The organism is Ruminococcus sp. RTP21198st1_G1_RTP21198_201120 (assembly GCF_040924265.1).
GTDB lineage: Bacteria > Bacillota > Clostridia > Oscillospirales > Ruminococcaceae > Hominimerdicola > Hominimerdicola aceti.
Genome location: NZ_JBCOMH010000006.1, coordinates 115,344 through 157,701, shown reverse-complemented (window position 1 = coordinate 157,701; position 42,358 = coordinate 115,344). Strand labels below are relative to the sequence as shown.

General features: G+C 42.9%; 36 protein-coding genes and 1 other annotated feature (1 of these 37 running past the window's edge). Of the genes, 10 read left to right on the top strand and 26 right to left on the bottom strand.

What is annotated here, in order from left to right; translation table 11 throughout:
* Window positions 1-196 precede the first annotated feature (196 nt).
* The 8 genes from AB5627_RS05710 to AB5627_RS05675 all read right to left on the bottom strand — a co-directional run bounded on the left by AB5627_RS05710 (window position 197) and on the right by AB5627_RS05675 (window position 9,311).
* The gene (locus tag AB5627_RS05710) at window positions 197-1,789 is read right to left on the bottom strand and encodes an NAD(P)/FAD-dependent oxidoreductase (RefSeq protein ID WP_022288267.1); all 1,593 of its coding nucleotides are present in this window, start codon (window positions 1,787-1,789) and stop codon (window positions 197-199) included.
* Between the two features lie 60 nt (window positions 1,790-1,849).
* Entirely contained in the window at window positions 1,850-3,121 is a 1,272-nt protein-coding gene (locus AB5627_RS05705) for a YbbR-like domain-containing protein (RefSeq protein WP_022288268.1), read from the bottom strand.
* Window positions 3,109-3,990, bottom strand: a complete 882-nt coding sequence (cdaA, locus tag AB5627_RS05700) for a diadenylate cyclase CdaA (protein WP_041337229.1) — start codon at window positions 3,988-3,990, stop codon at window positions 3,109-3,111. The genes AB5627_RS05705 and cdaA overlap by 13 nt, the downstream gene beginning before the upstream one ends.
* 164 nt (window positions 3,991-4,154) lie before the next feature.
* Window positions 4,155-5,015: a YitT family protein gene (locus tag AB5627_RS05695; protein WP_041337230.1), complete on the bottom strand. Its 861-nt coding sequence runs from the start codon at window positions 5,013-5,015 to the stop codon at window positions 4,155-4,157.
* 30 nt (window positions 5,016-5,045) lie between these two features.
* The gene (locus tag AB5627_RS05690; RefSeq protein WP_022288271.1) at window positions 5,046-6,515 is read right to left on the bottom strand and encodes a DUF2130 domain-containing protein; all 1,470 of its coding nucleotides are present in this window, start codon (window positions 6,513-6,515) and stop codon (window positions 5,046-5,048) included.
* A gap of 136 nt (window positions 6,516-6,651) precedes the next feature.
* Window positions 6,652-8,214 (bottom strand): hydroxylamine reductase, encoded by a 1,563-nt coding sequence (gene hcp, locus AB5627_RS05685; protein ID WP_333635113.1) that lies wholly within the window; start codon window positions 8,212-8,214, stop codon window positions 6,652-6,654.
* Window positions 8,215-8,281: 67 nt separating this feature from the next.
* On the bottom strand, window positions 8,282-8,800 hold the full coding sequence (locus AB5627_RS05680; protein WP_022288273.1) for a nucleoside recognition domain-containing protein: 519 nt from the start codon (window positions 8,798-8,800) through the stop codon (window positions 8,282-8,284).
* Window positions 8,787-9,311 (bottom strand): nucleoside recognition domain-containing protein, encoded by a 525-nt coding sequence (locus AB5627_RS05675; protein ID WP_117863266.1) that lies wholly within the window; start codon window positions 9,309-9,311, stop codon window positions 8,787-8,789. Before AB5627_RS05675 ends, AB5627_RS05680 begins: the two co-directional genes overlap by 14 nt.
* Before the next feature lie 254 nt (window positions 9,312-9,565).
* On the opposite strand from AB5627_RS05675, the gene AB5627_RS05670 reads away from it, so the two are divergent.
* The gene (locus AB5627_RS05670) at window positions 9,566-9,814 is read left to right on the top strand and encodes an AbrB/MazE/SpoVT family DNA-binding domain-containing protein (RefSeq protein ID WP_022288275.1); all 249 of its coding nucleotides are present in this window, start codon (window positions 9,566-9,568) and stop codon (window positions 9,812-9,814) included.
* Between the two features lie 113 nt (window positions 9,815-9,927).
* On the opposite strand, the gene AB5627_RS05665 is transcribed toward AB5627_RS05670, so the two are convergent.
* The 10 genes from AB5627_RS05665 to AB5627_RS05620 form a co-directional block, all read right to left on the bottom strand.
* On the bottom strand, window positions 9,928-10,791 hold the full coding sequence (locus AB5627_RS05665; protein ID WP_022288276.1) for a glycoside hydrolase family 25 protein: 864 nt from the start codon (window positions 10,789-10,791) through the stop codon (window positions 9,928-9,930).
* Window positions 10,763-11,221, bottom strand: coding sequence for an Rrf2 family transcriptional regulator (locus tag AB5627_RS05660; protein WP_022288277.1), 459 nt, complete (start codon window positions 11,219-11,221; stop codon window positions 10,763-10,765). Before AB5627_RS05660 ends, AB5627_RS05665 begins: the two co-directional genes overlap by 29 nt.
* A gap of 16 nt (window positions 11,222-11,237) precedes the next feature.
* Window positions 11,238-12,338, bottom strand: coding sequence for an RNA polymerase sigma factor RpoD (gene rpoD / locus AB5627_RS05655; RefSeq protein ID WP_022288278.1), 1,101 nt, complete (start codon window positions 12,336-12,338; stop codon window positions 11,238-11,240).
* A gap of 42 nt (window positions 12,339-12,380) precedes the next feature.
* Window positions 12,381-14,144 (bottom strand): DNA primase, encoded by a 1,764-nt coding sequence (gene dnaG / locus AB5627_RS05650; protein ID WP_022288279.1) that lies wholly within the window; start codon window positions 14,142-14,144, stop codon window positions 12,381-12,383.
* Window positions 14,145-14,167: 23 nt separating this feature from the next.
* The gene (locus AB5627_RS05645) at window positions 14,168-15,163 is read right to left on the bottom strand and encodes a deoxyguanosinetriphosphate triphosphohydrolase (protein ID WP_022288280.1); all 996 of its coding nucleotides are present in this window, start codon (window positions 15,161-15,163) and stop codon (window positions 14,168-14,170) included.
* Between the two features lie 119 nt (window positions 15,164-15,282).
* Window positions 15,283-15,903 carry a YigZ family protein gene (locus AB5627_RS05640; RefSeq protein ID WP_022288281.1) on the bottom strand — a complete coding sequence of 207 codons (621 nt, stop codon included), beginning with the start codon at window positions 15,901-15,903 and terminating at the stop codon, window positions 15,283-15,285.
* Between the two features lie 55 nt (window positions 15,904-15,958).
* Window positions 15,959-16,159 (bottom strand): 50S ribosomal protein L31, encoded by a 201-nt coding sequence (gene rpmE, locus AB5627_RS05635; RefSeq protein WP_022288282.1) that lies wholly within the window; start codon window positions 16,157-16,159, stop codon window positions 15,959-15,961.
* A 424-nt stretch (window positions 16,160-16,583) separates the two neighbouring features.
* Complete coding sequence (gene pyrE, locus AB5627_RS05630; RefSeq protein ID WP_041337243.1) at window positions 16,584-17,246, bottom strand: orotate phosphoribosyltransferase; 663 nt, start codon at window positions 17,244-17,246, stop codon at window positions 16,584-16,586.
* A 45-nt stretch (window positions 17,247-17,291) separates the two neighbouring features.
* Window positions 17,292-19,544: a hypothetical protein gene (locus tag AB5627_RS05625; RefSeq protein ID WP_368369728.1), complete on the bottom strand. Its 2,253-nt coding sequence runs from the start codon at window positions 19,542-19,544 to the stop codon at window positions 17,292-17,294.
* A gap of 11 nt (window positions 19,545-19,555) precedes the next feature.
* Entirely contained in the window at window positions 19,556-20,257 is a 702-nt protein-coding gene (locus AB5627_RS05620) for an ABC transporter ATP-binding protein (protein WP_178086268.1), read from the bottom strand.
* A gap of 149 nt (window positions 20,258-20,406) precedes the next feature.
* Here AB5627_RS05620 and AB5627_RS05615 point away from each other — a divergent pair, with 149 nt between their 5' ends.
* Window positions 20,407-20,943 carry a nitroreductase family protein gene (locus AB5627_RS05615; RefSeq protein WP_022288286.1) on the top strand — a complete coding sequence of 179 codons (537 nt, stop codon included), beginning with the start codon at window positions 20,407-20,409 and terminating at the stop codon, window positions 20,941-20,943.
* A 211-nt stretch (window positions 20,944-21,154) separates the two neighbouring features.
* On the opposite strand, the gene AB5627_RS05610 is transcribed toward AB5627_RS05615, so the two are convergent.
* The 3 genes from AB5627_RS05610 to glgB form a co-directional block, all read right to left on the bottom strand.
* Window positions 21,155-22,153 (bottom strand): GGGtGRT protein, encoded by a 999-nt coding sequence (locus AB5627_RS05610; protein WP_022288287.1) that lies wholly within the window; start codon window positions 22,151-22,153, stop codon window positions 21,155-21,157.
* Window positions 22,154-22,168: 15 nt separating this feature from the next.
* On the bottom strand, window positions 22,169-22,861 hold the full coding sequence (locus tag AB5627_RS05605; RefSeq protein ID WP_022288288.1) for an iron-sulfur cluster assembly scaffold protein: 693 nt from the start codon (window positions 22,859-22,861) through the stop codon (window positions 22,169-22,171).
* Window positions 22,862-22,980: 119 nt separating this feature from the next.
* Entirely contained in the window at window positions 22,981-24,765 is a 1,785-nt protein-coding gene (gene glgB / locus AB5627_RS05600) for a 1,4-alpha-glucan branching protein GlgB (protein ID WP_270762752.1), read from the bottom strand.
* 187 nt (window positions 24,766-24,952) lie between these two features.
* On the opposite strand from glgB, the gene AB5627_RS05595 reads away from it, so the two are divergent.
* The gene (locus tag AB5627_RS05595) at window positions 24,953-25,513 is read left to right on the top strand and encodes a TetR/AcrR family transcriptional regulator C-terminal domain-containing protein (RefSeq protein ID WP_022288290.1); all 561 of its coding nucleotides are present in this window, start codon (window positions 24,953-24,955) and stop codon (window positions 25,511-25,513) included.
* Between the two features lie 118 nt (window positions 25,514-25,631).
* Here the strand turns inward: AB5627_RS05595 and AB5627_RS05590 are convergent, their stop codons facing one another.
* From AB5627_RS05590 to galT, 3 genes are all read right to left on the bottom strand, one after another.
* Window positions 25,632-28,151 (bottom strand): YfhO family protein, encoded by a 2,520-nt coding sequence (locus AB5627_RS05590; RefSeq protein WP_368369727.1) that lies wholly within the window; start codon window positions 28,149-28,151, stop codon window positions 25,632-25,634.
* Window positions 28,138-28,950, bottom strand: coding sequence for a PIG-L family deacetylase (locus AB5627_RS05585; protein ID WP_265290735.1), 813 nt, complete (start codon window positions 28,948-28,950; stop codon window positions 28,138-28,140). Before AB5627_RS05585 ends, AB5627_RS05590 begins: the two co-directional genes overlap by 14 nt.
* Before the next feature lie 62 nt (window positions 28,951-29,012).
* A complete protein-coding gene (galT, locus tag AB5627_RS05580; protein ID WP_117958093.1) occupies window positions 29,013-30,518 on the bottom strand; it encodes a UDP-glucose--hexose-1-phosphate uridylyltransferase in 1,506 nt (501 codons plus the stop codon).
* 287 nt (window positions 30,519-30,805) lie between these two features.
* Window positions 30,806-31,039: a binding site (T-box leader), on the top strand.
* A gap of 89 nt (window positions 31,040-31,128) precedes the next feature.
* On the opposite strand from galT, the gene AB5627_RS05575 reads away from it, so the two are divergent.
* A complete protein-coding gene (locus AB5627_RS05575; protein ID WP_333635109.1) occupies window positions 31,129-32,799 on the top strand; it encodes a 2-isopropylmalate synthase in 1,671 nt (556 codons plus the stop codon).
* 85 nt (window positions 32,800-32,884) lie between these two features.
* On the opposite strand, the gene ppk1 is transcribed toward AB5627_RS05575, so the two are convergent.
* Window positions 32,885-35,029 carry a polyphosphate kinase 1 gene (ppk1, locus tag AB5627_RS05570; RefSeq protein WP_022288295.1) on the bottom strand — a complete coding sequence of 715 codons (2,145 nt, stop codon included), beginning with the start codon at window positions 35,027-35,029 and terminating at the stop codon, window positions 32,885-32,887.
* A 167-nt stretch (window positions 35,030-35,196) separates the two neighbouring features.
* Entirely contained in the window at window positions 35,197-35,478 is a 282-nt protein-coding gene (locus AB5627_RS05565) for a hypothetical protein (RefSeq protein ID WP_022288296.1), read from the bottom strand.
* A gap of 310 nt (window positions 35,479-35,788) precedes the next feature.
* On the opposite strand from AB5627_RS05565, the gene AB5627_RS05560 reads away from it, so the two are divergent.
* The 6 genes from AB5627_RS05560 to AB5627_RS05535 form a co-directional block, all read left to right on the top strand.
* The gene (locus tag AB5627_RS05560) at window positions 35,789-36,232 is read left to right on the top strand and encodes a MarR family transcriptional regulator (RefSeq protein ID WP_022288297.1); all 444 of its coding nucleotides are present in this window, start codon (window positions 35,789-35,791) and stop codon (window positions 36,230-36,232) included.
* 9 nt (window positions 36,233-36,241) lie between these two features.
* Complete coding sequence (locus AB5627_RS05555) at window positions 36,242-36,436, top strand: DUF6472 family protein (RefSeq protein WP_022288298.1); 195 nt, start codon at window positions 36,242-36,244, stop codon at window positions 36,434-36,436.
* Window positions 36,437-36,951: 515 nt separating this feature from the next.
* Window positions 36,952-37,188: a hypothetical protein gene (locus tag AB5627_RS05550; protein WP_022288299.1), complete on the top strand. Its 237-nt coding sequence runs from the start codon at window positions 36,952-36,954 to the stop codon at window positions 37,186-37,188.
* Window positions 37,175-37,777: a signal peptidase I gene (gene lepB / locus AB5627_RS05545; RefSeq protein ID WP_270762767.1), complete on the top strand. Its 603-nt coding sequence runs from the start codon at window positions 37,175-37,177 to the stop codon at window positions 37,775-37,777. Before AB5627_RS05550 ends, lepB begins: the two co-directional genes overlap by 14 nt.
* Before the next feature lie 44 nt (window positions 37,778-37,821).
* A complete protein-coding gene (locus AB5627_RS05540) occupies window positions 37,822-38,049 on the top strand; it encodes a hypothetical protein (protein WP_368369726.1) in 228 nt (75 codons plus the stop codon).
* Window positions 37,977-42,358: the 5' portion of a Cna B-type domain-containing protein gene (locus tag AB5627_RS05535; protein ID WP_368369725.1), read on the top strand. It continues 1,231 nt past the right edge of the window; 4,382 of the gene's 5,613 nt are visible here — the first part of the coding sequence; its start codon is at window positions 37,977-37,979; its stop codon lies beyond the right edge, outside the window. Before AB5627_RS05540 ends, AB5627_RS05535 begins: the two co-directional genes overlap by 73 nt.

Genomic DNA, 42,358 nt, shown 5'->3' with positions numbered 1-42,358 from the left:
ACCACAAAAAAGACTGCTTTCCTACCCTTTTAAGGGTGGTTGCAGTCTTTTTTTATTGCGCGTTTTTTTACAGCCCTTTTTTGTGTGATATTTCGGCTTATACAAACGAGTGTAGGTAAACGGGCGAACAGTGTTCGCCCCTACAATAAAAAGCCATTTACTGTACGATCTTTTGTACAGCAAACGGCTTTTTTTGTTATTTATCACACGGTGCTTGTCTTGCCATTATCTGCATTGCGGCTTTAAGACCGTCAACGGCGGCGGACATTATGCCTCCTGCATAGCCTGCACCCTCGCCGCAGGGATAAAGATTTTCCACTGAGAGAGATACCATATCTGCGTTTCGTGTAATGCGAACAGGGGAGCTTGTACGGGTTTCAGGTGCGGTGAGCATTGCACCTTTATCGCCGAAGCATTTCATTTTTCGTGAGAAATTCTGCAAGCCGCCCTCCAACATATCAGTCACGAATTTAGGGAATACATCACGAAGCTCTGTCGCCTTACAGCCAAGTGCGTAGGTGGGTGAAACTGTGCCTGCTATTTCAGGCTTGCCATCAAGAAATCCGCCAACTGTCGTGCCTGCGCCTTTATATGAGCCTGTGAGAGTATAAGCTTTTTGCTCTATAGACCGTGCGAAAGCCACTCCGTCAAGCGGGCAGTGGCCAAAGTCGTCAGGGGTAACGGCCACGACAACTGCGGCGTTTGCGTTTTCACCGTCACGGGCAAACTCGCTCATGCCATTTGTGACAGTGCCTCCGCTTTCGGAAGCTGACGGCACAACTGTACCGCCTGGACACATACAAAAAGTGTAAACACCTCTGCCGTTTTTATCACGCCATGAAAGCTGATATTCACCCTTTGGAAGCAGTGGATTGCCTGCATGGTCACCGTATAAGCTTTCGTCCACAGCCGCTTGCTTATGTTCTATTCTTGCGCCAACAGAGAACGGCTTAGGCTCCAGAAAGATGTTTTTGCACTGCAAAAGCTCAAAAGTATCCCTTGCGGAATGACCAATAGCAAGTATAACGGCAGACACTTTTTCGTCCTTGTCACCTGCTGATATAGTCTGCACTTTGCCGTTTGAGATAGCCAGATCAGTGAGGGCAGTGTCAAATCTTACCTCGCCCCCAAGCTCTATTATCCTTTTTCGGATAGCCGTGACGATATTTCGCAGATTGTCAGTGCCTATATGCGGCTTAGCTTTTGTGAGGATCTCTTTCGGCGCACCGAAATCCACGAAGCGTTCAAGAACATATCTGCAAAGAGGGTCTTTTATTCGTGTGGTGAGCTTGCCGTCAGAAAATGTGCCTGCACCACCTTCACCGAATTGCACGTTGCAATTGGTGTCAAGCTCGCCTGTGAGCCAGAATTTCTGTACCGATGCAGTACGTTTTTCCATTGAGCTGCCACGCTCTAAAATAATCGGTCTATATCCCTGCTCGGCAAGGGCAAGCCCTGCGAACATTCCTGCTGGTCCAAAACCTGCAATGACAACTTTGCCCTCTGCTTTTTCTGTGGATATGACAGGCTTGTAAACACTGCGCTCAACATAGGTCAGGGAAGTGTTCTTCTCACAGAGCTTCTTTTCAAGGTCGGCACTGTCAAGTGTCACGAAAACTGAGTGGACAAAGTGAATGTCGTTGCGCTTTCGTGCATCAAGAGAGCTTTTGTGTATCTCGCAGTCTATGGCGTGCTTTGAGACACTGCCTAGCTTTTTCAGAGCGGTGGAGATAACTTCCTGCTCTGTTGCGTTAAGGGGGGAACTTATTTGATTTACTATTATTGGCATATATCCTCCTGCGTTTTTACCGAAAAATCGGGACGAATAGATCGTCCCGATAAAATTTTATTAGTCTGAAACAACTATCTGTATCTCGTTTTTGCCGAAACCCCAAACGTTGTTGTAGGTCGGTGAATAGATTATAGCCTCTCGAGCATAAGAACCAGAGTCAATTATGTCGCTTAGATTGACCTCAGCGTATAAGTCGCTGTCTTTAAGATTGTTTATCACATCTTCAGGACCGTAGACCTTGACGTTTGTGAGCTTTTTTGTTTCTATCTCAGTGGACTTGCCTGACGGCTTGCCCGTTGTGATGATATGGTCTGATGTTATGGTGAACTCCTTCGAGGTGTATCCCTCTGAGTCAAAGGATACACGAACGTTTTCATCGCCATTCATATTAATCTCACCTGAGTTAAGAGGGATCTTGAAGCTGAACACCTTTGCAAGGTTTATCTCTGAAAGTTTTATGGAGCCGATAGTGAGCGTTTCTGTATCTGAGTCGTCAAGATTTGGCGACACCACAGATATCTCTTCCTCGGAAAGCTTCAGTGGCAGTGAGCTGACATCAAAATTATCCGTACAATTAGAGATATCTACCTTTAGCTTTGCTGTCTTTTTCTTGTAGATAACAAAATTCACATCGACAGACTTTGTATCCTTGACTTCTATTTTAGATGGATCAACAACGTTGTCGTCATCGTCATAGAATACGATATCCTGCGTGTTGATAGTCGTGTCCTCGGATATTTTCTTTGATTTTGAGATCTGTGCCACTGCTTTGCTTATGTTGTCAAGGTCATTTTTCGGACCTTCAACTGTTATCTCGCTTGGCGATGTGGTAGTTTCTTTAAGGATATAGCCCTCCTCAGCGCTTATGAGCGGGGCTTCTGCGGTGAGTGGGATAGTCTTTGTGGTAAGTCTGTCAAACTCCACAGAAACAGTGTCAGGGTTGACAGAAACTACAGTTACCTTGTCGGTGGAATGTGATGACTTGACATCAATGTCAAGGTCGTAGGTACCCTCTTTTGTTACGTCATCAAGATTGACAGTTGCCACAAGATCTGCGGCAGTATAGCTGCCTATCTCATAGTTCATGCCCTTTATCTCAACGTCTACGGAGATATCCTTATAGTTGAGTGCGGAAAGTCCTTTTTCTTTTGCCTGCGTTCCGTCAAGTGAGAACACAACAGGAACGTTTGTTATAGTCTTGTTTATTGTAGGATACTGAGTGATAGAAAGGGCGAACCATATTATTACAGCAATGATTATGGAAAGTATTCTCAGACCAAAGTCTGCACCATGGCGATTTTCTTTTTTAGCCTTTTTTACTTTTTCCATTTTGAAATCACCCTTCCTGCAAAAGAATTTTCTCTAATGGAATTAGCGTCCTTTTCAGGCAAAAGACGATTGTCCAGAAGTCTTTTCAGAGAGTCCTTTGAATATCCCCTGGTAAGCTCTCCGTTTTCGGCAACTGAGATGTTGCCTGTTTCCTCAGATACCACGACGACTATTGCGTCAGAGTTTTCGCTCATTCCGATAGCTGCACGGTGTCTTGAACCGAGTTGTTTGTTTATAAGTTCGTCTTTCTGCGGTCTTGGCAAGAAACAGCCTGCCGCAAGTATTATTCCGTCTCTGATTATTACAGCACCATCATGGAGCGGTGTATTCGGGAAGAATATGTTTCCGAATATCGCTGTTGACGGTATGCAGTTGAGTATCGTTCCTGTAGCTATCTGTTCCCCAAGCTTTGTCTTTCTCTCACAGATTATAAGCGCACCTGTTTTGGTGGAAGAAAGACTTGCGGCAGAATCACATATAGCGTCAATAGCTTTTTTCCAATGTTCGGTGTTGTCGTCAGAGTCACTTGAGCTAAAGAAATTAAAGCCACCCAGACTTGTTCGTCCGACCTTTTCAAGAACACGTCTGAGTTCAGGCTGAAACATTATGATAAGAGCAAGGAAGCCCCACTGGAAGCAGATCCTTAGCAAAAATCTGATAGTTTGCAAATTAAAGAATACTGCAAGCAGGTAGCAACCTATAAGTATAAGGATACCTTTTGTGAGCTGCTGCGCCCTTGTTTCGCGAATAAGCTTTATGCCGTGGAATATCAGAAAGGAGAGGATAGCAATATCGACAATGTCATTAAGACCTATTGATGTAAAAACGCCCCAAATAGCGTTTATAACATAAGCGATACTGTCAAGCATAGTTCACACCCTTTCGATAATTTCTGTAAATGTAATGAAAAAAACAAAACAAATACAGATGATTTTATATATATTAATAGTATATCATATTTTTTCGCAAAGTACAAGGGTTGAACAAGATTTTTTTTAATAAAAAGCGGACCTTTTTTCAGTCCGCTTCTATATCAGCTCTCTTTTGGCAGATAAAATCTTCCTGAGAGTTTTTGTGTTTTTACTTCGTTTATGAAGGCTTTCGGATCGGCTTCTTTTACAGCGTGTATGATCTTTTTGGTCTGTGCCGCTGATACTACTGAATAGACGATCTGTCTTTCGCAGTGTTCATAAGACCCCTCGCCGTCAAGTATGGTCGCGCCATGCTGGCTCACTGCATAAATAGCGTCTGCTATCTCTTTGGGCTTGTTTGTTACGATAAGCAAGGTGCTTTGCTGGAATTTTTTGTAGAGCATATGCAAAACAGTTGTTGAAGCATATTGAAAGATGATAGAATACAGTGCTTTGTCCCAGCCGAACATAAAGCCTGCAACGCACAATATGACCGCATTGAAGCCAAGTATAACATTGAATGTGTCCATATTGCTTTTCTCTGAAAGATAAATGGATATAAAGTCCGTTCCACCTGATGTTGCACCACGATTAAGGCAGAGGCTAATGGCAACGCCGTTTATCATTCCTCCGAAGATGCTTATGAGAAGCACGTCCTGGGTGATTATGTGATTGGGGATAAGGTCGGTGAAAAAGCTGTTGAGCAGTATCATCACGCAGGAAAAAGCCGTGAACTTTTTGCCGATAAATCTGAAACCGATATACACGGGGATTATGTTCAGAGTTATGTTTATGATGCTGAACGGAAGCATTATGCCTGCAAGCTGTTTCACTGCACGCTGTATGAGTATGGACATTCCTGTCATTCCGCCTGGGTAAAGACCGCCTGTGTTTACAAAGGTCTTTGTGTTTAGCGCCATCAGAAAGGCGGCGACAGTCACGGCGATAATTGTGAAAATGTCTTTTCTGATATCTTTTTTCATGGCTTTGCCACTCCTTTCATATGTCAGCAATTATTCTCCTTTAAGCTCGGCAAATTTTTTCTGCATGGTAGGGTTATTTTTGGTAAGACTCTTGATAGTGAGAGCGTCAGCCTTTTTGTTTGCAAGGCGCAGATTGTTTTCTGATGAAATAAGGTTTTCTTTTATCTTTGTGAGATGTGCTATAGACTTGTCTATTTCTGTGATAGCTTCGCCAAAACGTCTGCTTGCAAGTTCATAGTTTCGGGCAAAGCCCTCCTTGAAAGTGTTGATGTTTTGCTCAAACATTGTGATGTCGATATTCTCGTTGCGCACCTTTTCGAGCTCTTCCTTATAGGAAAGGGTATTCATGGCGGCATTTCTCAGTATGGTGATTATTGGTATAAAACACTGAGGTCTGACTACATACATTTTATCATAAGCATATGAAACATCTGTGATACCTGCGTTATAAAGCTCGCTGTCGCTTTCCAGAAGTGAAACAAGTACAGCGTATTCACATTTTTTCTCACGTCTGTCCTTGTCAAGCTCTTTGAAGAAATGCTCGTTCTTTTTCTTGGTGGAGGTGGTATCCTGCTCGTTTTTCATTTCAAACATTATGGATATTATCTCCACACCGTTTTCATCACATTCACGGTAGATAAAGTCGCCCTTGCTTCCTGAGCTTGCGTCGTTATCCTTGTCAAAATAAGCGTTTCTGAATGCGGTAGCTCTTATCTTGTTGAACTCGTTCATGCAGTGCTGTTCAAGGCTCTCGCCCACCATTTTTGTAGACAGACGGCTTTTTAGGTCTTTGTAGTATGCGATAGCTTCGTCCTTACTTTTTATCTGTGCATTAAGCTCTGCAATAGTGGAATTTTTCTCACTTTCCACTTTTGAAAGTGCAGTGGTAAGCTCCAAAGCCTTTTCAGTATCCTTATTTTTGATATCTGTTTCAAGACGTGTTATCTCCGCTTTATATTCATTTTCTGACTTTTGCATTTGCAGAGTATGCTCAGAATTGAGTTGCTGTATCTGCATATCACGCTGAGATATCTCCTGCCTGAGCTTGTCCTTTTCGCTGTTGAATTGCGATCTTGCTTTCTCCACAGCCATTGATATGGCAAGTTCTTTTTCTGTGGTCATAGATTTGGTCTGAGCGGTAAGCTGTGCAATAAGCTTTTCGTTTTGACTTATCTGCTCTTTTAGCTGCTCAAGCGTTTTTTCATACTCGGCTCTTGTGCTCTCCTGAGCCTTTGTGACTGCAAGTGTCTTTTCACTCTCACCGTTAGCCGCAGCCGCTTTCAGCTTTTGTATCTCCATATCCTTATCATTGACAGCCTTTGTATACTTGCTGTCAAAATCAAGCTTAGCAAGCTTCAAAGCCTTGTCTTTTTCATCAGCCACACGCTTGTCAAGCTCTTTATCAAACTCAGCGGTTTTTACCTGAGCCACGATAGCCGCATAGCCCTGTTCATCAACTTTGAATACCTCTCCGCAGTGGGGACATTTTATTTCAGACATTTTATGTACCTCCGATTTCTTATTTTTTCTTTAATATGATTATACCATATTTTATTCCCTTATACAAGAAATGAAGAAGATTTTTTTACGACAAAAACGCAGGAACGTATTACCACGCTCCTGCGTTTGCGGCTTATCAGCCAAGTATTTTCTTTATATCTTCTTCAGGGGTGCTGATAGGAGTAAGCTGGAACTTATCGACCAAAACGTCAAGCACGCCCTTTGAAACGAATGCAGGGAGGGTCGGTCCGAGGTAGATGTTCTTTATGCCCAATGAAAGCAGGGTGAGAAGTATGCACACTGCCTTTTGCTCATACCATGAAAGCACAAGTGTCAGCGGCAGATCGTTCACACCGCAGTCGAACGCCTCGGCAAGTGCAATGGCTATCTTTATGGCTGAGTATGCGTCATTACACTGTCCGCAGTCAAGTATCCTTGGTATGCCGTCGATAGTGCCGAGATCCATATCGTTTATGCGATATTTTCCGCAGGCAAGAGTGAGGATAAGACTGTCAGGCGGCGTGAGCCTTGCGAAGTCAGAATAGTAACTTCTGCTCGGTGACGCACCGTCACAGCCGCCTATGAGGAAGAAGTGCTTTATCCTGCCCTCTTTCACAAGGCTTATTATCTTTTCGGCATTTGACAGCACTGCGTTGTGTGCAAAGCCTGTTGTTACTGTGTGACCGCCGTTCATGCCTGTCATTTCCTTGTCCTCGTCATAGCCGCCGCACTCAATGGCTTTTTCTATAACAGGCGTAAAATCCTTGTCGTCGCCAATGTGCACAAGCTCAGGATATGACACGATAGAGGTGGTGAAAACTCTGTCGCAGTAGCTTTGACGGACAGGCATTATGCAGTTTGTTGTGAAAAGTATCGGTGCAGGGATATTGTGAAATTCCGACTGCTGATTTTGCCAGCCTGTGCCGAAATTGCCCTTTAGCTGCGGATAGGCTTTGAGCTTTGGATAACCATGGGCAGGGAGCATTTCACTGTGAGTGTAGATATTCACTCCTTTATCTTTGGTCTGCTCAAGGAGAAGTTTCATATCGTGCAGGTCATGACCGCTCACGACGATAAATGGCCCTTTTTCAATGGTCAGTGGAACTTCTGTAGGGACAGGGTCGCCGTATGCGTCAGTGTTTGCGGCGTCGAGAAGTGCCATACATTTCAGGTTCACATTGCCTGTTTCAAGCACCAGCCCCAACAGCTTTTCAGGGTCGTTCTCGCTGCCTATGGCACGCAGAGCCTTGTAGAAAAAGTTTGTCACCTCGCTGTCAGTTTTGCCAAGTGCCTGTGCGTGATAAGCATACGCCGCCATACCCTTTATTCCGAAGAGGATAAGTGATTTCAGCGAGCGGATATCCTCATGATCGTTCCACAGTTTTTTCATGTCGTAGTCATCAAACTTCTGAGAGTTGATGCGGTTTCGCTCAATGTGTATCTCCTCTGTGAGCTGTTTTATGGTGACATTATTGAAGTTCACGTTCGTGATAGTCGTAAAAAGCCCTTTGAGTATGAGCATATCTGTTTTTTCAGTTGACGAGCCATTTTCTGCGGCATTTGCAAGGGCGATAAGTGCACCGATAAGCTCGTCTTGATAAACTGCTGTGTCGGCTTTTTTGCCGCATACGCCTACTTTTCCGTCACAGCCTGTGTTGTGTGCAGTCTGCTGACACTGGAAACAAAACATATCTTTCACTGGTAAGACCTCCGTATATTTGTGATAGGTCTATTATGTACCGATATGTGAAATTTATTCCTGAGTTTTATGAGAAAAACAGCCTTACTGCAAGTGCAGAGAACACAAATCCCATAAGGTCTGAAAGGCACGCCGCTGCAAATACTGAGGGGTAAGCTTTTTGCTTTATGGCTGAAAAATATACTGCTATGGTGTAGAATGTCGTTTCCGTTGACCCCATTAAAACGCTTGCTACACGTCCGCTGTAGCTGTCAGGGGAAACGCTTGAAAGAATGGTTTCAAGGCAGGCGAGTGCGCCGCTCCCTGAAATGGGTCTGACTATAGCAAGGGGTATACACTCTTCTGGAAAGCCCAGAAAAGTGGTCACAGGTCGGAGAAGTTTTGCTATAATATCAGCCGCACCTGATGATGTGAACATTCCCACTGCTGTCATAAGCAGAATGAGCATTGGTATCAGCCCCAAGGCGATTTTGAGGTTTTCAGCCGCACCCTCGCAGAACACATTCACTATATCCACCTTTTTCACAAGCCCATAGCAAAGTATAAAAACCATAAGCGCAGGCACGAAAATGTCACCGAAATTCATGGCGTTCGTCCTTTCTGAGGTTGAGGGCATAGACCATAAGACAGCCTGCGGTCACGGAGATAAGGGAGGAGAAAATGATAGCAGGCGTTACGTCAAAGGGGGATACTGCACCGTGTTCAAGGCGCATTGCCGCAATGGTGGAGGGGATAAGCTGAATGGAAGCCGTGTTAAGCACCACAAGCATAGAAATGCACTTCTTTCGTGCCGCAGGCGGAAGCTTCTGCATGGCTTTCACTGTGGCTATGCCTGAGGGTGTGGCGGCATTGCCTAATCCTAAAAGGTTTGCGGTCAGGTTCATTGTCACGGCATTCATGACCTCGGGGCAGTGTGCGGCATCTCTGAATAGTAGCCTAGTGACAGGGGATAGCATACGGGCAATGACCGCTGTTATGCCAGCCTTTTCACATATCTTCATAAGTCCGCCCCAAAGACACATCGAGCCACTCAGGTATATGACAAGCTCCACCGCTTTGTTACATCCTTCAAGAGAAGCCACTGATACTGCAGTCATGTCGCCTTTAAGAAAACCGCATAACAAGGCGGATAGGGACAATATCACAATTATTACGCTTAATATAATTAACACTCCTTTCAGCTAGTATTCATATCAAGTTAATATATAAAAAACTTTGACAATAAGTGTGAAATTTTGGTGATAACGCTTGACAAATGTAATTATGTTTGTTATAATATGTTTATCATAAGATTTATGTTAAATGAAATACTATTTTTGTGTTTCAAATTAATTTAAAGGGGATTGATTTTATGAAATCTACAGGAATTGTAAGAAAAGTTGACGAGCTTGGAAGAATAGTTCTACCTATCGAGCTCAGAAGAACCTACGACCTTGCTGTTAAGGACGCTATCGAGATCTATACAGATGATGACAAGATCATTCTGAAGAAGTTCCAGAGAACTTGTATCTTCTGCGGAAGCGGTGAAGAGTGCGTTGAATACAAGGGCAAGACAATTTGTGCAGCTTGTATGGCAGAGCTCAAGGGTGAAGCTAAGTAATTACATATTTGTAGTAATATTATGAAACAGACAGGACGGACATGAAAGTGTTTGTCCTGTTTTTATTTTATGTGATAGAAAAAGCGTGTATGCAAAAAAACATACACGCTTTTTCATATTATAAGTTTTTTGAAATCATCTTCGCTGCCATTAAATACCGTCATGTGGAGATATTCGCCGCTTTCATAGAATGAGAATTTTACACGGTTGGTATAAGTCCAGAACGTCCAATCCATATCCTCGTCAGGCCTTGAAAACAGGCTCTCATACCATATCTTGTCCTTGTTAAATCTGCTGTCTGAAGCAACGATGTTTTTGTACGTCCGTTCTGTGCAGTATATGACAGGTCTTACGCCGTATTGCTTTTCTATCCTGCCGCAGAAGTCTGCAAGGTTATCTGCGGCTTCGTAATAGTCAGGGGGCAGAAGTCTGTAAAGTCCTCTCAGTCTTACCTCCACTGCAGGGATAAGCCTGCCGCTTAGATCCTCGCCCACAGCATTTATGAAATGCTCTGCCTGCTTAGTGCCGTCAGTATCAAGCTCAAGCACATGGTATGCTCCCACTGATATATCAGTGTCCTTTGAGCCGTTCCAGTTGTCACGGAACGCACCGTCCTCAAAGGTAGTGCCTTTGGTGGCTCTTATATAGGCGGTCTGGATATTCTGCTTAGCAAAACTCTTCCAGCGTATCTCGCCCATTGACTCTGTTACAACAGGTCCTCTTATTGGATAGTCACGCTTTTTCGGCTCATTGAACCACAGTCTGCCTGTATACAAAAGCACCGCAATGTTTATCACAAGCACAACTGCACACAGTATTATCAGCCGTTTTACGAGCTTTTTCAGAAATCTGTGACGCGGCTTTTCTTCCTCGCAGACCTCGTAGTTTGTGTAGTTTGAAAGGTCACGATCGTCATACTCGCTGTCTATTTTGTTTATAGCTTCCTTGTCAAGCTTGAATTTCTTGCTGCGTTTCATTAGCAGTATCCTCTCGGTTAAATTCCTCAGAATTTGCGATAAGCTCCGCAAAGGTATATGTGTCAAGCTTGTTCCTTACCATTTCAGATATCTCGTTAAAAGCTTTCTGATAACAGCAGATACCGTCTGCACCTCTGTTGCAGGTGCAGTCTGGGGAAAGACATCTTGAAAAATAATATGTACCCTCTATGGCTTCAAGAACGTCTTTCAAGGTAAGCTGTGCAGGGTCTTTATTTATGATATAGCCCCCCTGCGTGCCTTTATATGACTTCACTATGTCAGCCGCAACAAGCTTTCTCAGTATCTTCAGCGCAAATCGAAGTGTAACGCAGGCATCATTGGAAATGGTCTTTGCGTCCATTTTGTCTTTTTCGCGGCATAGAACGGATACTATTCTTACTGCGTAATCCGCCTCAAGTGTTATAAACATTTATTTCCTCCGAAACTTAGTCAAGATAATCTCTTACCTTGTTGCTCCTGTTAGGGTGACGGAGCTTTCTGAGAGCCTTTGCCTCTATCTGACGTATTCTCTCACGGGTAACGTTGAACTGCTGACCTACTTCTTCAAGAGTTCTTGAACGTCCGTCCTCAAGACCAAAACGCAGTCTGAGCACCTTCTCTTCTCTCTCTGTAAGAGTGGAAAGCACCTGATTTATCTGCTCTTTAAGAAGCACAAGTGAAGCGGCTTCTGCCGGAGCCGGAGCGTCATCATCAGGGATAAAGTCGCCAAGATGTGAGTCCTCCTCCTCACCGATAGGTGTTTCAAGAGAAACAGGGTCCTGAGCGATACGCATTATCTCTCTTACTCTTTCAACGCTCATATCAAGCTCTTTTGCTATTTCCTCAGGTGACGGATCATGACCGTTCTTGTGGAGAAGCTGTGAGGATACTTTCTTTACCTTTGTGATAGTTTCTACCATGTGTACAGGTATTCTGATAGTTCTTGCCTGATCGGCAATCGCTCTTGTTATAGCCTGTCTTATCCACCATGTGGCATATGTGGAGAATTTGAAGCCCTTTGTATAGTCGAATTTTTCAACGGCTTTGATAAGACCCATGTTGCCTTCCTGGATAAGGTCAAGGAAGCTCATTCCTCTGCCCACATATTTCTTTGCGATAGAAACAACAAGTCTGAGGTTTGCTTCTGCCAGTCTTTTTCTTGCTTTTTTAGCGTCCTTTTCATTGCCGCTAGACATCTTTTCTGCAAGCTGTATCTCCTCCTCGGAGGTAAGAAGCGGCACTCTGCCTATTTCCTTAAGGTAGATCTTAACCGGGTCGTCGATAGCGATCCCGTCAGTTGAAAGGGAAATATCAACGCCGTCCTGATCCAGATCGTCTTCTGGGTTTACCATGTCAAGGCTGTCGTCGGTGATGATATCATCAATTATCTCAATATTATTTGCGGCACAGCTATCATAGAAGCTGTCCATTTGCTCGACGTCATAGTCGAGCTTTTCAAGAGCGTCAGTTATCTCTTTTGTAGTGAGCTTGCCTGTAGTTTTGCCGTGTTCCATAAGGTTATCAAGTATCTGTTTCTTGTCTGTCATTTCAAACACTCCAATCTCAATTTTTACATCGGTTGATCTTTGCTAATTCTTTTTGCGCATTTCTTCATACTTTTTGAAGAAGTCATCGTCGGATATATTCTCCTGTTTCTCCTTCGGCTTGTAGTTTAAAAGCACATTTATATAATCCTCAGCGACCTTGGCGTCAATGCCCAGTTCGCTGTATTTTTCCAGTATCTCCGTTATCTTACCCACTTCCTCGGGTGAAAATTCACCATTAAAAGATGATACAGAGCAATCCTGCAAATCGGTTATCTTGCTCGTCAGGCTTTCGTAAACACGCCTATTGAAGCTGGTAACGAATTTGTCGGGCGGAAGCCTTTTGAGAACATCTCCGCAGGCGTCATGATTATTGTAGAGATAATATATGATACCCGCTTCGGCGGCGGATTCTCGTCTGTGTTCATTGGCTTCGGGGTTTATGGTGTCACGCTTGTCAGCGAAGGTTATAGTGCGAGTCCATTCCTTTTTGCTATACTGATAGCGACGGTTTTTAAGTATAGCATTAAGTTCTGCATTGACAGTTGTGATGCTCACATTCTGTTCAGCCGCCACCTTTTTTGCGTATATCTCACGCTCAGTAGGGGAGCTTATATCTGCAAGGACTTTATAGGCTTTTTTGAGATAATCTATCCTGCCTATATCAGTGTCCATATCAATGCCGTCTTTGCATTTTTCTAACTCAAACTCTATTGCACCGTCTGATTTTTTCAGCAAATGGCGAAAGTGGTCTGCTCCGAATTTGTTTATGTACTCATCAGGGTCTTTTGCACCGTTCATTTTTATAACGGTGGTCTTGAGGCCAGTTTCACCTAGAATTTTTATTGCTCTCGTTGTGGCTTTCTGACCTGCGCCATCTGCGTCATAGCATATGACAACGTTGTCTGCATAGTTGGATATTATCTTCGCCTGCTCAGGGGTGAGCGCAGTTCCGCAGGAAGCTACGGCATTCTCAAAGCCTGCCTGATTAAGGGAAATAACGTCAAGATTACCCTCGCACAGAAGAATGGTCTTATCTTTCACTGCGGCGTTTTTGGCGAAGTTCATGGAGAAAAGAAATCTGTTTTTTGAATACACAAGGGTATCTTTTGAGTTAAGGTATTTTCTCTTATCGTCAGTTGTGAGCGCTCTTCCGCCAAAGCCCACTATATGACCTGCAAGGTCGATAAAAGGGAACATTGCACGATTTACGAAGAAATCGAACGTATTTCGGGTATTCTTCTGTGAACGTGAGATAAGCGAGCCTTGCTCCAATTCTTCCTCGGTGAAGCCCTCAGAGAGCATATAGCTTTTCAAGGCAGACCAACTGTTTGGAGCAAAGCCCATTCCATATTTCTTTATGGTTTCAATACTGAGCTTACGTTTGTTTATAAGATAGTCAAGACATTCCTTGCCCTGTGGTGTCTTTAGCTGATGATAGAAAAACCTTGCGGCTGTTTTATTCATTTCATAGAAGCGCTTTCTGGTATCGGTGCGCTTGCTGTCATAGCCGTTATCCTCCGGAAGCGGCACTCCGCCACGTTCTGCAAGGAGCTTGACAGCTTCCCAATAGTCCAGATTATTGTACTTCATTGTAAAAGTGATAACATCTCCGCCTGCTCCGCAGCCAAAGCAGTGAAAATACTCTTTGTCAGGGTGAATATGGCAGGACGGGGTTTTTTCGTTGTGAAAAGGGCAGAGGCAAACATAATCTCTGCCTGTTCTTTTGAGGGTGACGTAGCTGCTCATGACCTCTGCGATAGGGTTGGCAGCTTTAAGTCTTTCTATAAAATCTATAGGCAGCGGCAAATTTCTTCCTCCTTGGGTATGCGCTAATACTTTGTCCACCCCAATGGGATAAACAGATTTTTAAAGGTCTCAATGGCAAATCCGTCTGTCATGCCTGATATGTAATCGCAGATAGCACGGTCAATTCCGAACTGATAGGCGAGATTCATATAAAAGGCAGGCAGCTTTTCGATATGATGAACATAGTAGTCATAGAGCTTTGCTATCATGTCTTTAGCCTTGACTTCTTCTGATTTGCACTTTGGATTTGTGTATACAAAGTCAAACATAAATCTATGCAGTGCAGTGTAGGCGTCACTCACTTCGTTGTCCATATGCAGGCTTTCTGCTCCGCCCTTGATAAGCGAGGTCACAAGAGTGGTTATCCTCTCAGACTTGGATCCGCCAAGAACCTTTGTGATATTTTTCGGGATATCCTCCTCGGTCATAATGCCTGCACGAACGGAATCGTCGATATCGTGATTTATATAGGCGATAACGTCTGCAAATCGCACAACATAGCCCTCTTTCGTGTCGGCTATCATGTTAGTGTGCTTTAATATTCCGTCACGGACTTCTTCTGTGAGGTCAAGACCCTTGCCGTCTTTTTCCAAAATATCCACTACACGCAGGCTTTGCTCATAGTGGTGAAAGCCGTCAGGGCTAAGCTCGTTGAGAGCCCTTTCTCCTGCATGACCAAAAGGCGTATGACCAAGGTCATGACCCAGTGCGATAGCTTCGGTGAGATCTTCGTTGAGCCGCAAAGCCCGTGAGATAGTCCGTGCGATCTGACTTACCTCAAGGGTATGAGTAAGTCGTGTTCTATAATGGTCGCCTGCAGGGGACAGATAGACCTGAGTTTTATGCTTCAGCCGTCTGAAAGAGTTGCAGTGAAGTATCCTGTCACGGTCACGCTGGAAACACGTCCTCAGCGGACAAGGTTCGCAAGGATCTTTACGCCCTTTTGAATCAACAGACAAGCAGGCGTTTTCGCTCAGAAATTGTTTTTCAAACAACTCGGTTTGTTCTCTCGGCAGCACAAAAATTCCCCCTTACAGTATATAAAACATACTAACTCTATATAATATATACTATAATAGTTCAAAAAAGCCTTTATTTTTACATAAAGGCTGAATGTTTTTGTATAATCGCACAAATTTCATGCAAAATCAGCAAGAAGATTTGTTTCTTCTGACAATTCAAGCTTGCCGCAGGATATATCCGTAAGCTGTTTTTTCAGCTTGTCTGATAATTCAGACTTCACAAGAAACGCAAGATCTACAGAATCGGCAAAGTCCTCTTTTTCCATTATCACGCCATATTCAGGCAACGCATAGCTGACCTTGCCATAAAGTGTATAGTCGCAGGAAAAGGATATTCTTGAACACTCACACATTTTCATTTTTCTTGCAGCGTTCACCGCCATTGAACAACCCTGAGAATAGGCTCTTGTAAGACCGCTTGCCCCCAAAAGTATTCCACCGAAATATCGTGTCACCACCACACAAACGTCTGTAAGCCCAGATTTGTTTATTACATCAAGCACTGGCACTCCGCCTGTACCCTGTGGCTCGCCGTCGTCGCTGTATCGTGAAACGTTACCCTCTCTCAACACATAGGCATAGACGTTGTGCCTAGCCTTGCGGTTTTCGGCTTTTATCCTGTTTATAAATGCGACAGCCTCATCAGCGGTGCTGACAGGTGCGATATGCCCGATAAATTCGGACTTTTTCTCCGTAAAGCTCGCCTGAGCTTCCTCATAGATTGTTGTATATCCCATTTGGTTTCCTCATATAAAAGAAAAAAGGAACGGAATTATCCGTTCCCTTTGAAAATTAGTCAAGATTAAATCTCTTCTTGAATCTGTCAACACGTCCGCCTGTATCTACGAGCTTCTGCTTACCTGTGTAGAATGGGTGGCACTTAGAACAAATTTCAACCTTGATATCCTTCTTTGTAGAACGAGTATGGATAACATTACCGCAAGCGCAAGTAATTGTTGTTTCCTCATACTTTGGGTGAATTCCTTCTCTCATTTGACTTCCTCCTTCCAAACTAAAATTATGACTCATAGAAGCCCATCATTTCAGTTTAGACAGTAGTTCTATGTAGTATTTATCAATATGCTGAACAAATCAGCTTTATTATTATACCATTATATACGTCACTTGTCAAGCACTTAACACTTTTTTTACATTTATCCTGCTCGTTTCGACAAAACAAAAAGGCAACCCATTGGCTGCCCTTTGCTTGTGTAAAAATTTTGGAGAGGATGAAACGAGCTAAGAGTTTAATCTTAGTGTTTACATTCTTTTTCTTTCTCTGTTCTACATTACATATTATAGCCTTTAGGGGCTGTAACTTCAAGAACAGACAAGTTACATTTCACTACAATACTGTTACAAATTATTTCAATTTGTAACTTTAAAATAACCTTAAATTTTCCTCAAAGCAGGATTATTATTCGTGGTCAACTCCGTATGCTGCACGGTATTCCAGCATTTTGTCAAGATACTCTTTGCCCTCAACAACACCGTCCTGAATAGCCTTGATGATATCGTTGATGTTTACGATAGAGTATACCTTTACGCCAAAGTCTTTATAAGCCTGTTCAACAGCTGAAAGGTCGGTGTCAAGAGCCTTTTCCATTCTGTCAACTGTTATCACCATGCCTGTTACGTTTACGTCTGCGGCACTTTTGAGCTTTGGCATTGACTCTCTGAGAGCCTTGCCAGATGTCATAACATCGTCGATGATTATTACCTTTTCTCCGTCTGCAAGCTTCTTTCCAACGAACATTCCGCCCTCGCCGTGATCCTTAGCTTCCTTTCTGTCAAAGCAGTAAGAAACGTCAATGCCATACTTTGTTGCAAGTGCGATAACGGCTGAAACAGCAAGAGGGATACCCTTATATGCAGGTCCGAAAAGTGTTTCAACAGGTATTTTGTTGTCAGCTATGCAATCAGCGTAAAAGCCGCCCAGCTTTGCAAGCTGTTCGCCTGTTTTATAGTTTCCGCAGTTGATGAAATACGGAGCTTTTCTGCCACTTTTAAGAGTGAAGTCGCCAAATGTGAGAACTCCGCTGTCTACCATAAATTTTATAAATTCTTCCTTGTAGGTCATATTGAACTTCCTTTCAATTATGTTACTTTGATTATACCACATTTTTCACGGCTTTGCAAGGCTTTTTTGTCTGCCGAACATAAGTCCGTGAGAGCCTGTGGCAAGGCAGAAAACGCCGTGTTCTCGCATATCTCCGCATATTGAGTGTATAACACCGTATTGCTGTCTATCGGTATTTATACGTGCGAAACTTTCGCCCAGATCATCAGAAATATAAAAGCCGTATTCACCACTGATATTTCCTGTGACATACATTGCAGGAGTTTCCTCAAGCCCTTTTCCAAAGCCTATGCAGTTTATCCTGTCCTTAGGGAGAATGTCACTTATCCACACGCTGTCACTCTTTATCTCGAAGCGGTAAAGTCCCTTTATGCCGTTTGCAAGCCAGAATACTCCGCTTTTATCTGGCTGTCTTGAAAGCTGATAGTGAGCGTATCGTGGACACTTTATGTCCGTTTTTATGGACACTTCTCTGAAAGTTGCACCTTTGTCACGGCTGATGTAAAGCCCCAGATTTCCTCGTTCTGCTATGGCGAAGAAAAGATCGCTGTTGTAATAGTCCGAGAAAATTTTTACGTTGTGTTCATCTGCTGAGTTTCCACTACTGTCCGTAAAAATGGACTTTTGCCATGTTTTGCCCTCATCGTCGGTATAGCAGACAGCCTTGTTAGAAAAGCCTCTGCCGCCTGCAACAGCCCACATTATGCGTTTGCCGTCGGCAGATATCGCTGTCCAACCTGAGTCTACATTAGGCTTTTCGATGTTGTCAAGTTTTTTGTCTATAAACTCAGAAAGCCCACGGGGCATGGGAAGTCTTTCCCATGTTGAACCGCAATCTTTGGATAAGATCAGACCACCTTTTGTTTTGCCTGTCCAGTTGCCACGGGGAGTTGCGACGATGTATTCGGGGTCGCTGAGGGTGAGATCAGCATTAAGGCAGGTGATGTAGCGGTCGCCATTTTCGTTTGCAAAGGAATTTTCGCACTCACTGTCATAATCTTCAAAGGCAAAGCCACCAAGGTCGCCAATGATATCTATAATGCGATTACTGCCATGGGGAGTGGTGTATACATTAAGGTGAACAGTTTCCTCTATGCCCTCGCAGAATGGTTTGACAAGCACATCTCCGCTTGCAAGACCTGTTATCATGAACAGACCTGTTCCTGTGTTGAACAAGGCTGTGTCGCTGTCAAAAGGTGAAAACTTTATGTCGCTTATCCAGTGGACACAGTTTCCGCCGCCGTTGTATGAAGGCTTCATGTATGGGATATTCCAATCGAATCGGCTATATTCAAGCCTATTCATTATTATCTTCCAGCTTTCACCGCTGTCGGTGCTTGTATAGATCATATCTCCGCCATTTTTTCGGCAGACAGTTGATAGCAAGAGCATTTTGCCGTTGGAACATATTCCGCTGTAGCCGCATGGGATATGGTCCTCGGGGGTTATGTCTTTGTCAAAAACAGTCACTCCATTTTCGATGCGGTATCTGTATACCTTGCCGCCTGAAAGCGAGCCTGTGTCGCAAGCATAAGCACCCATGCCACCGTAGAATACTTCTCCGCTTGAAGCAAAAGTGATGTATATATATCTGCTGTCGCTGGTGATACGCTGTGGCACGAAGCCATAATAGGAGGAGTTTTCGTATTTCACAGGATCGGGGGCGGTGAGGGGAACGAAGCTTTTCAAGCCGTCTGTGGAGCAATACAGAGTGTGACCTCTTGTTACACCGTCAGGGGAGTTTGCTTCACCTGAACAGCCTGCTATAAAAAGTTTGCCCTCACTGTTTGTCCATATAAGCGAGATGTTTTTCTCACCAAACAGGTCTATGTTTTGCCAGCTTTCGCCCATATCCTCAGAATAGATAATTCCTGCGGTCTGCGAGCCGAAATACAGCCTGCCGTTTTTGTAAATAAGTCTGTCGCCTGTGGCTCTGCCAACTTCGTTTCCGTGAACGCTGCATGGCAGTGTCTTTTGAATTATATTTTCTCCCTTGTCATCAGATATGCAGATATAATTTGAGCGTTTATCTCCGCAGGTGAAAAACAGCTTATTTGGGTCGTTTTCGTCAAGGGCTATTGCAAGGGGATAGGTCTGTGCAGGGTCGTCTGCGGTAACTTTGTCTGCCAGATACGCCCAAGTTTGTTTATCAAAGTCATAGCGGTAGATACCACCGATGTCGGTGCGTATATAAAGCGTTTTGCTGTCGGTGGGGTGGAAAGTGATACCTGTCACAAAGCCGCCTCCGCCTATTTTCAGATTGCCATATTCGTATTTGACAGGTGAAAGAAGTTTCATATATTTCTCCGTTACCATTCGATAGTAGAAACGTCAACAGGGTCTTTGTTTATCTCAACTTTGTCTACCTTGCTGTTTTTGACGGTTATAACTCTGTCAGCCATTGGTGCGATAGCGGAGTTGTGGGTGATGACTATAACTGTCACACCGTCATTTCGGCAGGTATCCTGCAAAAGTCTGAGGATATTTTTACCTGTGTTGTAATCAAGAGCGCCCGTTGGTTCGTCGCAAAGAAGAAGCTTAGGATTTTTCGCCAATGCTCGTGCGATAGAAACACGCTGCTGCTCGCCGCCTGAAAGCTGGGAGGGGAAGTTGTTCATTCTGTCCTCGAGTCCCACTTTTTTCAGCACTTCTTCAGGCTTTGAGGCATGTGCGCATATCTGTGTGGCAAGCTCTACATTTTCCTTAGCAGTAAGATTATTCACAAGGTTATAGAATTGAAAAACAAAGCCTATGTCATATCTGCGGTATGTTGTGAGCTGCTTTTTATTAAAAGTGGCAATGTCCTTGCCGTCAACAAGGATCTTGCCCTCGTCGCAGGTATCCATGCCGCCGAGCATATTAAGTATAGTAGTTTTTCCTGCACCGCTTGCGCCTACTATAACAGCAAATTCGCCTTTTTCTATCTCAAATGAAACACCGTCTGCGGCATTTATGGTTATCTCGCCCATTTTGTATCTTTTATAAACGTTCTCGAATTTTACAAAGCTCATAGTCTGCACCCCCATATTGTCTTTACGTTATTGTATCACAATAATATGAACATTTCAAGGGCTTTTGCTACTTGAAATGGTGGAAGTGATATGTTATAATTGTATCTGAAATAGGCGTGAGCCTCACATTTTGACAAGGAGAGATATAAATGGAATTTCAGAAGCTTATTGAAAGCAGAAGAAGCATAAGAAAATATGACGGCAGTAAAAAGGTAACAAAAGAGCAGATAGAAACGCTCATAGCTGCTGCAACAGAAGCACCATCGTGGAAAAACTCTGAAACTGCAAGGTATTACTGCGTTCTAAGCGACGAGATGACAAAGAGGGTAAGAGAGGAGTGCTTGCCTGGATTTAACAGAGAAAGGTCTGAAAATGCGGCACTTCTTGTAACGACTTTTGTACATACAAGAGCAGGTTTTGACAAAGAGGGTGATCCTGATAATGAAGTCGGCAATGGCTGGGGTTTTTACGATCTTGGTCTGCACAATGAGATACTTCTTCTCAAAGCGGCTGAGCTTGGCTTAGGCTCGCTTGTAATGGGCATCAGGGACGGAGAAAAGCTCCGTGAGGTGCTTGAAATACCTGAAAGCGAGATCGTAGTATCGGTTATAGCCGTTGGCTATCCTGCAGAAGCCCCTGCCAGACCTAAAAGAAGAGCTGTTGAGGATATTGCAAAGTTCTTTTAATATGGGAGTTATGCAGTTTTTAGCTTGTATTTGTGATATTGACCTTCCTGCGCTTTAGTTTGGTCGTCAGACCTTTCCTTACAGCATGGGAAGGTCTTTTTGTGCATAAAAATAAGGCGTTAGAACAAAATCTAACGCCTTACTGATATTCTTTTGAACACGAAGTCTTATCGTTGTCCACATTACAAGACTTGTGAAGTGGTTTAAAACCTTACTTCATAGCCTCTTCAACTGCAACTGCGCAAGCAACTGTAGCACCAACCATTGGGTTGTTGCCCATACCGATAAGACCCATCATCTCAACGTGTGCAGGAACTGAAGAAGAACCAGCAAACTGAGCGTCGCTGTGCATTCTTCCCATTGTATCTGTCATACCGTAAGAAGCAGGACCAGCAGCCATGTTATCTGGGTGCAGAGTTCTACCTGTTCCTCCGCCTGAAGCTACTGAGAAGTATTTCTTGCCCTTCTCAAGTCTTTCCTTCTTGTATGTACCTGCAACTGGGTGCTGGAATCTTGTTGGGTTTGTTGAGTTACCTGTGATAGAAACGTCTACGTTCTCTTTCCACATGATAGCAACGCCCTCGGTAACATCGTTAGCACCGTAGCAGTTTACCTTAGCTCTCAGACCATCAGAGTATGCCTTGCGGAATACTTCCTTAACTTCGCCTGTGTAGTAATCCATCTCAGTTTCAACATATGTGAAGCCGTTGATTCTAGCGATGATCTGTGCAGCGTCCTTGCCAAGACCATTAAGAATAACTCTCAGAGGCTTTGTTCTAACCTTGTTAGCCTTCTCAGCGATACCGATAGCACCCTCAGCGGCAGCGAATGATTCGTGACCTGCGAGGAATGCGAAGCACTCTGTATCCTCTTCAAGAAGCATCTTGCCGAGATTACCGTGACCAAGACCAACCTTTCTCTGGTCAGCTACAGAGCCAGGGATACAGAAAGCCTGAAGTCCCTCACCGATAGCAGCAGCAGCGTCAGCAGCTCTTGTGCAGCCCTTCTTGATAGCGATAGCGCAGCCTACTGTGTAAGCCCACTTAGCGTTCTCAAAGCAGATAGGCTGAATGCCCTCAACGAGCTTATAAATGTCAAGACCCTTAGCCTTGCATACGTCAGCACACTCTTCGATAGTGTTGATACCGTACTGATTGATAACAGCAAGGATCTGCTTTTCTCTTCTCTCATATGATTCAAATAAAGCCATTGTAACAAATCCTCCTTATTCTTTTCTTGGGTCAACGATCTTAACAGCGTCAGCTACTCTACCGTACTGACCCTGTGCTTTCTCAAAAGCAGTGTTAGCATCGTCGCCAGCCTTGATGAAGTCCATCATCTTGCCGAAGTTTACAAACTTGTAGCCGATGATCTCGTCATCTTCGTTAAGTGCAAGACCTGTAACATAGCCGTCTGTCATTTCAAGGTATCTAGGACCCTTTGCAAGTGTACCATACATAGTACCTACCTGTGAACGAAGTCCCTTACCAAGGTCCTCAAGACCAGCGCCTACTACAAGACCGCCCTCAGAGAATGCACTCTGTGAACGACCGTAAACGATCTGGAGGAAAAGCTCTCTCATAGCTGTGTTGATAGCGTCGCAAACGAGGTCTGTGTTAAGAGCCTCGAGAACTGTTCTGCCTGGAAGGATCTCTGATGCCATAGCAGCAGAGTGTGTCATACCTGAGCAGCCGATAGTTTCAACGAGACATTCCTGGATAACGCCCTCTTTTACGTTAAGTGTCAGCTTGCAGCAGCCCTGCTGTGGAGCACACCAGCCGATACCGTGTGTAAAGCCTGAGATATCCTTGATTTCCTTAGCTTTTACCCACTTTGCTTCTTCTGGAATTGGAGCTGCACCGTGAGCAACGCCCTGAGCGATAGGGCACATTGTTTCAACTTCGTGAGAATAAACCATTATTTACATAACTCCTCTCAAATGATTTTGGTGTAAATGTTGTATATTACATACACTCATATTATAACGCATATTTCGCCATTTTGCAATAGTATTTTATGATTTTTAATATTTTTTTCTCATTCTGTGGTAATTATAACGCTACTGAGAGGTGCGAGTCTGAGTGGCAGCTTATAGTTTGTGGTATAAAGACCGCTGTTTATGCAGTTTGATCCACTATAAATATCACGGTCAGAGTTGAGAAGCTCTTTGTAGGCTCCGTTTTGCTCGACCTTCAGGATATAGTTCTGATAGCTTCCAGAAAAATTGAACACCATATAAAGCGTCTTGCCGGAAGGGTCGCTTCTGCGGTAGGCATAAATGCACTGATTTTTGTTGTCTGCGTCTATCCAGCGGAAAGATGTGGAATTATAGTCGGACTTATACAGTGCAGGCTGTTCAAGATAAAGCTTGTGGAGTGCTTTCACATACTCGTGTAATGAATCGTGTATAGGATATGTGAGCAGATTCCAGCCCAGCTCTTTTTCATCACGCCATTCAAGATATTCGCCAAGCTCGTTGCCCATGAAGTTGAGTTTCTTGCCAGGGTGAGTGAACTGGAAAGTATACAGTGCTCTTATGGTAGCAAACTGCTCCTGCTGACTGCCGAACACCTTATCCACCATGGTTTTCTTGCCGTGAACTACCTCGTCGTGGGAGTAAGGAAGAATGAAAAGGTCATTATAGAAATAACTCATGGAGAAGGTCATTTTATTGTGATGATTTCTGCGTTCAAAAGGCGGAGTCTTTATATAATTGATGGTATCGTTCATGAAGCCCAGATCCCATTTATAGTCAAAGCCAAGACCGCCGAACTCAACAGGGGCAGTTACCTTTGTGTAGTTTGTGGAATCTTCTGCAAAAAGCATAACGTCAGGGTGCATTTTCTGAATGGCGTAATTAGTGTTCTTCAAGAACCATATACCGCTGTCGTTCACAGCGTCATCAGTGTGGCCGTGACGATAGATAAGGTTTGCAACTGCGTCATATCTCAATCCGTCAACATGATATTTTTCTATCCAGAAATTAACTGAGGATTTTACAAAGCTAAGCACATGAGGCTTTGTGTAGTCAAACAGGGCAGTACCCCACTCGGAGTATCTGTCATACTCATTGTCGCTTTCAAAGAGGAAGCTTCCGTCATATATGTGCAGGGCATAGAAATCACGGACAAAATGTACGGGTACAAAGTCCAGAATGATGCCGATATTTTCCGCATGACAAGCGTCTATGAACTTCATAAGCCCTCTAGGGTCGCCGTAACGGCTGGTTGCGGAGAAATATCCCGACACCTGATAGCCCCATGAGCCGTCATAAGGATATTCCGTCAGTGGCAGAAGCTCGATATGGGTATAGCCCATTTCCTTTACATAAGGTATGAGCAGGTCTATCATTTCTTCATAGGTGTAAAAGCGGTCGGTTTCTTCTTTTCCCTCTTTTATGCGCCACGAGCCGAAATGTACCTCATATATGTTCATAGGCTTTTCATAGCATTTGTCACGCTTTGAGAGCCATTCTTGGTCATTCCAGCTATAGCTGTCGATATCATACACCACAGACGCATTTTTCGGTCTTACCTCGCTGTACACCGCAAAAGGGTCTGAGCGGTAGTGCTTTTCAAGAGTAGGCGTTGTGATAACATACTGATAAATGTCACCCTCTTTTGCAGGGCGTTCAACGCTCCATACCCCACGTTCATCACATTCCATAGGGATAATATCTCCATTCAGGCAAAGCTCTACCTTTCTTGCATGGGGCGCATAGGTGGAAAATCTTATGCCGTTCTCTATTTTTACTGCCCCCAGGGCTTCATACGCTCTACAGCTTTGACCATTTATAAATTCTGTGATGATATTGTTTTTCATGCCGTTTCCCCCTGTGAAAAATATGATAATGATAAAATATTTATAAAAAGTTATTGAAATTTCATAAAATTATGATATAATAAAAGTTAGCGCAAATTGTCTGCTTTTTTGACATTAATTCAGCTTAGTCTGATTTTTCCTCAAAAAAGGCCTTTTGTCGTTATGAATCTGAAAGGAATGTAGTTAAATGTCAAGCTCTGCAATAACCAAAAGTGCTTTGTGTGATTCACTGAAAAAACTCTGCGAGCAAAAACCCTTTGATAAAATATCCATATCCGATATAACAGGTGAGTGCGGTCTTAACCGCCAATCTTTTTATTACCATTTTCAGGATAAATATGAGCTTTTGAGCTATATCTATCTTCACGAGCTTTTCGCTGACATCACCAAAGGCGTAAACTACGACAACTGGTATGAGCGTCTTGAAGGATTTCTCGTAAATATGCTCAAAGACAAGCGCTTTTACTCAAACACGCTAAAAAGCAACGAAAAGATATTTGAGCATTATCTTTTCAGAAGTATGCACAAGCTGTTCATCAGATTTTTCTATCACGCTGTTGCTATAACCAGAAAGCGTTCCGATAAGGCGAAGTTCTTTGCCGATTTTTATTCTCATGGCTATTGCGGAATAATAATAGATTGGGCAACGGGCGGAATGAGAGAAACTCCACATGACGTAATGCTGAAAATGCGTGAACTTGCATACGAAAATGTTACCATTGGTGAGGGATTCAGACAGAACCTTTGACAAAAGTCACACAATCACTCTGTTATTTTATCATATTTTATGTAATAAGTGAATAGACAAACCTAAACATACGACAAAAAAAGCGACAGATATAAATTTCTGTCGCTTTTATTTTTTTCTACTTTGAAGCTTTTGATTTTCTTCTGTCAATAATAACGAATGCTATGAATATCAGCAAGCCTGCCGCTGAAAGTGCTATGCCCTTGTGGAGCAACGGTGCGGTAAAGGTTATCTTTATGCTGTGGCTGCCTTTTGGTATCTTGAAGCCAAGGAATGCAGTGTCGGTCTTTTCACACTGCACCTCTTTGCCGTCGATCTCAGCGGTGAAGCCGTCGGTATACGGAATGGAAATGGTGAAATAGCCGTCATTTTTAACGTCTATAGTGCCGTTTATCACATCTCCGTGAGAGGTCTTCTTGTCTATGATAAACGGGTCAACATCACGCACAAGGCTGTCTTTGTCGATGACATAACAGCGAACGTTGGTTATCTCATACTTGCCGTCAGAGAATTTCACCTTAACGCTGTCTGCACTATAGTCCTGACCTGTGGTTATGACATATTCAAAACGTCTGTTATTATTGTAATACTTCCAATCAGGTGCAGTGAGCTTGTTTTTATTGCCGTTTATGGACACCCAAGCGTCCTTTCTGCCACCCTTTATATCGTTGTTCACATTGAAAGATACAAACATTATCTCATTGTTCGTGAGCGTTTCGGGAAGCGTTATCTCCTGAGTGAAAGGCTTTTTGGCGTCAATGGTGTATTTTCCCCATTCACGCTTTATCTGGTCACACTCTGTAAAGTTGATGGAGCGCACCTTTTTGATATCAGATGAAAATGACTTTTCCGTCTTATCCTCAACTATTATATTATTGAAAAGAGCTTCCACTGAGTAAGGATAATTCAGGGAATTATATTCTTTTCTGCCGATAAGAGCATTGGTAGCATATCCGAAAGGCAGAACGTCATTGTTTTCATAAAGTGAAAGGCTTCCGCTCTCTTTTATCTTCTTGTAGCCTGACACTGCCTTTACTGGGTCGTCAGTGATAAGATACCTGTTTGAAAAATACATATCAGCAATAAGGCTTCGTGTCTGAGTGGTCAGGGAAGTGTTGCGGTATGAATTTTCGTTGTATATCTCGCTGTAATAAAATTTGTTGTAATCTTTATTGTGCAGTGAGGAATATATTGACATGGTGTAATAATCTGCATTATATATCATATTCACTGTGTTCACTTCGTCAACGCAGTTTGAAGTTCTCGATATCTCCTCTTGCGAGCCGACATAATCTGCAAGTGTATTCATATCACTGCTGTTATCATATTCAAGCTCTCTTAAAGGCACAAGCTCGTCTGCAAAGTTTGCATATACTGTGGATACCACGAGGCAAAGGGACATTCCTATATTAAGTATGAATTCTTTTTTGCAACGTCTGTATACAAACAGGCTCGACATAAGCACAACAAAGTCAGCGATAATATAAAACTCCACTTTTTTGGTGGTTTTGAACCAGAAAACTCCTGCCAATGCAACTAAAAGGGTTATCACTGCAAGTGGTTTAAGCTTTAGCTTTCCTCTTATTATATCAAAATAGGTGTGTCCGAAAAGGAGCATACCAAGAGGAAGGAAAGGTATAAGAACTTTCGGGTCAACATACAGTGTGCCGTTTAACATATAGACTATTATAGGGCAGGTGGCTATTACCATCATAACGATCCCGAGAAATCTTCTATAGCGTTGTTTTGAGAACACCGCCGATATTATGCTAAGCACTGTGAAAAGGCAAAGTCCCATTGAGTAGTGATAATAGAGCAGGAATTTCAAGTTTACACCTGGTATGAACGACTTGAGATCAACATGGCTGTTGCCTGCCTCTCTGCCGGAGAGCATACAGTGCAGTGTCGGCAGGATAAGTACGCACGCCATTATCACTGCCAGGATAAGCCTGAAAGCGAACGCTGTTCCGTCTTTACAGAACTTCTTGAAAGTTGGCTTTTCATTTATTTTCAGCCAGCGGTAAACGCCATACACTGCCATTGCCGCAAGACCCGACACTGCAAAGAAATAGCTTGTCATGAGCATCAAAAATGCCCAAAGCGTCACCATGTATTTTCTCTTGCCCTCAAAATAATCCTCGATAGCCATAAAGCCTAAAAGCAGGAACGGCATATAATTCACGAACATTATGTGCCTGTGACTGTGGAAGATAAGGGGTGCTGAAAAGAGAAACACAAAGCTCAGTGCAAACGCTGTGTTGTCTGTGAATTTCTGACGCATCCATATATAGAATATCCACAGGCTTGCTATAATGCCTATTATGGATACTATCTGTATATAGGTGGACATTTTCACAAAGGGCAGAAGATAAGAAAAAAGTATTATAGGCGAATAAAGCCCATAATATGACAGATTATAGATGTTCTCACCACAACCTATGTTCGGAGCAAAGGAGGGAAAAAAGTCCCCTGTTTTGTAAAAGAGCTTTCTGAAATAATCAGGGATAGCATAGTGCTGTCCGCCCCAGTCAAGCTCAGAGCCATAGGCGTATTTAAACCTTGTGAGCGCAAGGACAAACAGAAGATATATCCCTGTAAGCACACACAGATGTATTATATTTTTCTTACTGAGCTTCATTCACAGCCACTCCCAGCGCAGTTGCAGTTTGTTTTTTCATTTCAGGGTGTTCACTGTAGCGTTTATACAGCGTCCAATCCTCATAATAAGCCATATGCCACAGCTTGTCTACAGTTTTCTTTTGAGAGGTATACATATCCGCAAGCTTTTTCTTGAACTCGTATCTCTCTTTTGATATCTTTGGCAAAGTGTTGCCCACCACCTTCAGACGGCTAGCCTTGTAATACTTGCCAAAGCAGTAAAGGTCGCACTGGATATCGTTCTTATCGTATATCTCAGTGACGTAATTATGCACGTTTACATGGTGGATATGACCATATTCGCCTTTTTGATTATGCACAGCTATAAGCTTCCAATCCTTGCAGGTCATTATCTTTTCAAGGTCAGATTCGATACCGTCCTTAACAAGCGCCCAATCGTCACGCTTACCCCTGACTTTATCAGGATATTCAAGCATTATACACTCGTTGCCCGAGGCAGTCACCACGTCCTTGAACTCCTGAGAACGCACCTTATTTCTTCCGTTTGTTACACACACAACAAGATAGCCTTTATCATAAAGATGTCCTCCGCCCCAAAGCACTTCGTCATCAGGGTGAGCCACTATCATAAGCTTATCAGCCTTTGATGACGAAGCAAGCTGTAACTGTATGGCGGATATAGGCGTAACGTCATAAGCCTGATTGATCGTATCTCTTATATGCCTTTTGTAGCCTAAAAAGCACAGTGTGCCTATAAAAATGACTATTGCCAGAATTATTGCTGTTTCCTTTATATGCTGTCTTGTAAATCTGAGCATAAAAATGCCCGCACCCTTGCAGGATCTCTTCTGCGAGATACGGGCGTTCACCTCTTTCTTTATTACTTGTTGTTCACATAGTCTATAAATCTTTCAAATGCAGCTTTTCCGTCTTTGTTTCTCTTATAAACGCCTGCATGTTCAAGCACCTTTGCGAACACGATGCCTATTTCTTTCTGCAAGACCTCGTGAACGTTCTCGGCTGTTATATTGTTTTTCTTTGATATCTCCTCAGCCCAGTCAGCGTGTTTTTCTATCAGCTTGTCACGGCGTACACCCTCTGTTCCCTCTGTGACCAGAACCTGAGCAAGCTTCTCCATTTCGCCTTTAAGTCTTGACGGAAGCACTGCAAGACCCATTACTTCGATAAGACCGATATTCTCTTTCTTTATATGATGAAGCTCCTGATGGGGGTGATAAACGCCAAGAGGATATTCCTCCGTTGTGATGTTGTTTCTAAGCACAAGGTCAAGCTCATATCTGCCGTTTCTCATTCTTGCAATAGGTGTGATAGTGTTGTGCGGCTCGCCTTCAGTTTCAGCGTAAATGAATGCTTCTTCGTCGGTGTAGCCTCTCCAAGCTTTGAGTATCTTGTCAGCAAGGTCAACGAGAGCGTTTTTGTCCTCGCTGTTTATTCTGATAACGGACATAGGCCATTTTACGATACCAGCGTCAACGTTCTCAAAGCCCTTGAAAACTATCTTTTCTTCAACAGGGGCTTTCGCCATTGCAAAAGTATAATGACCGCCCTGAAAATGTTCGTGTGAAAGGATAGATCCGCCAACGATAGGCAGGTCAGCGTTTGAACCTATGAAATAGTGCGGAAACTGTCTGACAAAGTCAAAAAGCTTCTCAAATGCCGAACGGTCTATTACCATAGGCGTATGCTTCTTATTGAAAAGGATACAATGCTCGTTGTAATAAACATATGGGGAATACTGAAGTCCCCAGTCTGTGCCGTTTATTTTAAGGGATATAACACGGTGATTCTGTCTTGCAGGGGAGTTCACTCGTCCTGCATATCCCACGTTCTCATAGCACAGCAGGCACTTAGGATATCCCGACTGCTTTGCAAGCTTTGCCGCCGCAATGGCTTTCGGGTCTTTTTCAGGCTTGGAAAGATTGATAGTTATATCAAGGTCGCCGTACTCTGTTGGAGCTATCCAGCGCATATCTTTCTTTACTCTGTATCTTCTTATGTAGTCCGTGTCCTGCGAAAGCTTGTAGAAATAGTCAGTTGCGACCTTTGCAGACTGGTGGTTGTAAAGTCCCCAGAACTTTGTGTCTACCTCTGACGGTCTTGGAGTAAGAAGCCCCATGAGTTTTGTGTCGAAAAGATCTCTGTATACAATAGAATTTTCTGTAAGGCCCTTTTCCACAGCGTAATCGAGAAGCTCTTTGAGAGTGCTTTCAAGATCAACGTCAGAAAACTCCTCCGCTGGTTCGTCATATTCCTCAAGGTCAAGGGCTTCAAGAAGCCTGTTTGTAGTATAAACTCTGTCGCTCTCCTCAATAAGTCCGCTTTCCAGACCATATGTTACAAGCTTTTTAATGCTTTCAAATATCATGTTATAGATCCCCTTTTGTACAAAAGTATGAGTGGTAACCCCCTCAGCCAGCATCTATTATTATAGACCATTGCTTATTCTTTGTCAACCGACAGACAGGCTAATTAAGATACTTTTAAGCATTTGAAAAGCGTAATAAGAATATTTTAAGATTATTTTGCAAGGGACGCCTACCCCTACATTTAACGTCAGGAAAAACGATTTAGCACCGAATATTAACAAATTGTTAAATCGACAATTGTCCTATTGACAAAAGCGGGAAGTATGGGTATAATAAAAACAATATGACAAAGGCGTTGACAGGAACAAAAGCAAAGTTCTGACATTACAGAGAGCCGTCGGTGGGTGCAAGACGGTATGCGGAATTTGTGATAACTCGTCCCCGAGCCTGAACGGTGAAATCTTATTAGCCGCTCACGGGTTCTCCCGTTATAGAGATACGCATTGATAGATGCGGCTGAGATATGCGGTGTGAGCCGTATATGAATGAGAGTGGTAACACGGCAAAGCTCGTCTCTCCTTTTTGGTAGGAGTGGCGATTTTTTTTATGCCCTTTTCCACATCACTATCAAAATAATTATCGGCTTTATATTTATAAGGAGGATCTGACATGAAAAACGTAGAAAAGTATGAGAGAGGCTATTATATGCCTCCTGTAAAGTGCATGAAGTGGGCTGAAAAAGAGTATGTTGACCACGCTCCTGCATGGTGTTCTGTTGACCTGAGAGACGGAAATCAGGCTCTTATCATTCCTATGAGCCTTGAAGAAAAGCTGGAGTTTTTCACAAAGCTCGTTGAGATAGGCTTTAAGGAGATAGAGATAGGTTTCCCTGCCGCCTCTGAAACAGAGTATGAGTTCTGCCGCACACTTATTGAGAAGAACATGATACCTGATGATGTTACTATTCAGGTGCTTACACAGTCAAGAGAGCATATCATAAAGAAAACATTTGAAGCTATCGACGGTGCAAAGAACGCTGTTGTCCACCTTTATAACTCAACATCTGTTGCACAGAGAGAGCAGGTTTTCCGAAAGTCTAAGGAAGAGATAATCAAGATAGCTACAGACGGTGCAAAGCTCTGTAACGAGTATAAGAAGCACGCAAAGGGCAATATCGTATTCGAGTATTCTCCTGAGAGCTTCACAGGCACAGAGCCTGAGTTTGCAAGAGATATTTGCAACGCTGTTATCGACATCTGGCAGCCTGCACCTGATAACAAGGTCATCATCAACCTGCCTGTAACAGTTGAAATGTCAATGCCTCATGTTTATGCTCAGCAGGTAGAGTATATGTGCGACACTCTTCACAACAGAGAGAACGTTATAGTTTCACTTCACCCACATAATGACAGAGGCTGTGCAGTGGCAGACTGCGAAATGGGTCTGCTTGCAGGTGCTGACAGAATAGAGGGTACTTGTTTCGGCAATGGTGAGAGAACAGGCAATGCCGATATCGTTACTATCGCACTTAATATGTACACTCACGGAGTTGACCCTAAGTTGGACTTCTCAGATATGCCTGCACTGGTAGAGCTTTACGAGAGAGTTACAAGAATGAAGGTTTATGACAGAAGCCCATATTCAGGCGCACTTGTATTCGCTGCATTCTCAGGCTCACATCAGGACGCTATCGCAAAGGGCATGAACTGGAGAAAAGAAAAGAGCTGTGACAAGTGGACAGTTCCTTATCTTCCTATCGATCCGCATGACGTTGGCAGAGAGTATGACGGTGACGTTATCAGAATAAACTCGCAATCAGGCAAGGGAGGAATAGGCTTTATCCTCCAAAATCAGTTCGGCTACGATCTTCCAAAGAAGATGAGAGAGGACTTTGGCTATAAGGTAAAGGCTGTTTCAGACCACAAGCACAAGGAGCTTATGCCTGATGAGGTCTACAAGATATTCAAGGACGAGTACCTCAACAAGTGCGCACCTGTTGATATTCCTGAAGCACACTATGTTCAGAAGCAGAATGGCACTATCTGCGCCGCTATTACAGCTTCAGTAAACGGCGTAACAGACGATCATACAGCAGAGGGTAACGGACGTCTTGACTCTGTGGCAAATGCTATCAAGCAGGCTTTGAACTTTGATTTTACCGTGGAAACATACACAGAACACGCTCTTGAAAGAAAGTCAACATCTGAGGCTGTTTCGTATGTTGGAATTTCCTGCGGTGATAAGATGTATTGGGGCGTCGGCAGACACTCAGATATCATCGTATCTTCTATCAAGGGTCTTGTTTCAGCTATCAACAACGCTTTTGCTGACAACAAGTAATAAATAAAATTTAAGGGACAGGCGAAAGTCTGTCCCTTTTTTTGTACAAAAAATGCAGCCATATAGAATATGACCGCATTATATATTATTTCTTTTTTCTTCTGAAAAGCCTTTTGAGCCAGCCTAAAAAGCCCTTTTTCTCCTTTTCAGGTTCGACAGCCTTTGAATCATTAACAGGAGCAGGCTTTGGTGCATTGGCGTATGCTTCAGCGTAAAATCTGCTTTGTGCGTCAATGGCGATATCTCCACGCTCTGCACGGACATATTTTCCGTCAGGCTGCATTATCCTTGCTTTTACGTTGTCCTGCATCTGGGTGTCAAAAATATCGAGGACACGTTTTTTTACTTCTTCACTGAGGATAGGTGCGGCGACCTCAACTCGCCTTGTGGTGTTTCTTGTCATATAGTCTGCGCTGGATATGTATACCTTTTTGCGAACACCTGTGCCGAAAATATATATCCTTGCGTGTTCAAGATATCTGCCCACTATTGAGCGTATCTGCACATTGTCAGTAACGCCCTCCACACCTGCAACAAGGCAGGATATACCTCTTATAACAAGCTCTACCTTCACGCCTGCCTGAGAACATTCTATTATCTTGTCCATAAGCACCTTATCAGTAAGAGAATTGAGCTTTGCGGCAACATATCCCTCACCGCCTGCTCTTGCAATGCTTATCTCATTATCCATAAGCTCCACTACCTTATTTTGCAGACAGTGGGGAGCGACCATAAGTGCCTTTGAGCTTTCCACAAGCTCGCCCATTGACAGCGTTCTGAACACCTCGCAAGCATCCTGAGCAATGTCATTGTTTGATGTCATAAGGCAAAGGTCGGTATAAAGCCCTGCGGTCTTTTCGTTGTAGTTTCCTGTACCCACCTGAACAGTGTACTTTACGCTGTCACCAACTTTTCTTGTAATAAGACAAAGCTTTGAATGGACTTTAAGTCCCTGCGGACCATACATTACATGACAGCCTGACTCCTCCAACAGCTTTGACCACCCTATATTGTTTTCCTCATCAAAACGTGCTCTCAGCTCTACAAGCACAAGCACGTCCTTGCCATTTTCTGCGGCGTTGCACAACGCCTTTATGACCTTGGAGTTCTTCGCCACACGATACAAAGTCATTTTGACAGACGTAACGCTATCGTCCTTTGCCGCCTCGTCAAGGAGCCTGATAAAAGGCTTTATGGACTCATAAGGATAGTGCAGGAAAAGATCCTTTTCGTCTATCTGCTCTATCATTGACCTTGACGGGTCTATCATCGCAGAGGGCTGCGGCTCCTGCTTCGGAAAAAAAAGCTCTTTTCTGTCTGCCACCTTGTCAAACACAGCGAACACATAGGACATATCAAGGGGAGTTTTCTCCACAAAGACTTGCTTTTCTGAAAGCTCCAACCTTGAAAGCAGTTCGTTTAGCACAGTGTCGGATATTTGCTTTGAAAGCTGCAATCTTACAGGACAAAGGCGTTTACGCTTGTTGATAAGCTCAGACATATTTTGTCTGAAATCAAGTTCCGAGTCAAAGCCCTCGTCAACGTCGATGTCGGCGTTTCGTGTCACTCTCATAAGAGCCTTTTCTTCTATTTTATAGCCCTCAAATGCCTTGTCGGCATAATGGAGAATAAGCTCCTCTACAAGGATATAGCTTATGCACCCCTCGTCATCAGGAAGAAAGATCACACGCTGGAATTTCTCGTTACAGCTAACTATACCCACTGTGACGGCAGATTTTGAAGCGAGTTTTGCAACCGCATAAATACTTTGATTTGCAAGAAACGGGAAAGGGTGTCTTTTATCGATAATAAAGGCGTTAAGAAACGGCTTGACCTCATAGGCATAATAAGCTTCAAGAAATTTCTTATCCTGTTCAGTGAGAGCCTTTATGTTTTTATGTACTATATTTTTAAGCTCCAGTTCCTCGCAGATAGCTTTGTATGTCTTATCTTTTATTGGTATAAGCTCATGAACACGCTCAAATATTGCTGAAAGCTGTTCAGATGGACGCATTTTGGACTTGTTGTCTTTATGATCGTCGTCCACAAGCGAGGAATCATAAAGTGAGCCCACACGCACCCTAAAAAACTCGTCAAGATTGCTTGCAAATATCGACTGAAAAAGCAATCTTTCAAGAAGCGGTGTAGCACTGTCCTGAGCTTCTTCAAGAACTCTCTCGTTAAATTTAAGCCATGATAACTCTCTGTTATCGTAGACCTTGTTATTCATATTCTTATTTCTCCTAACTCCTATCGTAAGAAAGGCATCTTATATCATACTGTATTATTATACCGCCAAACGCATATGATGTCAATGCAGGTGCCGTAAAAAGCTTGTAAAATCGCCATAAAGCAAAAAAACTCCCGCCCGAAGGTAGGAGCAGATCGTCTTGAAGATCAGATCCCAATATATTCCTTAGCGGTCTGGCATATATTAGCACAGTTATTCGCAAGGACGCTGTTGTCTTGTGGCAGATTCGGCAACATGATAAGCCAAAAAAGAATGAACACTATTATAAGCATAAGCGTAGCACCAGTCAAAAGTATCAAGGCGGCTGAACGCTTTGATTTCAGTGTTGTATGTACATCGCTGCACACTTTCTCGGCGGGCTGTGCATTTTCTTTTTCCTCGTTAGGAATACGTTTTTCTTGCTCTTTTTTACACTCAGTACACAACATATACTTTAAACCTCCATAATCTATTTTTACTTCATTAACTATTATACCACATTCTTACCGTCTTGTGTTAAGCTGGCAGCTATAATTTACAGAAATTTCGACTGAACTTTTTGTAAATTGGTAAAATTCTAAAACTTGCCATGCGCATATAATTTATCTTCATAAACAAAACCCCCAAAAGAATAACTTAACAAAATCAAATATTGATATATTTCTGCTATTGACAAATGAGAAGCGTATGTTATAATTACTGTGTGTGGAAAAATCAACGAAAATACGTTATAATTAGCTTTATGTGGAGGAAGTAAAAATGGTAGACAATGTACGTCGTGAATGTATCATGTCAATGTATGAGATATACCCTCTCAGCAGAAAATTGGTATTTGATACGTTTGATAAGAAAAAGTATGATATAACAAGAACTCAGCAGATAATAATGCTGTCACTATGTATTGAGGGAACGCTCACAATGTCACAGCTTGCAAGCAAGATAAACACTTCTAATGAGCAGGCAACAAGGGCTGTGGCACAGCTTGTTGACAAGGGCTTTGTTATCAGAATGCAAAACCCCGATAATCGCAGAGTTATCAACATCAGGCTCACTGACGAAGCTATGCGCTTTATGGAAAAGATGAAAAACGAGATACTTGATGATATACTTGGTAAATTTTCCAGCGTTTCAGATAGTGATATGAAAAAAATGAAGGACGCACTTGTATTTATAAATAGTATACTTAAAAAGGTGCTTAAATAGGAGGCTGTTATGACAAAGGCAAAGAAAATAGTCAGCCGTTGCGAAAGCTGTGTGAATTACGTTTTTGATGAGGATTGTGAATGTTACTGCTGCATGGTCGATCTTGACGAGGACGAAGCATACAGATCAATGAGCGACAGCGAATATAGCTGTCCTTATTACAGGCTTGATGATGAATATGCTGTTGTGAGAAAGCAAAATTGATGATAGATCGGTGAATACATGAAATTTGCCGATTTTTTTGCTTTGTCGAACGTGTAAAGTTTGAAAGCTTGTCAATGTAGACATGTAAAGTTTATTTGCTTTGCAGTGAACATTTGTCGTTAAATAAGGATCGATCTGGGACTAAATTAATATTTGGCTAATGATAGAAAGTTATTTATCAAAGTTTACAAAATATTAATAAATACAGTATTAGTATACAATGTTAAAATATTGACTATGCAGGCTGCTATAATCAAAATAGGAAAGATTTTTTGGGGGAAAGTTGCAATTAGCGTAAAAACGCAGGTTTCGTATTGTTTCATGTTCAAGGCTAATAAATATGCCGTTTTATCATCTGCCGGCACTATAAAAATGATAAATCAATATTGTGTAAACTATCAGTATATTTATATGTAATAAAATACAAATATGATATATTGTGGGACTGACAAATGGAAAATCAAGTGATATAATACTTGTAATTATATAGGCATACTGCGTCGGAGGTGAGGCTTTTGAAGGATAAGGCGCTTGAAAAATTGTCAAAAAATGAGCTGCTCGAGTTAATGCTTTATCTACGAAAAGAATATGATAAGCTTAACACAGAGAATGAAAAGCTTCTTCAAAAGCTCGAAGATAAAAAAAGTATCACTGACCGACTTGACAGGCTGGAGCGGCAGGTAGCTGCACTGACAGGTCACAAGCTGGTTGTTGAGCAGCCGGTAGTGGAGGAAGATCATGGCAGCAGATAGCAAGAACGAGGTGTTAAAAAAAAATGAGCTTCCTGATGTCCAGACACTTGAGCGCGTGGTAAAAAAGCGTCATGAAAGGCGGGAATATCTGAGGATACTCCGCAGCACCGTGGCGTCGCTTCTTGTTGTGGCAGCGGCAGCAGTGATCATATCAATGTTATTTTTGCCTGTTTTGAGAGTAACGGGTACAAGTATGACGCCGACTTTGCATGACGACGAGCTGGTGGTGTGCAGAAAGCGTGGAAGCTTTCAGAAGGGCGATATAGTTGCGTTCTATTATAACAATAAGATACTGTTGAAACGTGTTATCGCTACAGCAGGAGATGTGGTGGATATCAAGGAGGACGGTACTGTTATCGTCAACGGAAAAACCTTGAATGAGCCGTATGTTGACGGCAAAGCTCTGGGAGAATGTGATATCGAGTTGCCTTATCAGGTGCCTGACGAGAGAATATTCGTTATGGGCGACCACAGATCTACGTCTGTTGACAGCCGTACAAAGAGGATAGGCTGTATTGCTGAGGAAGCAGTGCTTGGAAAGGTCTCACTGAGGATATATCCTTTTAAAAGGATAGGCACAGTGGACTAGCGTTTATCATAAATAGTGTATAAATTCGGAGGGAGTGATCCGTTTTGCAGAATTTTAACGGTAAAGTTCGGCAATATCTAAAAGAAAATGAAAGGAAAAAACGCAGCCGCTTGTTCGGTGTGGTGCTGTCTGTAGTTATGACAGTGTCGGTGCTGGCAAGTCTTGTTATGCCTGCAATAAGTGCCACTGAGGGTACTTATTGCAGGCAGGTGGAGATGTTTCCTATAACGGCGGAAGCTATTCTTATAAGGATGCGAATAGCGTCACGATAAAATCCTATGATGCGGTCGGTTCAGGAAAAGACCAATCTAAAAAGATCGAATTCAATGTGGAATTTAATTTTGACAAGGGCGAAATGACCAATAGGTATATTTATTTCCCTATCGACGATAATGTTAGCCTGCCCGAGGGCGGTATACCGTCAGACGGAACCTGGGGCGATGTCGAGGATACTCACTTCGATGAAGGACATGGAATTTCAGGTAAGTACAGAGTCGACGAGATAGATGGAAAGAAGTATCTTTTTATTGAGTTTGACGAGCGATATCAACATAAAAATGAGAAGGACGCTATAAGCGGTAAGGCAAGCTTTGAGGGTAATGTAAAGCGTAAGGATACAGATACAGGTGATAAGACCACTGTTGAGATAGGCGGTCAGACGGTTGAAATAGACGGTTTTACTCCGCTCACTATGTCTGCCATAAAGGACGCAAGCGAAACTGCTGACGGAGTTAGGTGGACTATCACAGTGGACAATCCTGCAAAGAAGCCTCTTGACAGGATCGAGGACGAGCTTTTTAAGGATGCTGTTGACGGAAGCTTCACTGTTTCACCTGAGGGTGCAGGAAGCTATGACGCGTCAAGCGGAAAGTTTGTTTTCAGCGATGGATTCAGTGAAGAAAATGTTACCATAAGCTACACGACCCCATATCCTACAAGCGACCCGAATTTCGTTATGTCAGGTAAGGTGGAAAACAAATCCACCACATATGATAAGGACGGAAATGGAGTAAAAGCAGATAAAACTATTTATTCTGAGTCAAAGAAGGATAAGATCTCAAAAACAGGCAAGAATGTTGACTACGACAATAACGAAGTCACATGGGAAATTGTTGTAAGCAACCCTAGCGGTGCAGACCTCAAGGGCTATCACCTTTATGATGAAGCATTCCCTGATGCAAAGACAGGAAGCTTTGCACTTAAAGCTGATGATGGTTCAGATGTAAAATACACACTTGACGGAAACACGCTTACGTTTGACGATAAAACAACAGCGTCAAAAATTACTATCGAGTATGTGACAGCTATCGATCCTGACAAGGCGGAAACTACAAATACAGTTAAAATGCAAAGACCTGATAAAAGCCAACCATGGTCTGATATCACATCAAGTGAAACTGTTTATAATAGGTATCAGATATCAAAAAGTGGTTGGATAGATAATAACACGTTAGGTATACTCAAATGGGAAGTAACTGTTAAATGTAATGACAAAAATTCTACCCTTAAAGGCAAGACAATAACTGACAATATGCTTAAAGCAGGACAGATTGTCAGCATAAAGGTTGGAAATGATACCTTTGATGCAACAGTTGCAAGTGACGGTGAGCTTGTTTTGCCTGACAGAATAGGTGACAATAACGAGGTAGTTATTTCCTATGAAACAAAGGTTGCTGACTATGATCTTGGCGACCCTGACAGCAATGGAAATTATGCAGTGAAAAATACTGCAGGTATTGACGGATTCCATTCTGACAAGACAGTTTACTATAAACCTGTAAACGAGAAGTCAAAAACAGTTCTTGACATTTCTCAGGACGGAAGCAGTGTTACATATAAGTGGCAGGTAGAGGTCAAGCAGACAAACGGTTCCTTTAGGGGCAAGACTATAAGCGATATAATGAACGCTACGTCAAATGATGGTAAGTCAATAAAGAGCGTTCTTGACACTGATTCCATTATCATGTATGTTCAGAGAAATGGAACAGGAAGCTATGAACCGCTTGACAGTTCAAATTACACTGTAGTATCTAATGCCGACAACACTTCGTTTGAGATAAAGTTCAATGATAGTGAAGAATTTGACAATATAAACCTTGTGCAGATACAGTATAGCAGTACCGTAGATGTAACAGGTCTTGACGAGGGTACTATTATAAATGTAAATAACAAGGCTACTTATAAAGGTGAAACATTCGAGCCTAGTGCAGATAAGACTAAGTTTACTATAGGCGACAGCTCCAAAGCACCTTATGAAAAGTATGACGCTGCAAGCAGCACAGCAGGCGACACAGTGCATGATCTTAGCAGCCTGCCTGTTGTTACTGTAAATGGTGTTGAGTATTACAGGTTTGATTGGCGGCTTGATGTCAATAAGGACGGCACTTATGAGTATGAGGAAGATGTCGAGATCGTGGATACTTTGCCATCTGGCATGATCTTATATGAGAATAATGATTATCTGAAATATTCAACTGGCGGCAGTTCTTCAACCAATCAGCTTACGACGACTCCTTGGTATCAGTTTAGATATTCCTATGATAAGGGTACAAATAAGATAAACCTAGTAAAAACCGGATATAGCACTACGTATTGGACGTTCTATTACAGCACTCTTGTAAAGGTTGATGATGTTAAGAATGGTGTTTACAAGAATGGTACTGCAGCGTTCAAAAACACAGTCCAGGATAAAGCTGGAAAATATCCGGAGAGAAGCCAGACGCAGACAGTTAAGGAAAAGAACTTGAAGAAAACTTCTTCTCCGAAGTCCACCGGCTGTGAGATAACTTATACCATTGATGTTAACCCTAAAAAGCTCAAATGCTCAACAAACGGAATGATAACTCTCAACGATGTTATCAAGTGCGGAGGCACGGCTGTAGTTAAGACAAAGGACGCTCAGGGTAACGTTCAGACAAAAACGGTAAGCATAAATGGCAATTCCGCTGTTGACATGGATCTGAAGTCTATCAAGGTATTTGACGCAGATACGGGTGCAGAGCTTGCTGTGAGTGATTACAGTTATGTGATATCAGATCCGGAGGCAGTTGACAGCACAGTTTCTTGCAGTGCAGATGTTATTACCAACGAAAAGGGCAAGTTTATCGCTAACTTTATTCCAAGTGAAAGTATTGTTGGCGCTAAGGGTACTATTGATCTAACTTTGCCTGAAGGCTACGAAACCGGAAATATAAAGAGTTACTATGTGGCTTATGGCTATATGGACGGCAACAGCTTCAAAGAAGTAAAAGCCTTTGCCAACAAGAGAAGCGAGTGGTCAGATTTTGGCTCAAGCATATCCGTCCCTGTGGAAGAGGTTTCTTCTGAGAAGGCGGGCGGTGTTTTCAGAGTCGAATATGAATACAGGGATAGCAGCGGCTTTTCAAACACTGAAGTCAGCAATGAAAAAATGCTTTCGGCTGTAAAGTGTTCCGCACTGACTGCGAAGACACGAGATTTTGTAAAGAAACTTGAAATAAACGTTCCAGATCAGCGTCACCTGAAATTAGTTTACGTTTATACAGGAAGTCCTGCAAATGATGAGGACGCTGAGAACGATGGCTATAAAGTCCATGTGTTCAATAATATATCATTTGACACAAACGGCTCTGCTGTAAATGACAGTGAAGATAATGATTCCGAGTTTGAGTTGATAAATCAGTCAAAGGCGTCATCAACAACTGTTGAGCCATTTAAGCTTATGAAGGTAGACAGCGGAGACTATAGTATTATGCTTAAGGCTTCTTTTGAGATCTACAGATACACTAAGCTGGAAAATGGCACATACGATTGGCTCCCGGCAGTAGATTTCAAAGAAAATGCTGCGAAAGACAGAAATTCAGTTATCTGGGGAAGTTCGGCGCAGGATAAGGCGCAGACATTCAATGTAAATGCTGACGGGTCATACAACCTTGACCTTGAACCTGCCGCAGGCACCGGAGATACTGAGGGTCATCTTTATAAGCTTATAGAAAAGCAAAGTCCAGAGGGTTATCTTCTTGACGAAACTCCTATATATTTTGCTTTTAAAGTGCGTCCGGCTGTAGTTCCAAGTGAAGTCGGTGAGGACGGATATCAGTTCGTGAAGAACGGAGATATGTTCAGAGTAACAAATCTGCTGAAAGAGTTTAAGATAACTGCAAGCAAGGTTTGGAGCGATGGAAACGGCAATCATTCGGCAGAGAGCGTAAAGTTTCTTCTTGGCTCGTCTACAACTAAGGTTTTAAGCGGTGTTCCAGATGATATTCAGTGGGGCAGTGCTGAGGTAACTCTTAACGAAGCTAACAATTGGAAACATGAGTGGACAAAGCTTCCTGGATATACAAAGGTCGGCAATGATTACAAGCAGCTTTACTACTATATCAAAGAGATCGATCTTGCAACAGGATATGAGGCTGTATACAGTGCAACGGCAATGAGCAAAAACACTGATGTTACAGTTACGAACGTCAAGGGACTTAACATTACGAAGGAATGGCGTGATGAGCTTGGAAACAAGCTTGCTGACAGCGAGCTTCCTGCTGGTATCGACAAGATCGAGGCAGATGTTTATGAGTCCTCTGTTGCACCAAATTCAACTTC

Excerpts from the sequence above, each read along its gene's own strand:
- AB5627_RS05610 (WP_022288287.1), bottom strand. The coding sequence starts at position 22,153 with ATGGCTTTATTTGAATCATATGAGAGAAGAGAAAAGCAGATCCTTGCT.
- AB5627_RS05640 (WP_022288281.1), bottom strand. The coding sequence starts at position 15,903 with ATGGGATATACAACAATCTATGAGGAAGCTCAGGCGAGCTTTACGGAG.
- AB5627_RS05665 (WP_022288276.1), bottom strand. The coding sequence starts at position 10,791 with ATGAAACGCAGCAAGAAATTCAAGCTTGACAAGGAAGCTATAAACAAA.
- AB5627_RS05560 (WP_022288297.1), top strand. The coding sequence starts at position 35,789 with ATGGTAGACAATGTACGTCGTGAATGTATCATGTCAATGTATGAGATA.
- AB5627_RS05675 (WP_117863266.1), bottom strand. The coding sequence starts at position 9,311 with ATGACTGCAGTATCAGTGGCTTCTCTTGAAGGATGTAACAAAGCGGTG.
- cdaA (WP_041337229.1), bottom strand. The coding sequence starts at position 3,990 with ATGCTTGACAGTATCGCTTATGTTATAAACGCTATTTGGGGCGTTTTT.
- AB5627_RS05575 (WP_333635109.1), top strand. The coding sequence starts at position 31,129 with ATGAAAAACGTAGAAAAGTATGAGAGAGGCTATTATATGCCTCCTGTA.
- AB5627_RS05595 (WP_022288290.1), top strand. The coding sequence starts at position 24,953 with ATGTCAAGCTCTGCAATAACCAAAAGTGCTTTGTGTGATTCACTGAAA.
- rpmE (WP_022288282.1), bottom strand. The coding sequence starts at position 16,159 with ATGAGAGAAGGAATTCACCCAAAGTATGAGGAAACAACAATTACTTGC.
- AB5627_RS05690 (WP_022288271.1), bottom strand. The coding sequence starts at position 6,515 with ATGTCTGAAATAAAATGTCCCCACTGCGGAGAGGTATTCAAAGTTGAT.
- AB5627_RS05625 (WP_368369728.1), bottom strand. The coding sequence starts at position 19,544 with ATGAAACTTCTTTCACCTGTCAAATACGAATATGGCAATCTGAAAATA.
- AB5627_RS05615 (WP_022288286.1), top strand. The coding sequence starts at position 20,407 with ATGGAATTTCAGAAGCTTATTGAAAGCAGAAGAAGCATAAGAAAATAT.
- AB5627_RS05620 (WP_178086268.1), bottom strand. The coding sequence starts at position 20,257 with ATGAGCTTTGTAAAATTCGAGAACGTTTATAAAAGATACAAAATGGGC.
- AB5627_RS05590 (WP_368369727.1), bottom strand. The coding sequence starts at position 28,151 with ATGAAGCTCAGTAAGAAAAATATAATACATCTGTGTGTGCTTACAGGG.
- lepB (WP_270762767.1), top strand. The coding sequence starts at position 37,175 with ATGGCAGCAGATAGCAAGAACGAGGTGTTAAAAAAAAATGAGCTTCCT.
- glgB (WP_270762752.1), bottom strand. The coding sequence starts at position 24,765 with ATGAAAAACAATATCATCACAGAATTTATAAATGGTCAAAGCTGTAGA.
- AB5627_RS05565 (WP_022288296.1), bottom strand. The coding sequence starts at position 35,478 with ATGTTGTGTACTGAGTGTAAAAAAGAGCAAGAAAAACGTATTCCTAAC.
- AB5627_RS05585 (WP_265290735.1), bottom strand. The coding sequence starts at position 28,950 with ATGCTCAGATTTACAAGACAGCATATAAAGGAAACAGCAATAATTCTG.
- pyrE (WP_041337243.1), bottom strand. The coding sequence starts at position 17,246 with ATGACCTACAAGGAAGAATTTATAAAATTTATGGTAGACAGCGGAGTT.
- AB5627_RS05705 (WP_022288268.1), bottom strand. The coding sequence starts at position 3,121 with ATGGAAAAAGTAAAAAAGGCTAAAAAAGAAAATCGCCATGGTGCAGAC.
- AB5627_RS05660 (WP_022288277.1), bottom strand. The coding sequence starts at position 11,221 with ATGTTTATAACACTTGAGGCGGATTACGCAGTAAGAATAGTATCCGTT.
- AB5627_RS05710 (WP_022288267.1), bottom strand. The coding sequence starts at position 1,789 with ATGCCAATAATAGTAAATCAAATAAGTTCCCCCCTTAACGCAACAGAG.
- ppk1 (WP_022288295.1), bottom strand. The coding sequence starts at position 35,029 with ATGAATAACAAGGTCTACGATAACAGAGAGTTATCATGGCTTAAATTT.
- galT (WP_117958093.1), bottom strand. The coding sequence starts at position 30,518 with ATGATATTTGAAAGCATTAAAAAGCTTGTAACATATGGTCTGGAAAGC.
- rpoD (WP_022288278.1), bottom strand. The coding sequence starts at position 12,338 with ATGACAGACAAGAAACAGATACTTGATAACCTTATGGAACACGGCAAA.
- AB5627_RS05555 (WP_022288298.1), top strand. The coding sequence starts at position 36,242 with ATGACAAAGGCAAAGAAAATAGTCAGCCGTTGCGAAAGCTGTGTGAAT.
- AB5627_RS05670 (WP_022288275.1), top strand. The coding sequence starts at position 9,566 with ATGAAATCTACAGGAATTGTAAGAAAAGTTGACGAGCTTGGAAGAATA.
- AB5627_RS05680 (WP_022288273.1), bottom strand. The coding sequence starts at position 8,800 with ATGAATTTCGGTGACATTTTCGTGCCTGCGCTTATGGTTTTTATACTT.
- AB5627_RS05695 (WP_041337230.1), bottom strand. The coding sequence starts at position 5,015 with ATGAAAAAAGATATCAGAAAAGACATTTTCACAATTATCGCCGTGACT.
- AB5627_RS05605 (WP_022288288.1), bottom strand. The coding sequence starts at position 22,861 with ATGGTTTATTCTCACGAAGTTGAAACAATGTGCCCTATCGCTCAGGGC.